This window comes from Blautia marasmi (genome assembly GCF_900258535.1).
GTDB lineage: Bacteria > Bacillota > Clostridia > Lachnospirales > Lachnospiraceae > Blautia > Blautia hominis.
Map to the genome: position 1 here is coordinate 3,404,215 of NZ_OIWX01000001.1, position 57,671 is coordinate 3,461,885.

At 47.4% G+C, this 57,671-nt stretch carries 47 protein-coding genes, 1 tRNA gene and 1 pseudogene (1 of these 49 running past the window's edge); 39 read left to right on the forward strand and 10 right to left on the reverse strand.

Translation table 11 applies throughout. The features are described 5' to 3' along the window. From C6P39_RS14645 to yicI, 3 genes are all read left to right on the forward strand, one after another. A protein-coding gene (locus C6P39_RS14645) for a glycoside hydrolase family 31 protein (protein WP_104804262.1) crosses the window boundary here: on the forward strand, positions 1 to 645 show its end. 1,347 nt of this gene lie to the left of the window's left edge; only the last 645 of its 1,992 coding nucleotides appear in the window; the start codon falls outside the window, past its left edge; the stop codon is at positions 643 to 645. A gap of 69 nt (positions 646 to 714) precedes the next feature. Next, positions 715 to 1,365 (forward strand): YesL family protein, encoded by a 651-nt coding sequence (locus C6P39_RS14650; protein ID WP_104804263.1) that lies wholly within the window; start codon positions 715 to 717, stop codon positions 1,363 to 1,365. Continuing rightward, entirely contained in the window at positions 1,362 to 3,608 is a 2,247-nt protein-coding gene (gene yicI, locus C6P39_RS14655) for an alpha-xylosidase (RefSeq protein ID WP_104804264.1), read from the forward strand. The genes C6P39_RS14650 and yicI overlap by 4 nt, the downstream gene beginning before the upstream one ends. A gap of 100 nt (positions 3,609 to 3,708) precedes the next feature. Here yicI and C6P39_RS14660 read toward each other — a convergent pair whose 3' ends face one another. The 3 genes from C6P39_RS14660 to C6P39_RS14670 are packed head-to-tail and all read right to left on the reverse strand — an operon-like array spanning position 3,709 to position 5,590. Further along, a complete protein-coding gene (locus tag C6P39_RS14660; protein ID WP_095172090.1) occupies positions 3,709 to 4,530 on the reverse strand; it encodes a hypothetical protein in 822 nt (273 codons plus the stop codon). Further along, a complete protein-coding gene (locus C6P39_RS14665) occupies positions 4,524 to 5,222 on the reverse strand; it encodes an ABC transporter ATP-binding protein (protein WP_095172089.1) in 699 nt (232 codons plus the stop codon). Before C6P39_RS14665 ends, C6P39_RS14660 begins: the two co-directional genes overlap by 7 nt. After that, entirely contained in the window at positions 5,219 to 5,590 is a 372-nt protein-coding gene (locus tag C6P39_RS14670) for a GntR family transcriptional regulator (protein WP_095172088.1), read from the reverse strand. Before C6P39_RS14670 ends, C6P39_RS14665 begins: the two co-directional genes overlap by 4 nt. A 181-nt stretch (positions 5,591 to 5,771) precedes the next feature. Between C6P39_RS14670 and C6P39_RS14675 the strand changes: the two genes are divergently transcribed. After that, entirely contained in the window at positions 5,772 to 6,536 is a 765-nt protein-coding gene (locus tag C6P39_RS14675) for a nitroreductase family protein (protein WP_095172087.1), read from the forward strand. Positions 6,537 to 6,543: 7 nt separating this feature from the next. On the opposite strand, the gene C6P39_RS14680 is transcribed toward C6P39_RS14675, so the two are convergent. Beyond that, positions 6,544 to 7,887: an amidohydrolase gene (locus tag C6P39_RS14680; RefSeq protein WP_104804265.1), complete on the reverse strand. Its 1,344-nt coding sequence runs from the start codon at positions 7,885 to 7,887 to the stop codon at positions 6,544 to 6,546. 225 nt (positions 7,888 to 8,112) lie between these two features. Between C6P39_RS14680 and C6P39_RS14685 the strand changes: the two genes are divergently transcribed. Further along, positions 8,113 to 9,636, forward strand: coding sequence for a serine hydrolase (locus C6P39_RS14685; RefSeq protein WP_104805939.1), 1,524 nt, complete (start codon positions 8,113 to 8,115; stop codon positions 9,634 to 9,636). Positions 9,637 to 9,702: 66 nt separating this feature from the next. On the opposite strand, the gene C6P39_RS14690 is transcribed toward C6P39_RS14685, so the two are convergent. After that, positions 9,703 to 9,775, reverse strand: a tRNA-Gly gene (locus C6P39_RS14690). 232 nt (positions 9,776 to 10,007) lie between these two features. Here C6P39_RS14690 and C6P39_RS14695 point away from each other — a divergent pair. From C6P39_RS14695 to C6P39_RS14750, 11 genes are all read left to right on the forward strand, one after another. Continuing rightward, positions 10,008 to 11,318, forward strand: coding sequence for an IS30 family transposase (locus C6P39_RS14695; protein WP_104803025.1), 1,311 nt, complete (start codon positions 10,008 to 10,010; stop codon positions 11,316 to 11,318). 1,164 nt (positions 11,319 to 12,482) lie between these two features. Next, positions 12,483 to 12,821: a cyclic-di-AMP receptor gene (locus C6P39_RS14705; RefSeq protein ID WP_018596100.1), complete on the forward strand. Its 339-nt coding sequence runs from the start codon at positions 12,483 to 12,485 to the stop codon at positions 12,819 to 12,821. Positions 12,822 to 12,836: 15 nt separating this feature from the next. Beyond that, positions 12,837 to 13,514 carry a DUF554 domain-containing protein gene (locus C6P39_RS14710; protein ID WP_095172080.1) on the forward strand — a complete coding sequence of 226 codons (678 nt, stop codon included), beginning with the start codon at positions 12,837 to 12,839 and terminating at the stop codon, positions 13,512 to 13,514. Positions 13,515 to 13,578: 64 nt separating this feature from the next. Further along, positions 13,579 to 13,929, forward strand: coding sequence for a cupin domain-containing protein (locus C6P39_RS14715; RefSeq protein WP_065543076.1), 351 nt, complete (start codon positions 13,579 to 13,581; stop codon positions 13,927 to 13,929). Positions 13,930 to 14,128: 199 nt separating this feature from the next. Next, positions 14,129 to 14,515 (forward strand): 4Fe-4S binding protein, encoded by a 387-nt coding sequence (locus C6P39_RS14720; protein WP_026255561.1) that lies wholly within the window; start codon positions 14,129 to 14,131, stop codon positions 14,513 to 14,515. A 108-nt stretch (positions 14,516 to 14,623) separates the two neighbouring features. Then, positions 14,624 to 15,538 (forward strand): alpha/beta fold hydrolase, encoded by a 915-nt coding sequence (locus C6P39_RS14725; protein WP_104805940.1) that lies wholly within the window; start codon positions 14,624 to 14,626, stop codon positions 15,536 to 15,538. Between the two features lie 113 nt (positions 15,539 to 15,651). After that, positions 15,652 to 16,899 (forward strand): BMP family ABC transporter substrate-binding protein, encoded by a 1,248-nt coding sequence (locus tag C6P39_RS14730; RefSeq protein WP_104804267.1) that lies wholly within the window; start codon positions 15,652 to 15,654, stop codon positions 16,897 to 16,899. A gap of 181 nt (positions 16,900 to 17,080) precedes the next feature. After that, entirely contained in the window at positions 17,081 to 18,652 is a 1,572-nt protein-coding gene (locus tag C6P39_RS14735; protein WP_104804268.1) for an ABC transporter ATP-binding protein, read from the forward strand. Continuing rightward, on the forward strand, positions 18,645 to 19,733 hold the full coding sequence (locus tag C6P39_RS14740; RefSeq protein WP_095172077.1) for an ABC transporter permease: 1,089 nt from the start codon (positions 18,645 to 18,647) through the stop codon (positions 19,731 to 19,733). Before C6P39_RS14735 ends, C6P39_RS14740 begins: the two co-directional genes overlap by 8 nt. Beyond that, positions 19,733 to 20,689 (forward strand): ABC transporter permease, encoded by a 957-nt coding sequence (locus C6P39_RS14745; RefSeq protein ID WP_095172076.1) that lies wholly within the window; start codon positions 19,733 to 19,735, stop codon positions 20,687 to 20,689. The genes C6P39_RS14740 and C6P39_RS14745 overlap by 1 nt, the downstream gene beginning before the upstream one ends. 95 nt (positions 20,690 to 20,784) lie before the next feature. After that, on the forward strand, positions 20,785 to 21,759 hold the full coding sequence (locus tag C6P39_RS14750) for a biotin--[acetyl-CoA-carboxylase] ligase (RefSeq protein WP_095172075.1): 975 nt from the start codon (positions 20,785 to 20,787) through the stop codon (positions 21,757 to 21,759). A 60-nt stretch (positions 21,760 to 21,819) separates the two neighbouring features. On the opposite strand, the gene C6P39_RS14755 is transcribed toward C6P39_RS14750, so the two are convergent. Further along, positions 21,820 to 22,329 carry a VanZ family protein gene (locus C6P39_RS14755; protein ID WP_104804269.1) on the reverse strand — a complete coding sequence of 170 codons (510 nt, stop codon included), beginning with the start codon at positions 22,327 to 22,329 and terminating at the stop codon, positions 21,820 to 21,822. A 554-nt stretch (positions 22,330 to 22,883) separates the two neighbouring features. On the opposite strand from C6P39_RS14755, the gene C6P39_RS14760 reads away from it, so the two are divergent. The 4 genes and pseudogenes from C6P39_RS14760 (at position 22,884) to C6P39_RS14775 (ending at position 26,006) form a co-directional block, all read left to right on the forward strand. Further along, positions 22,884 to 24,242, forward strand: coding sequence for a sodium-dependent transporter (locus C6P39_RS14760; RefSeq protein WP_104805941.1), 1,359 nt, complete (start codon positions 22,884 to 22,886; stop codon positions 24,240 to 24,242). A gap of 30 nt (positions 24,243 to 24,272) precedes the next feature. Beyond that, positions 24,273 to 24,437, forward strand: a pseudogene (locus C6P39_RS14765) (toxin-antitoxin system HicB family antitoxin); the annotation flags it as partial. A gap of 196 nt (positions 24,438 to 24,633) precedes the next feature. Further along, positions 24,634 to 25,485, forward strand: a complete 852-nt coding sequence (gene thyA, locus C6P39_RS14770; RefSeq protein ID WP_095172072.1) for a thymidylate synthase — start codon at positions 24,634 to 24,636, stop codon at positions 25,483 to 25,485. A 26-nt stretch (positions 25,486 to 25,511) separates the two neighbouring features. Further along, positions 25,512 to 26,006: a dihydrofolate reductase gene (locus tag C6P39_RS14775; RefSeq protein ID WP_065543066.1), complete on the forward strand. Its 495-nt coding sequence runs from the start codon at positions 25,512 to 25,514 to the stop codon at positions 26,004 to 26,006. Positions 26,007 to 26,184: 178 nt separating this feature from the next. On the opposite strand, the gene C6P39_RS14780 is transcribed toward C6P39_RS14775, so the two are convergent. Further along, entirely contained in the window at positions 26,185 to 27,210 is a 1,026-nt protein-coding gene (locus C6P39_RS14780) for a branched-chain amino acid aminotransferase (RefSeq protein ID WP_065543065.1), read from the reverse strand. Positions 27,211 to 27,395: 185 nt separating this feature from the next. Here C6P39_RS14780 and C6P39_RS14785 point away from each other — a divergent pair, with 185 nt between their 5' ends. The 10 genes from C6P39_RS14785 (at position 27,396) to folK (ending at position 40,684) form a co-directional block, all read left to right on the forward strand. Then, positions 27,396 to 28,736: a 5-bromo-4-chloroindolyl phosphate hydrolysis family protein gene (locus C6P39_RS14785; protein ID WP_095172068.1), complete on the forward strand. Its 1,341-nt coding sequence runs from the start codon at positions 27,396 to 27,398 to the stop codon at positions 28,734 to 28,736. A 180-nt stretch (positions 28,737 to 28,916) separates the two neighbouring features. Beyond that, entirely contained in the window at positions 28,917 to 30,059 is a 1,143-nt protein-coding gene (locus C6P39_RS14790) for a toxic anion resistance protein (protein WP_095172067.1), read from the forward strand. Between the two features lie 72 nt (positions 30,060 to 30,131). After that, complete coding sequence (ispG, locus tag C6P39_RS14795) at positions 30,132 to 31,187, forward strand: flavodoxin-dependent (E)-4-hydroxy-3-methylbut-2-enyl-diphosphate synthase (protein ID WP_104804270.1); 1,056 nt, start codon at positions 30,132 to 30,134, stop codon at positions 31,185 to 31,187. Positions 31,188 to 31,212: 25 nt separating this feature from the next. Beyond that, positions 31,213 to 35,769, forward strand: coding sequence for a PolC-type DNA polymerase III (locus tag C6P39_RS14800; protein WP_104804271.1), 4,557 nt, complete (start codon positions 31,213 to 31,215; stop codon positions 35,767 to 35,769). A 94-nt stretch (positions 35,770 to 35,863) separates the two neighbouring features. Next, the gene (locus tag C6P39_RS14805; RefSeq protein WP_104804272.1) at positions 35,864 to 36,169 is read left to right on the forward strand and encodes a DUF4143 domain-containing protein; all 306 of its coding nucleotides are present in this window, start codon (positions 35,864 to 35,866) and stop codon (positions 36,167 to 36,169) included. An 89-nt stretch (positions 36,170 to 36,258) separates the two neighbouring features. Beyond that, complete coding sequence (locus C6P39_RS14810; protein ID WP_104804273.1) at positions 36,259 to 37,551, forward strand: bifunctional folylpolyglutamate synthase/dihydrofolate synthase; 1,293 nt, start codon at positions 36,259 to 36,261, stop codon at positions 37,549 to 37,551. A gap of 3 nt (positions 37,552 to 37,554) precedes the next feature. Further along, positions 37,555 to 38,109 carry a GTP cyclohydrolase I FolE gene (folE, locus tag C6P39_RS14815; RefSeq protein ID WP_095172062.1) on the forward strand — a complete coding sequence of 185 codons (555 nt, stop codon included), beginning with the start codon at positions 37,555 to 37,557 and terminating at the stop codon, positions 38,107 to 38,109. A gap of 258 nt (positions 38,110 to 38,367) precedes the next feature. Next, positions 38,368 to 38,871 carry an HD domain-containing protein gene (locus C6P39_RS14820; protein WP_330397240.1) on the forward strand — a complete coding sequence of 168 codons (504 nt, stop codon included), beginning with the start codon at positions 38,368 to 38,370 and terminating at the stop codon, positions 38,869 to 38,871. A 159-nt stretch (positions 38,872 to 39,030) separates the two neighbouring features. After that, positions 39,031 to 39,849, forward strand: a complete 819-nt coding sequence (gene folP, locus C6P39_RS14825; protein ID WP_104804274.1) for a dihydropteroate synthase — start codon at positions 39,031 to 39,033, stop codon at positions 39,847 to 39,849. Positions 39,850 to 39,853: 4 nt separating this feature from the next. Next, a complete protein-coding gene (gene folK, locus C6P39_RS14830; protein ID WP_104804275.1) occupies positions 39,854 to 40,684 on the forward strand; it encodes a 2-amino-4-hydroxy-6-hydroxymethyldihydropteridine diphosphokinase in 831 nt (276 codons plus the stop codon). A gap of 336 nt (positions 40,685 to 41,020) precedes the next feature. Here folK and C6P39_RS14835 read toward each other — a convergent pair whose 3' ends face one another. After that, positions 41,021 to 41,539, reverse strand: a complete 519-nt coding sequence (locus tag C6P39_RS14835; RefSeq protein WP_104804276.1) for a hypothetical protein — start codon at positions 41,537 to 41,539, stop codon at positions 41,021 to 41,023. Between the two features lie 286 nt (positions 41,540 to 41,825). Then, the gene (locus tag C6P39_RS14845; protein WP_095172058.1) at positions 41,826 to 42,920 is read right to left on the reverse strand and encodes a pyridoxal phosphate-dependent aminotransferase; all 1,095 of its coding nucleotides are present in this window, start codon (positions 42,918 to 42,920) and stop codon (positions 41,826 to 41,828) included. Between the two features lie 400 nt (positions 42,921 to 43,320). Here C6P39_RS14845 and C6P39_RS14850 point away from each other — a divergent pair, with 400 nt between their 5' ends. From C6P39_RS14850 to C6P39_RS14875, 6 genes are all read left to right on the forward strand, one after another. Beyond that, positions 43,321 to 46,863: a DUF5717 family protein gene (locus tag C6P39_RS14850; protein WP_207657132.1), complete on the forward strand. Its 3,543-nt coding sequence runs from the start codon at positions 43,321 to 43,323 to the stop codon at positions 46,861 to 46,863. A gap of 16 nt (positions 46,864 to 46,879) precedes the next feature. Then, positions 46,880 to 48,127, forward strand: coding sequence for a DUF5716 family protein (locus C6P39_RS14855; RefSeq protein WP_095172057.1), 1,248 nt, complete (start codon positions 46,880 to 46,882; stop codon positions 48,125 to 48,127). 10 nt (positions 48,128 to 48,137) lie between these two features. Then, positions 48,138 to 48,917: a tetratricopeptide repeat protein gene (locus C6P39_RS14860; protein WP_095172056.1), complete on the forward strand. Its 780-nt coding sequence runs from the start codon at positions 48,138 to 48,140 to the stop codon at positions 48,915 to 48,917. A gap of 136 nt (positions 48,918 to 49,053) precedes the next feature. Beyond that, positions 49,054 to 49,764: a phosphoribosylaminoimidazolesuccinocarboxamide synthase gene (gene purC, locus C6P39_RS14865; RefSeq protein ID WP_095172382.1), complete on the forward strand. Its 711-nt coding sequence runs from the start codon at positions 49,054 to 49,056 to the stop codon at positions 49,762 to 49,764. An 86-nt stretch (positions 49,765 to 49,850) separates the two neighbouring features. Then, the gene (gene purB / locus C6P39_RS14870; RefSeq protein ID WP_104804277.1) at positions 49,851 to 51,284 is read left to right on the forward strand and encodes an adenylosuccinate lyase; all 1,434 of its coding nucleotides are present in this window, start codon (positions 49,851 to 49,853) and stop codon (positions 51,282 to 51,284) included. 135 nt (positions 51,285 to 51,419) lie between these two features. Beyond that, the gene (locus C6P39_RS14875; RefSeq protein ID WP_095172381.1) at positions 51,420 to 52,715 is read left to right on the forward strand and encodes a Na+/H+ antiporter NhaC family protein; all 1,296 of its coding nucleotides are present in this window, start codon (positions 51,420 to 51,422) and stop codon (positions 52,713 to 52,715) included. A gap of 51 nt (positions 52,716 to 52,766) precedes the next feature. Here the strand turns inward: C6P39_RS14875 and C6P39_RS14880 are convergent, their stop codons facing one another. Then, positions 52,767 to 53,759: a Fic family protein gene (locus C6P39_RS14880; RefSeq protein WP_104804278.1), complete on the reverse strand. Its 993-nt coding sequence runs from the start codon at positions 53,757 to 53,759 to the stop codon at positions 52,767 to 52,769. A 257-nt stretch (positions 53,760 to 54,016) separates the two neighbouring features. Between C6P39_RS14880 and C6P39_RS14885 the strand changes: the two genes are divergently transcribed. From C6P39_RS14885 to C6P39_RS14895, 3 genes are all read left to right on the forward strand, one after another. Then, entirely contained in the window at positions 54,017 to 54,904 is an 888-nt protein-coding gene (locus C6P39_RS14885; RefSeq protein ID WP_104804279.1) for a helix-turn-helix domain-containing protein, read from the forward strand. Positions 54,905 to 54,995: 91 nt separating this feature from the next. Further along, on the forward strand, positions 54,996 to 56,327 hold the full coding sequence (locus tag C6P39_RS14890; RefSeq protein WP_104804280.1) for an extracellular solute-binding protein: 1,332 nt from the start codon (positions 54,996 to 54,998) through the stop codon (positions 56,325 to 56,327). 12 nt (positions 56,328 to 56,339) lie between these two features. Further along, positions 56,340 to 57,416, forward strand: a complete 1,077-nt coding sequence (locus C6P39_RS14895; protein WP_104804281.1) for a hypothetical protein — start codon at positions 56,340 to 56,342, stop codon at positions 57,414 to 57,416. Positions 57,417 to 57,671: the final 255 nt, after the last annotated feature.

The following is a 57,671-nucleotide window of genomic DNA, read 5'->3' on the forward strand; positions in this document are numbered from 1 at the left end:
ATTGATTCCTCTTTCCGTTCTCTTAGAAATCAGCTTGCCGCTGGCCTGAACATGGGAATTTCGGGGCTGCCCTGGTGGACCACAGATATTGGCGGTTTCCACGGGGGAAATATCAATGACGAGAAGTTCAAAGAAGTCCTGGTGCGCTGGTTTGAGTTCGGAGCTTTCTGTCCGGTAATGCGTCTCCATGGCTTTAGAGAACCATTTCTTCCGGGACTCAGTGAATCCGGCGGTGGAAAACACAGAAGCGGTTCACCAAACGAAGTATGGACCTATGGGGAAGAGGTGCTTTCTATCTGCACAAAATATTTAGGACTGAGAGAAAAGCTGAGACCTTATGTGACAGAACTAATGCAGGAAGCTCACGAAAAGGGAAGCCCGGTTATGAGACCTCTGTTTTATGACTTCCCTGGGGATAAGAAAGCCTGGGAAATCGAGGATGAGTACATGTTCGGACCGGATTTGCTGGTAGCTCCTATCCTATATGAAGATATGAGAGAGAGAAACTTATATCTTCCAGAAGGACACTGGAGAGATATAAACGACGGAAAGGAATATGAGGGCGGACAAATGGTGACGGTTGCAGCACCTCTGGATACCATTCCGGTATTTGCAAAGGCGGGGACACGTCCCGAACTGGCATAAAGAAGCAAAACGAATGCAGGGGCACAGAATGAGTTGTAGTAAGCAGCAGGCAGTTGTTAACAGAAAGGAATGAGAGAAGTGAAAAAAGGAAAAGACAGAAACTTATTTAGTTTTGGGGGCAGCTTTGTGAATATATGCGACAAGGCGTTTGATGTACTAGCTCTTGGATTTTTATGGGTATTGTGCAGCCTTCCCGTCATCACTATAGGGGCTTCCTGCACAGCACTTTATTATTCCATGGTGAAATGTGTGAAGAATAACGATGGCTATGCCTCAAAAGAGTTTTTCCGTGCCTTTAAAATGAATTTTGTGCCTGCCACTATAATATGGGTAATACTTGCAGCGGCAACACTGGCAATGCACCTGAATATCGGAATCCTGATGAAAAACACCAGCGGTTATGTGGGCCTGTTTTTTATCTGTGTCTATGCCCTCGTATCCGTATATCTGCTGATAATGGTATGCTATGCATTTCCTGCATTATCCCGCTTTGATATGAGTGCTGGATGGATTTTAAAATTATCCATGTACATGGGAGTGCGTTATCTGTTTACTAGCCTGGTTTTATTACTGATTCTGGGATGTTTTGGAGTGTTTATCTGGAAAATTCCCATGCTGATGTTTTTTGTTCCGGGCCCTATTACTTTTCTAATGTCGGAATTTTTGGAGCGTGTACTCCTAAAACATGAACCTAAAACAGAGGGAGGAATAAGAGAATGAGATTTACCAATGGATATTGGCTGTTAAGAGACGAAATGACCCCGGCCTACGCCGTAGAATACGCGGGCCATACCGTTAAGGGAGATGAACTGGTGGTTTATCTTCCCGGAAAGCATATTGCGGGCAGAGGGGATGCCCTTAATATTCCCATGCTGACCGTCACTCTTTCAACACCCATGGAGGGGGTTATCAAGGTGTCTGCCGTTCACCATGCAGGCGCGCTTTATAAAGGGCCTTTTGCGGAAATAAAAAATGACCATCCACATGCAGAGATCACCGAGACAGAGGATTGTCTTACCTTTGCAAGCGGCAGTTTGAAAGCTGTGATCCACAAGACCCCCAATGCGTACAAGCTTGCTTTTTATGAGGGGGAGAAATTCCTGACAGAGTCCAGCTTCCGCAATCTTGCACACATGCATAACAGGGAAACCGGTAAGAATTATATGGTGGAACAGCTTCTCATTGATGTGGATGAGTATGTATACGGCCTTGGCGAGCGTTTTACACCGTTTGTGAAAAACGGGCAGACGGTTGAGATGTGGAATGAAGACGGCGGCACAGCCAGTGAGATCGCCTACAAAAATATACCGTTTTACATTACCAACAAGGGATATGGCGTCCTGGTGGACAATGAGGGGGACGTGGCTTACGAGATCGCCAGCGAGAAGGTGGAGAGGATCCAGTTCTCCGTGGAAGGGGAGCGCCTGGACTATTATTTCATCAGCGGGCAAAGCCCAATGGGGACCGTGGAAAAATATACAGAGCTGACCGGAAAACCGGCATTGCCTCCGGCCTGGTCCTTTGGCCTTTGGCTCACCACTTCCTTCACAACAGATTATGATGAGGACACCACCTCCGGGTTTATACAGGGGATGGCTGACAGGGATATTCCGCTGCATGTGTTCCATTTTGACTGTTACTGGATGGAGGCTTTTGAGTGGTGTAACTTCAAATGGGATCCAAATGTGACTACTGATCCCAAATCCATGCTGCAGAGGTACCATGACAGAGGTTTGAAAATCTGCGTATGGATCAACCCTTATATTGCCCAGAGATCCTGTCTGTTTGAGGAAGGCAGTAAGAATGGATATCTGGTAAAACGCACAGACGGAAGTGTATGGCAGACAGATCTGTGGCAGCCGGGAATGGGACTGGTGGATTTCACCAATCCGGATGCCTGTGCATGGTATCAGAGCAAACTGAAGACACTTCTGGACATGGGTGTGGACTGCTTTAAGACAGACTTCGGTGAAAGGGTGCCTGTAAAGGATATTGCTTATTTTGACGGCTCAGACCCGGTTAAGATGCACAATTACTATACCTATTTATATAATCAGACGGTATTCCAACTTTTGGAGGAAGAAAGAGGAAAAGGCGATGCTGTCCTCTTTGCCCGTTCTGCCACCGTAGGCGGACAGAAATTCCCGGCACACTGGGGCGGTGACTGCTCAGCTACCTATGTTTCCATGGCGGAGACCCTGCGGGGCGGATTGTCCCTTTCTCTCAGCGGTTTCGGTTTCTGGAGCCATGATATCAGTGGATTTGAGCAGACAGCTCCCGCGGATATTTACAAACGCTGGTGCCAATTCGGGCTTTTAAGTTCACACAGCCGTCTGCACGGTTCTTCCTCTTACCGCGTGCCGTGGCTTTTTGATGAGGAAGCCTGCGTGGTGCTGAAAGAATTTGTCAACCTAAAATGTCGTCTTATGCCGTATCTGTACGGGCAGGCTGTGCGCTCCCATACATACGGGACACCGGTTCTGCGGCCCATGTTCCTGGATTTCCCCCAGGACAGAGCCTGCGACACACTGGACCGCCAGTATATGTTCGGTCCTTCTCTGCTTGCTGCTCCCATCTTTAAGGAGTCAGGCGAAGTGGATTACTATCTGCCAAAGGGAACCTGGGTGAACCTGATCACAGGGGAGACACGGGAAGGCGGAACCTGGTATAAGGAAGTCCATGACTATCATTCCCTGCCACTCATGGTGAAAGAAAATACTATTCTGCCCATAGGAAACAATGACCGGGAAGCGGAGTATGATTTTGCGGACGGTGTGACCCTCCTTCTGTCCGTATTTGCGGATGGAAAAGAAGTGGAAGTGGAAATTCCGGACTGCAAAGGAAATACCGTAATGAAAGCCCATGCCCGGTGCTGTGACGGAGAGATCCTGGTACATGTGGAAGGTGGAAACGGTAATTACTCAGTGAAGAGCCTTGTGGGACAGAAGATCAGAATGGCATAAGAAATGTATCTGTAAAGATGCTGTATCCATTGCAGCAGGATATAAAAAGAGATGGCACAGAACCTTGCGAACAGGTTCTGTGCCATTTTTTTCTGATACCTTACTCCAGATTCAGTTTTTTTGACAAGATGTATCTGCTGCCAAAGAAGAAGAAAATACCGGCTAAGAGATACCATATAGTTTCCACGATATAAGAATAGTTTACGACAGTCTCACCGGCACGTGTGACCATTAGGGTTGCTCCGATCCCACCGGGAAGAGTGATTCCGCTAATGATAAGATTTACGATATTGCTTACAATAACAATGCCAAAGAAGGACAGTACGGACCCCATGACTTTATGAGTCTTAAATTGGCTGCCCAGGCAGATGGCAAAGATCAACAGCCCCGTAGAGAAGCAGAAGAAATCAATGAAAATGGACAGCAGGTAGATAATGGTATTCATGATATCCGAAAATCCGCTCAGGGAACTGAGGGAGTGCCACATTTCCCCCAATACATGAGTGAAAGCAGGCCAGGTATCCTTATTGATCAGCAGGATACCGATGGAGATGACTACAAAAATAATGTCAAGTATTGTCCAGATCCAATAGATAAACATTTTAGACAGCAAAAGCTGTGTGGGTGATACCGGAAGCGTGTGGGTCAGGTAGCCCTCATCGGAAAAGAAACTCTTCTGTATATGCATCGCCAGATAGAGCATGGTCATGAGCAGGACTGCCATGATCCCCAAAACATAAACGGTCACATAAAACATAGTTGTGATTCCCATGACGGTGTTGCTGGAATCAGAGAGATATTTTGAAAAATAAATTTGATATCCCATACGCCCGATAAGTGCATAAACTAAAAGCGCTCCGTGTACAATAAATAGTAGTGTGGAAACAGACCTCCACTCATATTTGAATAGTTTCTTTAACATTTGAACACCTCCCGGAACAGACTATCCACAGAAATGCCTTTTGCAAGGCGGATATTGTCCACACTGTCCTGCATGCGGATATGGCCGTTCTGAATAAAGATCACATCATCCAGAATATTTTCCACATCGGAGATCAAATGAGTGGAAATAAGGATGGTTGCATTTTCGTCGTAGTTGTTGATAATAGTGGAAAGGATATAATCCCTGGCTGCAGGGTCCACGCCCGCGATGGGCTCATCCAGGCAGTACAGGCTGGCTCTGCGGCTCATGACCAGTATGAGCTGTACTTTTTCCTTAGTACCTTTGGACATGGTGCTTAAACGGTCGTTAGGGTTGATATTCAGCTTCTGCAGCATATCATAAGCCCGGGACCTGTCGAAATCCGCATAAAAGTCACAGAAATAGGAGATCAGATCAGAGACCTTCATCCATCGGTTCAGATAAGTGCGTTCCGGCAGATAGGATACGATCTTCTTTGTCTCCACACCGGGTGCCTTGCCATCAATAAAGATTTCACCCTCAGTGGGAACCAGAAGCCCGTTCAGCAGTTTGATCAATGTGGTCTTGCCGCTGCCGTTAGGGCCAAGCAGACCGATAATTTTACCACGCTCCAGTGATAAGTCGATGTGGTCGAGTGCCAGTTTATTGCCGTAACGTTTTGTCAGGCCCCGGCAGTCAAAAATCGTACTCATTTTTTCTCCTCCTCGCTCACTTTTTGGATCAGGCCTATGATGTCCTCTTTAGACAGGCCTATTTTTTCCATTTTTTCAAGAAACTCTTTGACTTGTTCAGATGCAAGTTCTGTTTTCAGACTATCTATCATACTAAGGTCCTCCGTAATGAATCTTCCGCTGGTTCTCTGGCTGTATACCAGGTTCGTACGTTCCATCTCTGACAAGGCTTTCTGCATTGTGTTGGGATTCACACCGGCAGTCTGTGCCAGGTCCCGCACAGATGGAAGTTTACTCCCCGGCAGATAGATGCCGGCGATGATATCGGTTGTGATACGCTCGATCAGCTGTACATAGACAGGCCGATCTGGATTTAGTTTCCACGACATATAATGTAACACCTCCTGTATTACTGTACTAATTGCTTAATACAATAATACGCGTTTATAAGCCCATTGTCAATAAGTTTTAAAAAAAATACAAAAGAATTTGAAAAACCCTCGATTTAGGCATTGCAATTCCCCGATTATATGTTACAATATTGTTACGGAAAAATTAAAAGGTGAGAGTATGAACTTATACGAAGCGATATTTTCAAGGAAATCAGTCCGAAGCTATGAGATGGAACCGGTGAAGGCTGCTCTGCTGAATGAGATCAGAGAGTATTACAGCCAGATTGAAGGGTTAAATCCCGGTATCCATACGGAGATTTCTATTATAGATAATACTAAGGGACAAAATAAAAGAATACATCTGCTGGGCATAAAGGCTCCGTATTATATTGCCTTTTACTCAGAGGAGAAAGACCGGGCCATGATGAACGCGGGTTATATTATGGAGCAGCTTGCGCTCTTTATGTGTGCCAAAGGGCTGGGGACCTGTTTCTTTGGCGGTGTGAAGCCAAAGGCAGGGAATCCGCACAAGGGGAATCTGAAATTTGTGATCCTCATGGCATTTGGATACAGCCGGGGCAGCCATACCAGAAAGGCCGTGGAGGCCAAGCGCATGGACCTGCAGGACCTCTGTGTGTACAAGGAGGTTCCGAGGCAGTGGATGAAGCAGCTTCTGGATTCCGCACGCCTGGCTCCTTCCAGTATGAACAGCCAGCCGTGGCGGTTTGTAGTTTATGATAACAGAATTCACGTGTTTGCCAAGAAGCATAATATGAATCACCTGGGCAAATATGAGGAATTTAATTTTGGTATCATGTTTTCTCATCTAATGATCGTTGCGGAAGAATTGTGGCTGGACGTGGATTTGATCCGTCTGGAGGATATTACCCATAAGAATTTCCCGAACAGCCAGTATATATTGAGTGCTATTTTAAGGACGTGATCAAGGATCATGTCCTTTTCTGATTTTTGTCCTGTAAACGCAGTAATTCCTGCCTGGCCTGAACGGCAACAGAGGGATGCAGCAAAATCTCACAGGCACAGGAAGCAAGGATTCCGGCAGCGGCCAGCATTCCTTTGTGTGCTATAGAGGATCTGCCCTGTGCGGTCACACTCCAGTGATGAAGAGGAGAACCGTTTGCGTAACAGTTTACCATGAAAGCAGAAGAAGGGATTCTCTGGCTGACATTTCCGGCATCTGTGGAAATACTGGTCTTTCTGTGAAGAGAAAAATCCGGGACGGTATCAATCGGATCCGGGGTGTCCGGTAAATTGCCAAATGGCACAAAACGTGCAGCATAACACATCTCCTCATCTGTATATGAAAGCGGCAGAAAGCGGTCAAGATATTTCAGTACCAGATCGTCAAGTGTCTGATTGGGGAGAAAACTTTCATAGATACATTTTTCATCTATCTCCACAGTGGTATCTGTCATGAGGGCTGCACCTCTGGCAATATTGTTTACCCTCTCTTTTAATGCCTCTGCCTGCTCCGTGCGGGGAGCACGGATGGCGTAAAAAACTTCAGCTTCGGCAGGGATGATATTTGGCGCAGTGCCGCCGGAGTTCAGATAAGCGTAATGGACCCGGGCCTCATCGATCATATGCTCACGGAGGTAGTTGACACCTACGTTCATCAGTTCACAGGCATCCAAAGCACTCCTTCCCATATGGGGAGATTGGGCAGCGTGGGCACTGGTTCCCTGGAAGCGGTAAGAGACACGGCAGTTAGCAAGAGCATCATTGAATAGTCCGGATTTAAAGTGGGGATGCCAGGAAAGACAGATGTCTGTTCCTTCAAAGAAACCGGCCTCTATCATGAAGGCCTTGCCTGCAGCGTTCTCTTCAGCCGGACAGCCGTAATAAATAATGGTTCCACCGGTTTTTTTAAGGTCCATATAATCTTTTGCCGCAAGGGCAGCTCCCAGTGCGCCGGTGCCCAAAAGATTGTGGCCGCACCCGTGTCCGCAACTTTTTGCACCGGTGGAAGCAGACGCTTCGGTGGGCGGATGAATACTGTCAGCCGGCCAGAACAGGCCCGAGAGCGCATCGTATTCACCGAGAAACCCGATAACCGGATGACCGCTCCCATATCTGGCCATAAAGGCGGTGGGCAGCGTGGAACAGGGGGAACTGACGGCAAATCCATGATTTTTCAGGATATCCATCTGGAGCGAACAGGATCTGAATTCTGAGAAGCGCTCCTCAGCAAATTCCCAGATACGGTCTGCGGCCTGAATGAGCTCCGGTCTGTGGTTTTCTACAAGACGTTTTATTTCTTCTGTGTTAAGCATATATTTTTCCTTTCCCGGCAAAAGAGTTTTCGTGCCAGCTCCCTACATTCACAGTTACGCGTTTTCTTTTATTATAAGATGGAGAAAATTTCCGGTCAATCTGTAAATGTTTCTTGACAAAATAAAATGTAACTGATATAGTTACAGTATAAATGTAATAATTAAAGTTACAGAAACGTGATGAGGATTTATATTCTGAGCCTGATGCTCAGGAAGGGAGCAGCTATGAATACGAAAGAACACGAAGTTATGAAAATGAGAGGCAGTGCAGATGTGTCATATCTTGGACAGAGCGTGGATTCCATGGTATGGGAGTTTATGAAGGAAAAAGAGATTCCGGGACTTACCCTGGCAATTGTCCAAGCACCGTATATTCCAAGGGTAGTGGGGTATGGACTGTCAGATACAGGTGAGAGAAGGCTGGCTTCTGCGAACACAATGTGGCCGGCAGGTCCCATTTCCCAAGCATTCGCGGCTGTAGCTGTCATGCAGCTTTTTGAGGATGGAAAGCTGGGACTTGAAGATAAGCTGGGGGATCACATACCGGAAGTACCAAAGGAATGGCATAATATCGAAATCCTGCAGCTGCTCCGCCATGCGTCAGGGCTGCCGGATTACCGAAAAGACGGGTTTGACATTTATAGAGAATGGGAATTTCAAGAGATGCTTGCGCTGATAAACAGAGAAGCACTGCATTTTACTCCGGGTACGGATGTAGAATGGAGTGCAGCAAACTTTTTGATGCTGACAGAGATTGTAGAACGCGTAAGTGGTGAAACGTATCACGATTTTGTGATGGAAAGGCAGATCCGTTTCCTTGGGCTTAAGAGGACAGGATTTGCGGAGGACCTGGAAAATTTCCGGCATGAGGATGTGTCTCTGACAGAGAACATTCATCAGCTTTTTAAGAAAGACGGAAAGTACATAGACCCTACGGAACCGGCGGCAAGTTATGACATAGCAGGCAGAAAGACAGAGCGGGCTGCATCCTCAGCCCTTAGGGGTGTGGGGGATATCTGGGCATCCGCGCAGGATATATCTTTCTGGGATATCGGGCTGGCAGGCGGGGTGCTGATCCATAAGCCGGAGCACAGAAAGCTTGTCTATGCGCCATGGAACCTGCCGGACGGCAGAGAAGTGCCTGGAGTGGCAGGATGGCAGTTTTATAAACACAGAGGACTGATGGATATCAAGGGTTCTGTTCCGGGGTATTCTTCTTTCCTAAGCAGGTTCACTCACCCAGATGAACTGGTATGCGTCACGCTTCTGGCCAATAAGGAGGGAATTGATTTTACGAATCTGGGAAGAAAAATTGCAGGTGCTTTCGGAGATTTGCTGTCCACCAATTACGATGATAATAAATTGTATCTCCTTGAAGGGCAGTTCCCGGTGGAGGATATGGTCAGACGATTGCAGATTATCCTGGAGGAAAAGAAGATCCCGGTATTTGCCATATTTGACCATGCCAAAAATGCGGAGGAGGCAGGTTTATCCCTGAGGCCGACCACCGTGGTTGTTTTCGGGGCACCCAAGGTTGGGACCGGGCTGATGCAGGAAGACCAGAGTATTTCCCTGGAACTTCCTCTAAGGATCGCTCTCTGGGAGGATGCGGTGGGCAGTACCTGGCTGGCATTTCCGAGAATGGAGCGGCTGGCAGGAGAATATGGCCTGGGCAGTCATCCGGTGATTGGGAAAATGCAGACACTTCTGGAAGAGCTTGTGAGAAAAGCGGGGAGTATTTATGCATAGTTAAAATGCAGAACGAAAAAGGACGGGCATCTTTGAAAGATGTCCGTCCTTTTGACAAAAAAATAGAGCGCGAGACGGGACTCGAACCCGCGGCCTCGACCTTGGCAAGGTCGCGCTCCACCAACTGAGCCACTCGCGCATGTCTTAACGACAAGACATAATATACTATACCTTTCGCCAAATGTCAACACGTTTTTAGAAAAAAATTTAAAAATTCTCAATTGAAAAAGTAAATTCCGTTCGGGAGTGGAATTTACTCCTTCCTAACCTCACTCATTTCGGATATGGAATTTAATCTTTCCGAAATTTCTGGTATCCTATTCTTACAAATATGACTTCTTCTTCTGGCTTTATCATAGGAGGAAATTTTCATGAGTAAAAATAAACATATGACTTTAGATAACAGGATCACCATTCAAGGGGAACTTGACAAAGGTTCTACATTTAAACAGATTGCCGTACTTCTGGGTAAAGACTGTACTACCATCTCCAAAGAGGTCCGTAAACATATCCTCAAACAAAAAACAGGCTCCATGGGCAGAGCTTTTAACGACTGTCTGATAAATTTCAAACGCCAGTGCAGGATACACTCTTCTTGTTCTCATTGCACTGCCAGATCGAACAGGCCCTGCTGGTCCTGTGGTAAATGTATGGAAGATTGTCTTTCTTATGTCTCTTATCCCTGTAAAGAGCTGCTAAAACCTCCTTATGTCTGCAATCCCTGCAGAGAACGCTCACGCTGCTCTTTAGAAAAATCTTTCTATCGTGCTGCCCATGCACAAAAAGAATACGATATGTTAAAGTCAGAATCCCGGTCCGGTTTTGCAGTCTCTGAAAAAGAACTGCTCCATCTTGACAGCATCATTTCTCCCCTTCTTCGCAATGGACAATCTCTTCATCATATAGCGGTCCATCACGGGGATGAGACTATGCTGTCTGAAAGGACCTTGTATACCTATGTCAAGCACGGCCTCTTTTCAGCCCGGAACCTGGATATGCCCAGGATCGTCCGGATGCGTCCGAGAAAAGGTAAAAAGAGTCCCTTCAAGGTAGACAAAGCATGCCGGATCGGGCGCACTTTTGAAGACTATCAGGCTTTTATGGCTGAAAATCCGCTTTATCCTGTGATACAGCTCGATTCTGTGGAAGGTATAAAGGGCGGAGCTGTCCTTCTCACAATACACTTTGTACAGCAGGAACTCCAGATCGCCTTCTTGCGCGCAGCCAATGATTCCCGGTCTGTCATTGATATATTTGAGAAACTGTATATGGAGCTCCGCCCTGATATCTTTCTTGATCTGTTCCCAGTGCTGCTGACAGACAATGGCGGTGAATTCACGAATCCTGCAGCGATCGAATACGACAGACAGGGGAATCAAAGGACCCGTATGTTCTACTGTGATCCAGGCGTCCCTTCCCAGAAAGGCAGCTGTGAAAACAACCATGAGATGATACGCCGCTGTATTCCCAAAGGTATAGACATCGGTCAATATACGCAGGAACAGATAAGCCTCATGATGAGCCACATCAATTCTTATACAAGACCAAATCTTGGAAACAAAAGCCCTTACGATGTTTTTGCATTTCAGTATGGGCAGAAGATATTAGATGTATTTGGCTTAAAAAGGATCCCGGCAGACGAGATCATCCTGACACCAAAAATTTTAAACAACAATAAATAAAAAAACAGCCAGGAGTTTGTGATCGCACACAGTCATCATAGTCTTCTCCCCAGGGGTGGAATTTACAGCTTCCGAACAAAGACAAGTAAATCCGACTTCTGATCTTAATGCACAAAAATATCAAAATCCTGCTGTTTTATCTTAATTATATCAGTAAAACGCGCCTATGGATAGTATATTTTACTTTATAGCAAAAGTAAATTTCACCCAAGATACTCCAAGTGGAATTTACCCCTGCAAAACGGAAGTTACTTTTTCAACTCACCTATTCCATGANTCTTAATTATATCAGTAAAACGCGCCTATGGATAGTATATTTTACTTTATAGCAAAAGTAAATTTCACCCAAGATACTCCAAGTGGAATTTACCCCTGCAAAACGGAAGTTACTTTTTCAACTCACCAAATTTAAAAATTTTCCAGAAAAATTTGCCGACCAGCAACAGTTCGGCTTGGGACGCTCAGGCAGTGCATGAGGCAGTTCACTTATTTCTGTGGACAGTATGAAAAAGACAGTTTAGTAGTGAACGCAATTCTAAGAGGACACCTTCAGCATGGGTGGCGGCTGCCTATGATGATCTGACGGATGTTGAGATGATTGAAGATCCGTGGGGGGCGATAATTTCAAAAGGAAAGGCTTACCATGGAGTTCGGATACCGGGGCATAAAAAGGGGCTGCGTATTTACAGGCAGTTTGTAGAACAAGTATGTGATAATTGGGAGAATGTAAAAAGACTTTGCAGCAGTGCCAAACAGTTTGAAAATAAAAGCAGATAATTAGATGAAGACCGTTTTTGGTATTGAGAGAGCGTTTGGGGGCGGCTTTTACGGAAAAGAAGGGATAAAAAAAGGAGGGCCGGGCTTTTTGAAAGCCCGGCGTATGAAAAAGAAAATTTTTATATAAAGGTGATTGCCTTTCTATGTATCTAATACTAAACCACAAATATGATGAAACTGTGGTGAAATATTAAAAGAATTGTGAATGGAATTTGAATGTTTTGTGAAAGGGACTGATTGCAAGAAGAATTATACAAAATAATTTACCATTATGCTCAATTTATGCTATAATAGACGAAAAGCTGGTCAGACGCCTCAGGCGCCTGGGATTTCATAAGAGGCCGGGCGGCGGGTAAAGAGCAGCACTGCATTAGGAGGTGCTTCATTATGAAAATGATATTTGCAATCGTGCACAAAGAAGATGAAGGATTCGTGGTAGAACGTCTGAATAAGGAACGCATCAGTGTGACAAAACTTGCCAGCACAGGCGGATTTTTGAGAAAAGGAAATGCCACGCTGATGATAGGTACTGAGGACGACAAAGTGGAAATGGTGCTCCAGGTCATCAAGGAGGAGTGTTCCAGGAGAAAAGAGATGCTCATCAACCCAACCTACTCGGCTGGAACAAAAGGCCCGGTACTGGGATATTCCGCGCCGCCGGTCACCATTGATGTGGGCGGGGCTACCGTATTTATCGTGAATGTGGAACAATATCTGAAACTGTAAAGGCGGATACAAGAGATGATAGGAACACTGGTAAACTGCGCAACTATTTTGACTGGAAGCTTTATCGGCAGCAGACTGAAAAAGGGAATCAGGGAAGAACATCAGGAGATCATGATGCAGGCTATGGGGCTGGCAGCCACTGCGCTTGGGATCAATGCCATAGTCAAGTATATGCCCCAGAGTGAGTACCCGGTCCTGTTTATTGTGAGTTTGGCTCTTGGCGGGCTTCTTGGAGAGAAGATACATCTGGAGGACAGGTTTAAAAAGTTTGTCACCGGCTTTTCCAATGGGAACCTGGCTCAGGGACTGTCCACAGCGATACTTCTGTTCTGTGTGGGCACGCTGTCTATTCTGGGTCCCATGGAGAGCGCTTTGAAAGGGGACAATACTTACCTGTTTACCAATGCCATGCTGGATTTTGTGACGTCTTCCGTGCTGGCATCCACGTTTGGATTTGGAATTGCGCTGGCTGCTATTGTTTTATTTTTCTGGCAGGGATTTTTCTACTGCCTGGCGCTGCTGCTTTCAGGGGTTATGAGTCCGGCAATCATGGCGGAGATCTCTATCATCGGAGGCATCCTGATTTTCAGTTCAGGCCTCAGCATTTTGGGGATCAAGAATTTCAGAACCATGAATATGCTGCCGGCATTTCTGGTTCCGGCAGTGTTCTTTATCGTCAGATCATTTTTATAAACAGAAGATCCATACCCATTTTACCGGGAGGATAGGATACGACAGAAGAAAGGGGATTGACATCGTGGTCAGAAAGACAAATGTAGTGGCACAGCAGAATGTGCGGGGCGGAGAGGGAACCGTGGAGTTCCATCACATCCTGAAGGAGGAAGAGCTTTACGGACATGGAAAGCTATATGCCAAAGTAGTGTTAAAGCCTCACAGCTCCATCGGTATGCATCAGCACGTGGGCAATACAGAACCTTATTTTGTGCTGAAAGGAACCGGGGTTTTCGTGGACAATGACGGCAGCCGCACAGAGGTGCATTCCGGGGATGTATGTGTCATTGAACCGGGACAGAGCCACAGCATGGAGAACAACACAGACGAAGATTTTGAAATGATGGCGCTGATCTACAATGAGGCAGCAAAATAACCGAAACAAATTTTAGGAGGGGAAACCCCTCTGACAAAATATGACAAAAAGGGCGTTTCTACGTGGGTGGAAATGTCCTTTTTTGTAAAATCCACTTGTGAAACATAATATATAATGTTAAAATTATCACATAAGCATATGCTTGTGTATGTTTCTAAATACATACAAAAATTTCAGGAAAAAAGCGGAGGAATTCAAGATGAAGAAACTGAAAGTGACCAAAGGCGCAAAGTGTATGGCATGTCTGGAGTGTGTAAGAGCATGTTCAACAAGCTTTTATAAGGAGTTTGACCCGGACAAATCCTGTATCCAGATCATTGACAAAAAGGGCGATGCAAAACCAATGGTCTGCGTACAGTGCGGAAAATGCGCAGAAGCCTGTCCGGAGGGCGCGATTACACAGAATGCAAAGGGTGTTTACATGATCAGCAAGAAAAAATGTACCGGATGCGGCAAATGTGTTGAGGCATGTCCTTTCCATGTAATGGTAAAAGCAGAGGATTCACCTACAAGCAGCAAATGTATCGCTTGCGGTATCTGTGCGAAAGCATGTCCGATGGACGTACTGGAAGTTGTAGAAGGCTAAGCATATGTAAGGAGGCTGCCGCAGTTACCGTGCGGCAGCCTTTTGGGTTTTGGAGGATTGAACATTGGCGGCAGGCGGGACCCGCTGCCTGGAAAAGGGGGTTTTTGCATGGTACACGGCACAGCGGTACTGAAATCAGAATACGACGGACTGGGTCTGTCTGTCTTGTGGGTAGTGCCCAAAGAGGGAAGTAAGGGAGTGGTACAGATTTCCCACGGTATGAGTGAGAATAAGGAGAGGTATCTGCCGTTTATGGAATATCTGGCAGAGAGGGGATACCTCTGTGTGATCCATGACCACCGGGGGCATGGGAAAAGTGTACATAATCAGGAAGAACTGGGATATCTCTACGGCGGAAAGAATAAAGCCATGGTGGAAGACCTGCATCAGATTACTTTGTGGATCAAGGAAATATTCCCGGATCTGCCGGTGTATCTGCTGGGGCATAGCATGGGTACCCTGGTAGCCAGGAATTACCTGAAATATTTTGACAATGAAGTGGAAAAACTGATCCTTACCGGGCCGCCCTGCCAGAATCCGGCGGTGGATCTGGGGCTTCTCATTGCCAGGATGCAGAAACAGAAAAAGGGAGGCCGTTACCACAGTAAACTGCTGGAGACCATGTCCTTCGGTTCCTTTGCCAGCCGTTTTGCAGGGGAGAAGAGCCGCTTTGCCTGGATCTGTTCGGATGAGGAAGTGGTGAAGGCGTATGAGCAGTCCCCTCTGTGCGGTTTTACTTTTACGGCGGATGGGTTTGAAGGGCTTTTGATGCTGCTCAAAGAGACATATAGTAAAGAAGGCTGGAGACTGCAGAACCCGGAGCTGCCTATTTTGTTTCTGGGAGGCCAGGACGACCCCTGTATCGGAAACGGAAGAAAATTTGTCAAGGAGCTTCAGTATATGAAACAGGTGGGGTATCGCCATGTGACAGGAAAGCTTTATCCCGGGATGCGCCATGAAATTTTGAACGAGAAAAACAAATTGACAGTTTTTCAAAATATTTATCAATATCTGGAAAAATAAGGTGATTATTTTGAAATTATCTCCAACATGCCGGTTGAAAAACAAAAAAGATAATGTTATAGTTAATTTGTATTCATAAAAGAAGTACAAGGGTTATCAAAAGGAGGATGAGCATGAAAAAGAAAATTTTAGGTATCGTATTGTCTCTGACAATGGTCGGCGCAATGCTGGCAGGCTGCGGACAGCAGCAGGGAGCGGAAGACAAGAAGGAAGAAACCAAAAAAGAAGAAACCAAGACAGAAGATACCAATACGGACAAAGCGGACGATGCGGACAAGCAGGATGACAAAACAGATGAAAGCAAGACGGAAGGCACCGGCAAGTTTGCACCTGTTGCCAAAGAAGACCTGAAGGTTGGTGTTATCCATATTTCTGACCCGGCAGAGGGTTCCGGATACACATATACACACGACCAGGGTATTGTGGAAATGCAGAAAGAACTGGGACTGGAAGACAGCCAGATCATCCGCAAGAACAATATTCCGGATACAGATCCTACAAAGACGGAACAGGCTATCAGAGAATGTATAGAGGATGGATGCCAGATCATTTTTGCCACCAGCTTTAACTACATGGATACCTGTGAACAGCTTGCCCAGGAATTCCCGGATGTGATCTTCTCTCACGGCACAGGATATAAGTCCAATGACACAAACTTCAACAACTATTTCGGAAGAATTTATCAGGCCAGATATTTATCCGGTATTGTTGCCGGTATGAAGACAGAGAGCAACAAGATTGGTTATGTTGCAGCTATGGGTTCTGAGAACTCTGAGGTTACCGGCGGTATTGATGCTTTTGCCATCGGTGTTGCGGAAGTAAACCCGGATGCGGAAATCCACGTAAAAGTTACGAACAGCTGGTTCTCCCCCACAGAGGAGACCAATGCGGCAAAAGCTTTGATCGCAGCAGGCTGTGATGTGATCGGACAGCACTGTGATACACCGAATCCCCAGACAGAGGCAGAATCAGCAGGCGTATGGGGCGTTGGTTATAACTCAGATATGAGCAAGGATGCTCCGGCAGCAACACTTACCTCTGTTATCTGGAACTGGGGTGTATATTATACACAGGCTGTACAGAAAGTGATTGACGGAACATGGACACCGGAAATCTATTTCGGCGGCATGGATGACGGTCTTGTAGATATCACACCGATCAATGAGGAACTGTGCGCACCGGGAACCAAAGAAAAAGTGGAAGAGGCCAGAAGAAAGATCATGGAAGAAGGCTTCAATGTATTTGACGGTGTCCTGGAGACAAACGACGGCAAAGTAGTAGGAACAGAAGGCGGTACACTGGATGATGCAACCATCACCGGAGGCATCAACTGGTATTACAAGAATGTAGTTGTAGACTAAGGATAACGGATCAGCCGGTCCCGGCATTTACTGAGCTGGCTGTATAATTACCATCAATAGTTCTTGTTTAGAGAAAAAAACAAAGAGGGAATATAAAATGTAAAAAATCATTTTGTATTCCCTCTTTTCTTATGATACAATTATTCTGTATGTTTGTGTCTAAAATTGTAACGGATGGAGTATGCGTTACCAAAACAGAAAGAAACGAGAGGTGACACAGTTGGCTTTAGACAAGGTAGAGAATGCCATTGAGCTGAGAGGTATCACAAAGACATTTGGCAGTGTTGTGGCGAATGACCATATTGACCTGGATGTCAGAAGAGGAGAGATCCTTGCACTTCTGGGTGAGAACGGTTCCGGAAAGACCACATTGATGAATATGATTTCAGGCATTTACCACCCGGATGAGGGAAGTATCCAAGTAAATGGCAGGGAAGTAGTGATCAATTCCCCTATGGATGCAAAAAAGCTGGGGATCGGCATGATCCATCAGCATTTTAAACTGGTGGATGTGTTTTCTGCCATGGACAATGTGGTGATCGGTGCAGAGGGAAAGAGGATCAAGCCAAAGGAGCTGAAGGAGAAAATCCTGGAGCTGACCCAGAAGTTTGGCCTTGAGGTCGAACCGGAGAAGAAAATATACAATATGTCTGTCAGCGAGAAACAGACCGTGGAAATTTTAAAGGTACTGTACAGAAATGCCGACATATTGATCCTGGATGAACCCACAGCGGTGCTCACGCCCCAGGAAACACAGAAGCTCTTTGCTATCCTGAGAAGAATGAAAGAGCAGGGAAGCGCCATTATCATCATCACCCACAAACTGAATGAGGTTATGGAGATCAGTGACCGGGTGACCATTCTGAGAAAAGGCAGAAGTATTGATACGGTAAATACAGCAGAAACTAACGAAAAGCAGCTTACTGAACTGATGGTTGGCCGCCCGGTGGTTCTGGAGATAGACCGCCCTAAGTGTGAAAATGTACACACAAGGTTAAAAGTGGTGGATCTTTCCGTAAAAAAATCAGATGGGACCACTGCGCTGAAAGATTTGTCTTTTGAAATAAAAGCAGGAGAGATCCTGGGTGTGGCTGGCATTGCTGGCAGCGGTCAGAAAGAGCTGTGCGAAGCCATTGCGGGTCTGCTGCCTGTGGAGACGGGAGCGATCCTGCACAACAAAGAGAATATTATAGGAAAGACACCTAAGCAGATCAACAATCTGGGCATCAGTCTTGGCTTTGTCCCGGAGGACAGGCTGGGCATGGGGCTTGTAGCCTCCATGGGTATGGTGGACAACATGCTTCTGAAGTCCTATGACAAGGCGAAGGGAATCTTTGTGGACAGAAAGCCCGCCAAAAAGCTGGCGGAGGAGCTGGTGGAGCGCCTGGAGATCATGACGCCCAATGTGGAGACCCCTGTGCGGCTGCTCTCGGGCGGTAATGTACAGAAGGTTCTGCTGGGAAGGGAGATTGAATCAGAGCCGTCAGTTTTGATCACAGCCTATCCGGTGAGAGGCCTGGACATTAATTCTTCCTACACGATTTATGATTTGCTGAATGAGCAGAAGAAGAAGGGGGTAGCCGTTATGTTCATCGGTGAGGACCTGGATGTGCTGCTGGAGATCTCAGACAGGATCATGGTGCTCTGCCATGGAGAGGTGACGGGTATCGTGGATGCCGCGTCAGTCACAAAAGAAGAACTGGGACTTATGATGACAGGATCAAAAAGGGAAGGGGTGAAGGCTGATGGATGAGACAAGGAAGAAAGAGCCTCTGATTCGTGTGGAGAAGAGAAAAGAGCGCCCCGCAAAGCAGGTACGGCTGCTGCGTCTGGCTTCTGTACTGCTTGCCATTGTAGCCGGCGGCCTCTTTATCCTCTGTATCGGGTATAATCCGTTTTCTGTATATGCAACCATTGTGTCAGGCGCGTTCCGAAGCAGCATGGCATTCCAGGCCACCATTAAGGTGATGGTGCCGCTGCTCATACCGGCGCTGGGACTTACCCTGGCGTTTAAGATGCGTTTCTGGAATATAGGAGCTGAGGGACAGATCATCATGGGGGCGGTGTTTGCCACTTTTTTTGCTCTGTTCTGCTGGGATTTCCCGCATTGGCTTCTCATGATCTGCATGTTTTTAGCGGGTATGCTGGGCGGTGCCCTTTGGGGTATCATTCCTGCATTCTTTAAAGCAAAATTTGGTACCAATGAGACACTTTTTACACTGATGCTGAACTATATCGCACTGTATCTCATCTCCTTTTTAAGAGACGGCCCGTGGCAGGACCCCAATTCCTCAGGTTTTCCCAAGATCGCACGGTTTGGGGAGAATGCGCAGCTTGACAAACTGTTCGGTGTGCATGTGGGATGGCTGATCGGGCTTGTGCTGGTAGTGATTGTGTACATCTATCTGAAATATACAAAACAGGGATATGAGATCAGTGTGGTAGGCGAGAGCCGTGCTACAGCCCAGTACGCGGGTATGAATTATAAGAAGATCGTACTGCGCACCATGGCTTTCTCAGGTGCCATCTGCGGTATTGCGGGTATGGTGCAGGCCAGCGGTTCTGATCTGACACTCACCACATCTGTGGCGGGCGGCGTGGGATTCACGGCTATTATTGTGGCATGGCTGGCACAGCTTAACCCGGTGGGGATCTTGGTGGTATCTTTCTTATTCAGTGTGCTGGAAAAGGGGAGTACGGTCATGCAGTCCTCCTATGGACTGTCCGCCTACTCTGCTGACGTGCTGCAGGGGATCATCCTGTTTTTTGTACTTGGATGCGAATTCTTTGTCAGATACCGGTTTGTTACCCGTAAGAAGGGAGGTAAGGCGTAATGGATTTTTTTACTAACTTTTTTGTGGCGGCGGTCCTTGCCGGTACTCCGCTTTTATTCGGGATCTTGGGTGAGATCATCAACGAAAAATCAGGCCATCTGAATCTGGGTGTGGAAGGTATGATGTCCATCGGTGCATGCGCGGGATTTATGATGGGGTATAAGACGGATAATCTGCTTCTGGCCCTGATCGCTGCATTTGCGGCCGGTATGCTGGGAGCCCTTATCTATGCAGTGCTCACGGTAACGTTTATGGCAGACCAGAACGTTACGGGTCTGACCCTGACTATTTTCGGTATTGGACTGAGTAACTTCTTCGGTGATTTTGTCAGGGAAAAGACAGGGGCAACCTCCCTGAAACTGCCCGCAGGCATTCTGGACAGCCTTGGTAAGGTGGAGATTCCGGTGCTGTCTGATATCCCAGTGCTGGGAAAATTGTTTTTTAACTATAATATATTTGTCTATCTTGGAATTGCGGCTGCCATACTGTGCGGTATTTATCTGCACAGGACAAAAGCCGGCCTGAATATCCGTGCGGTGGGTGAAAATCCCGCGGCTGCAGATGCGGCAGGTCTTCCGGTAACAAGACTGAAATATATCAATCTGATGCTGGGCGGAGGGATCTGCGGTATTGGCGGTGCGTACTGTTCCATGATCATCTGTAACGGCGTATGGATCAGCAACTGTGTAAACGGTCTCGGGTGGATCGCCGTGGCGCTTGTTATCTTTGCTACCTGGAATCCGAACAAGGCTGTCTTTGCAGCGCTGGTGTTCGGGGCATTCAGTGTATTGAAATACTATGTGCCAAAATCAGTCATCAAGATACCGGACTCCATTTTTGATATGGTGCCGTTCTTTATGACCATACTTGTGCTGATCGTCACATCCATCCGTTCTTCCAAGGAGAATTCCCAGCCGCAGTCCTGCGGTGTGAATTATTTCCGTGAGGAGAGATAAGGATTCACAAGAGAAAAGCCAGATTCCCGGCGGGAGCCTGGCTTTTCGTGAATATGCAGGATAGAGTCAATGATCAGTGGATAGGAGGCAGGAATATGTCAACAAAATCAGAGCTTCTGAAGCTGCTTGAAAGTCACAGGGGAGAATATCTGTCCGGGGAGGAACTGGCGTTAAGGCTTGGATACTCCAGAACAGCGGTGTGGAAGGCCATGAAGAGCCTCCGTGAGGAAGGATACAGGATCACCGCCGTGAATAACAGGGGATATGCCCTTGAGACGGATAATGATATTCTGTCTGTGGAAGCAGTGAAAATGCATCTGGAACACCCGGATGTGTTTATGCAGGTGGAAAAGGAGATTTCCTCCACCAACCAGTATCTGAAAAAAAGAGGGATTGAGGAAAACCTTCCCCACGGTTCTTTTGTGGCAGCAGAGGCCCAGACAGAGGGGAAGGGCAGGCGTGGCCGCAGCTTTTACTCGCCTGCGGGCAGCGGCCTTTATTTAAGTGTACTGATGCGGCCAAAGAGAACCGCCCAGGAGAGTCTGACACTTACGGCAGCGGCAGCTGTTGCTGTCTGCCGGGCCGTGGAGCAGGTCTGCGGTGTGTCCCTGGGAATCAAATGGGTCAATGATCTGTATCTGGGAGAACGGAAAGTCTGCGGGATCCTCACGGAGGCTGTCACGGATTTTGAGACCGGGGACATTGAGCTGGTGATCGTGGGGATCGGTCTGAATCTTCGTATGCCGGCCGGCGGTTTTCCGAAGGAATTATCCGGTACCGCTGGGGCTGTACTGGAAGGGGATGCGTATGTAGACAGGAACCTGCTGACTGCAGGAATCATCAATTATCTGCTTGAGGAGGCAGAAAAGGAGGGGATTCCGGGGGAATACATTTCCAGAAATATTGTGCCCGGCAGACGAGTCCGGGTGGCATACGGGACGCAGGTGAGAAGTGTGGAGGCGGAAAAGATTTTGCCGGACGGCAGGCTTCTGATCAAAAACGAACAGGGGGAGGAGGAGGTCCTTCCCTGCGGAGATGTCTCTCTGAATCTCCATGAAGACAGGCAGTGATCAAAAAACAGGTGTAAACCGCAGAAATGCCTCTGCTAAAAGAGCAGAAGCATTTCTTTGTCAGCGGCAGCGCCTGTTTTTCTTTCTGTTTCGGCGAAGAGCATTCCAGCAGACGAACTGCACAAGGAAAATACCTGCGAATGCACCGATGCTGTCTATCATCACATCCCTTTTGGAAGGGCCTCTTCCGGCTACAAAGGACTGATGAAACTCATCCGTGCAGGCAAATCCCACACTTATGAGTCCGGCAAAAAGAATCAGTAAAATTCCGCGCAGTCCGTACACATAAAGAGGGAAGGAGACGCAGACAGCCAGCACAAAGTATTCGGTCATGTGTGCCAGTTTCCTGACGGGGGTGTGGATCTTGTCTGTGTAGTAGGCAATCTGTTCTTCGCTCATATTTTTATTGAGTATCTTATCGGCAGTTACGATGACCTTGTGGCTGACTTTATAACTGAGATTGCCGGATTCCGTTCCCGTCTGGCCGGAAAAAGAAAAGATCATGTACATGACCAGAAGGGCCGGGAGAAAGGAAAAGGGCTTCAGCAGCAGTATGAAAAATTTCTTCATATTTGATTCCTCATTTGTATTTATAAATTTTTGGTTACCTTCTGGTGACTATATCACGTTTTGGGGGCAGTGTAAAGGACAGGGCTTGGACAGAGCTGGGTAAAAGCAGCGGTAATTTGGCAAAATATCCGGATTTTTTACAAATTATAAAATTTTCGGAAAAACCGTTTGACAAGGAAAAAGAACAGTTTTATACTTATAATAAATAAAAAGAAAAAGGCAGAGAAAAGAAGAGTACGTTCTGCAGACTGGCAAAGAGAGCTTCGGTTGGTGAGAAGGAGCGCAGCAGGCGGAATGGAAGATGGTCTTGGAGCCGCGTACCGACTACGGAAGTATAGGCTACGATGGGAGCGCCCATTACAGCGCCGGAGTATAAGGAAATTTACTGAGTGGTTTGGATTTCCCGTACTTACAAAGGTCTGCATCGTGAGGTGCGGATAAATCAAGGTGGTACCGCGAAGCGTAATGCTCTCGTCCTGATTGTGTATACAATTAAGGATGGGGGCTTTTTTTTACCACTTTATACTTTTTTATTGCCGGAAAAGGAGGAGATCATGAGTAAACAGACACAGGAAACAGGAGGAGCGCCCAAATGGTCGGGCAGCTTCGGATTTATTATGGCAGCAGCAGGGTCTGCTGTGGGAATGGGAAATTTATGGCGTTTTCCAATGCTTGTGGGGGAGAGCGGGGGCGGTGCCTTTGTTCTTGTGTACCTCATCTGCATTTTTCTGGTGGGGATCCCGCTGATCATTGCTGAGATCAGTATTGGCCGCGCAGGAGGAAAAGATGCATTTGGAAGCTATAAAGCCCTGAACTCCAAATGGGGCGGGGTGGGTATACTGGCTGTGATCACAAGTTTTATCGGACTTTCTTATTACGCTGTTCTGGGCGGCTGGGTCATCCGGTATATTTTTGTTTCTGTTACAGGACTGCCAAAGAGCAGTGAAGCGTTTTTTACATCATTCACAGGGAATACAGGAAGCCAGATCATCTATTATCTGGTATTTATGGTTATAACTGTGGCAATCGTTGTGATGGGAATTCAGAAAGGGATTGAAAAATCATGTAAGATCATGATGCCTCTTCTGATCGTCTGCCTGATCGTCATTGTCATTCGTTCCTGTACGCTTCCCGGCGCAGGGGAAGGCATTAAGTTCTTCCTGAAACCGGACTTCTCCAAACTGACACCGGGAGCTTTCCTGTCAGCACTGGGACAGGTGTTCTTCTCCCTGTCACTGGGAACCGGAGCTACCATTACATACGGGGCATATCTGGGCAAGAACCAGAATATACCTAAGAGTGCCGTAAGTATTGCATTTTTCGACACCATGGTGGCTATGATCGCAGGATTTGCCATTCTTCCGGCTGTATTTGCCTTTGGCTTCTCACCCACAAGCGGACCGAGCCTGATGTTCCAGACCCTTCCCGCAGTGTTTGACGAGATGACGGGAGGAAAGATTTTTGGCGTTGTATTCTTTGTGTTAGTGCTTTTTGCAGCGGTCTCCACCAGCATTGCGTTTTTGGAGGTAGTGGTTTCCTTTGCTGTGAATACCTTTAAAGTCGGCCGCGCAAAGGCTTCTGTGATCTCCGCTGTGCTGATCACCTGCCTGGGTATTCCATGTGCCCTGAGCTTTGGAATCTGGAGTGATATCAAGATCGCAGGAAAGACCTTCTTTGACCTGGGAGATTACCTGGTGTCCAATGTGTCTCTGCCAATCGGCGGAATCCTGGCCTGTATCTTTATCGGCTGGGTGTGGAAGAGCAAAAACGCAGAGAAGGAAGTCACGAATGAAGGGAAGATCAACTTTAAGCTGGTTTCTGTGTGGTCAGTGCTGATCAAATTTGTGCTGCCTGTTGTGATTTTCATTATTTTTGTGACTTCCAATCCTTGGATCATGGATCTGTTTCAGTAAAAAAGAACATTAGCCGTCCGGATGTATGGTATCTGCAAGCCGGATAGTCTGGAAGATTATTCTGGGCAGTTTAAATTGAGAATTCCACGAAGTCTGCACAGATCACTGGCAGAACACTCACAGAGAGAAGGGATCAGTATGAATCAGTACTGCGTATATCTTCTTTCCAGAAATGATGCGGTGTTCTCAAAATAACAGTTGTCAAATATTTTCACGGAAGTTATAATAAAGTGGCTGTATAGAGGCAACATAAAATAAGCAAGCCAAAGTAATATATTTAACAGAGATAAAATAACGGCAGAAACGAGATAAAAAACTAAATAAATATGCTTAGAAATCTCTCCAGACTTGCCGGGCATGGAATAAACAAATAGAAAAGCGAGGACGAGACATGAGTCAGGCAGATCATATTTTTATGGATATGTGCCGTGATATTCTGGAAAACGGCACAGATACAAAGGGCGAGAAGGTTCGTCCAAAATGGGAGGATACCGGGGAAAGTGCTTACACCATCAAACGTTTTGGGGTTGTGAACCGGTATGATTTGAGAAAAGAATTTCCCGCACTGACACTGCGCAGGACTGCTCTCAAAAGCTGCATGGATGAGATCCTCTGGATCTACCAGAAAAAATCCAACAACATCCACGAACTGAAATCTCATATCTGGGATGCCTGGGCGGATGAAAACGGCTCGATCGGAACCTGCTACGGAGATGTGGTGGGGAGAAAGTTCATCTATAAAGGGGAGGAGACCGACCAGATGGATTACGTGCTGCGGCAGTTGAAGGAGAATCCCTACAGCCGCAGGATCATGACAAATCTGTATCAGTTTGAATACCTGAACAGCGGCGCCCTGGATCCCTGCTGCTACAGTATGACTTACAATGTGACAAAGGAGCCGGGGGAGGAGAAGCTCATTTTAAATGGGGTTTTGAACCAGCGTTCCCAGGATATTCTGGCAGCAAATAACTGGAATGTATGCCAGTATTCCATCCTTCTTATGATGGTGGCCCAGGTCAATGACATGATTCCCGGAGAACTGCTGCATGTGATCGCGGATGCCCATATCTATGACCGCCATGTGCCGGCCATCAGGGAGCTGATATCCAGGACACCGTATGCGGCACCTAAGGTATCCCTGAATCCGGAGATAAAGGATTTTTATGAGTTTACCACCAATGATCTAATTGTGGAGGATTATCAGGCTGGGCCGCAGATCAAAAATATACCTATAGCAGTCTGAAGATCGTTAAGCAAAGGAGAGACAAAATGAATATAATCGTAGCGGTAGATAAGAATTGGGGAATCGGCAAAGACAACCGTCTCCTTGTAAGTATTCCGGCTGACATGAAGTTTTTCCGCACAACCACCACAGGCAAGGTAGTGGTGATGGGGAGAAAGACGCTGGAGAGTTTTCCGGGAGGACAGCCCCTAAAGAACCGTACCAATATTGTCCTGACCAGGGATGTGAATTATAAAGTAAAAGGCGCTGTGATCGTGCACAGTGTGGACGAACTCATGGAGGAACTGAAAAAGTATGACAGTGAAGATGTCTATGTCATCGGAGGGGACAGTGTTTACAGCGCGCTACTGGATCACTGTGATACGGCTCATGTGACAAAGATTGATTTTGCCTATGAGGCAGATACCTGGTTTCCGAATCTGGACGAGAGAAAAGACTGGTCAGTGGCAGGGGCCAGTGAGGAGCAGACATATTTTGATCTGGAATACCAATTTGTACAGTATAAAAGGAATAAAGAATAATACCTGCAGTTTTCTGCAGATAAGATATGGCCTCCGGAAGATGGATCTCTTCCGGAGGCCGTGTCAGTTGTGTGGTCCTTTTTGCACAGCATGTATAAAGGTCCGCATGGCCTGCGTCATAGGATGGCTTGCCAGCCGGATGACAGAGACCGGGAGCAGAACGGGAGGGTCCAGCGCCTTATTCGATAACCTGGATCCATCCCTCGGGAGCTTCCAGTCTTCCCATTTGGATGCCTGTGAGTGTGTCATACAGCTTCTGGGTTACAGGTCCCATCTGTTCCATGCCTGCCGGCAGTACGATCTCTTTGCCGTGGTCTACGATCTTACCCACAGGAGAGATAACGGCAGCTGTGCCGCAGAGTCCGCATTCAGCGAAATCTTTGACTTCTTCCAAGAGAACTTCTCTTTCCTCAACCTTCAGCCCAAGATAATGTTCAGCAACATAGATCAGGGAACGTCTGGTAATAGAAGGCAGGATGCTGCTGGATTTTGGAGTGACTACAGTGTTGTCTTTGGTGACAAACAGGAAGTTGGCACCTCCGGTCTCCTCCACCTTTGTTCTGGTACCTGGGTCCAGATACATATTCTCGTCAAAGCCCTGGCTGTGGGCATCCACGATGGCGTGAAGGCTCATGGCGTAATTAAGGCCTGCTTTGATATGGCCTGTGCCGTTTGGTGCAGCCCGGTCAAAATCGCTGACACGGATGGTCAGAGGCTTTACACCGCCTTTGAAGTAAGGTCCTACAGGGGTGGTGAATACACGGAACTGGTATTCATCGGCAGGTTTCACACCGATGACCGGATTGCTTCCGAACATATAGGGGCGGATATACAGGGTGGCTCCTGAGCCGTAGGGAGGAACATAGGCGGCGTTTGCCTTTACAGTCTCAATCACGGCTTTTATGAAGCGTTCTTTTGAGAATACAGGCATTTCCAGGCGGCGGGCAGAATTTTCCATGCGCTCACCGTTTAAGTCGGGGCGGAAGGTGACAATGCGGCCGTCTTCTGTGGTATAAGCCTTAAGCCCCTCAAAAACTGTCTGCGCATACTGCAGGACACCTGCGCATTCATTGATCGCCACGGTGTCGTCTGTTATCATTGCGCCCTCATCCCAGGCGCCGTCCTTATAATTAGAAACATAGCGGTAGTCGGTTTTCATATATGTAAAACCGAGGTTAGACCAGTCAATGTTCTTCTTTTCCATAGTGAATCCTCCATTCTGCCGATAGATACGGTATGTAATAAAATATTTTTTACCATTATAGAACTTTAATCCGTGAATTGCAAGAGATGCCGCATTGCTTTTTTCTCTTATTTCATATATAATCGTATTCAAACGGAGATGTATATGCAGCAGCTATTAGTTTTTTAAAACTGGAGAGATAAAAAATGGCAAATAATGATTGGAATAATCTGGGCAGGGATATTAAGGATATCGTACAGGATGCCCTGGACACGGGAAACTTTAACCGGTTGAACCGGGACTTGGGTGCTACGCTGGAAGACGCCCTCAGTAATGTGGCCAACAGCGTGAAAGACGCGGCAAAAAGCGGCATGGACCAGGCAAAGAACGGTATGAATCAGGGACCGGGCTATAAAGGCCCCGGGCAAAACGGCAGGTCTTACGGAGGACCCGGCTCCCGCAAAACTTACGCGGGCAGTTCCTCATGGAATGACAGGAGCTATTCCCGGGACGGGACGCAGACAAGGCCAAGGTATCACTACCCGGAAACAAAACGTGTGAAGGAGGCAAGAGAAAAGTTTGCCCTCTATATAAATACCAGCGGACCAAGAGCCATGGGTATATTATTTACCACACTGGGCTTTGCGCTGCTGGCTATGTTTGGCGTTACGCTGACTGTGCTGGGAATCTGCTCGCTGTTCATAGGTTCCCTGGCGGAGAAAATGGGGATATTTGTCTCTGTGTTTGGTCCCGCAATAGGGATCAGCGGTATCATGGGGATCTGTGGGAATAAGCTGAGAAAAAAAGTGAACCGTTTCCGCTCCTACATACACACCCTGAACGGCAGGACGTATGCGGAAATTTCAGAGCTGGCAAAGGGCGTCAGAAAACCGGAGAAATTTGTCCGCAGGGATCTGAAGCGGATGATCAAGAAATATATGTTTCTGGAAGGCCATCTGGATGATTCGGGTACCTGTCTGATCACCAGTGACGAATCTTACAAGCAATATCTGGAGACAAAGAAACAGGCGGAGATCCAGCAGAAGACAAAAGAGCAGGAGATCAAAAAAGAAGAGGAAACAGCGGGAGACGGGGATCTATCCAAAGAAACCCGTGAGGTTATAGCGGAAGGCAATGCCTACATGGAACAGATACGGAAGAGCAATGACGCGATTCCGGGCGTGGAGATATCCAATAAAATGTATCATCTGGAAAATGTGATCCGCCGGATCTTCAAACGTGTGGAACAGCATCCGGAGCTGATCGATGACCTGCACAAATTTATGGATTATTATCTGCCCACCACAGTGAAGCTTCTGCAGGCATATGAAGAGCTGGACAAACAGGACGTGGAAGGCGATAATATTAAAACCGCAAAGAAGGAGATTGAAAATACACTGGATACCATCAATCAGGCATTTGAAAACCTTCTGGACAGCTTTTTCAGGGATACAGCCTGGGATGTATCCACGGATATCTCTGTATTGAAGACCATGCTGGCACAGGAAGGCCTTACCGGCGGCAAAGATTTTCAAGAAGATAAGTGAGATTTCTCTTGCATCTATAGGCGGAGAGATGAGTCACCGAAAATAAAGTTAATGGCAGTGGCGGGCGGAGCAGATTCGGTATCCCCTACTGACATGAGGCAGATCAACATTTGGATATAAATGCAGCCGTACTCTGTGAAATTACCGAGGCGTGAAATGAAACCAAAGAAGGAGTAAGAGATGAGTGACGAATTCAAGGATTTTACAGTAACACCCACACTGACATTTGATGCGCCAAAGGAGGAGGCGCCGGTTGTGGAAATAAAAAAAGAGGAGCCGGTGGAGCCGCAGCTTGACGAGAGTGTGCTCTCCGAAGCGGAACGGAAAATGGTGGATGATTTTTCAAGACAGATTGATATCCGCAATTCCGCAGCCATTCTGCAGTATGGGGCAGGCACCCAGAAAAAGATGGCGGATTTCTCAGAGGAGGCTCTGGAAAAAGTAAAGACAAAGGACCTGGGTGAAGTAGGAGACCTTCTGGGCGATGTGGTGACACAGCTCAAAAGCTTTGACGCGGCCGAGGAGGAAAAAGGCCTGCGCGGTTTCTTCAAACGCGGTTCCAACAGAATAGAAGCCATGAAGACAAAATATGCCAAGGCTGAAACCAATATAGGAAAGATCGTACAGACCCTGGAGCAGCACCAGATTCAGCTTATGAAGGATGCTGCCACCATGGACAAGATGTATGCGCTGAACCTGAACTATTTCAAAGAACTTTCCATGTACATTTTGGCAGGAAAGAAGAAACTCCAGGAAGTGAGAAATACAGACCTTCCCCAGCTTATGGACAAAGCCCAGAGGAGCGGCCTTCCGGAGGACGCCCAGGCAGCCAAGGACTTAGATTCCATGTGCCAGAGATTTGAAAAGAAGATCCATGACCTGGAACTTACCCGTATGATCTCCATTCAGACGGCACCCCAGATCCGTCTGGTACAGGGCAATGACACCCTGATGGCGGAGAAAATCCAGTCCACCCTGGTAAATACCATTCCTCTGTGGAAAAGCCAGATGGTCCTGGCCCTGGGTGTGGCTCATTCCTCGGAAGCTGCAAGGGCACAGAGACAGGTAACAGATATGACAAATGCCCTGCTCCAGAAAAATGCGGAGACACTGAAGATGGCTACCATCGAGGCTGCAAAGGAATCTGAGAGAGGCATTGTGGATATCGAGACGCTGAAGCATACAAACGAGTCACTGATCAGCACATTTGATGAGATCATGAACATCCAGAAAGAGGGACACCAGAAGCGTATGGAGGCAGAGGTGGAGATGAACCGTCTGGAAGGGGAACTGAAACAGAAACTCTTAGAGATCAACCGGTAAACAGAAGCGGGCGTGTTTGGGCTAAAAAGCCCGGACACGCTCAAACACGCTTATTATACAGGAGGCAGTAATATGTATCGTGACCAAACAAAAGTGGTGCAGATAGGTGATAAAAAAATAGGCGGGGGAAACCCTATCCTGATCCAGTCCATGACCAATACAAAAACAGAGGATGTAAAATCCACGGTGGCACAGATCCTGGCTTTGGAAGCGGCAGGGTGTGAGATCGTCCGCTGTACGGTTCCGAGCCGGGAGGCGGCAGAGGCTCTTGGGGAGATCAAGAAACAGATCCATATTCCCCTGGTGGCTGACATTCATTTTGATTACAGGATGGCTGTTGCGGCCATGGAGAACGGAGCCGACAAAATCCGTATCAATCCGGGCAACATTGGAGGGCCAGAGAAGATAAAGGCCGTTGTGGCCACTGCAAAGGAGCGGAATATCCCCATCCGTGTGGGCGTTAATTCCGGTTCTCTGGAAAAAGAGCTGGTGGAGAAGTATCACGGTGTGACTGCGGAGGGGCTTGTGGAGAGCGCGCTTGACAAGGTGAAGATCATTGAAGCTTTTGACTATGACAACCTGGTGATCAGCATCAAATCCTCAGATGTGCTCATGTGCGTCAAAGCCCATGAACTTTTGGCAGAGAGGACGAACTATCCTCTCCATGTGGGGATCACAGAAGCGGGCACCCTGTACTCCGGCAATATCAAATCCGCTGTGGGCCTTGGTATCATTTTGTATCAGGGGATTGGTGACACCATCCGGGTATCCCTGACCGGAGACCCGGTGGAGGAGATCAAGTCAGCAAAGAGGATCTTAAAGACCCTGAATCTCCGAAAAGGAGGTATAGAGGTGGTGTCCTGCCCTACCTGCGGAAGAACGCAGATTGATTTGATCGGACTTGCAAACCAGGTGGAGACCATGGTGCAGGAGTTCCCGCTGGACATTAAGGTGGCTGTTATGGGCTGTGTGGTCAATGGCCCCGGTGAGGCAAAAGAGGCGGATATCGGTATCGCAGGCGGCAAAGGTGTGGGTCTGCTGATCAAAAAGGGTGAGATCATCCGAAAAGTTCCGGAGGCAGAGCTTCTTGGAACCCTTCGGCGGGAACTGGAGAACTGGGAGAAATAGTGTTTTACGGAAAGGAAGCTTAAAGATGGAAAAGAATTTTCTGGATGTCTTCCCCAATCTGGAGGTGGGGCAGGAGCTGGCTGCCCTGCTGGAAGAGGTAGTGGTGACAAAGGTTGCCGTCAATCCGGAAAAAGACCATATCAGAATCTATATCCGGAGCAGACAGTGGATTCATAAAAAATATATCTATCTCCTGGAGGAGACCATACGGAACCAGTTCTTTCCCGGTGTACCCATGGCAGTGAAGATCATAGAAAAATTCACTCTGACCGGCCAGTATACGCCAAAGCTTTTTTTTGACGCATACCGCGCCTCCATGTCCATGGAGCTGAAAAATTACAGCATTCTGGTATATAATATGTTCCGTACTGCCCAGATCTCCTTCCCGGAGGAACAGAAGATGGAGCTTAAAATGCAGTCCTCTGTGCTGGCTAAAAGCCGGGAGGAGGAACTTGTCTCTTACATTGAGAAGGTGTTCTGTGAGCGCTGTCCCTTTTCCCTGATCGTGGAGCCTGAATATGTGGAGGCCAGCGAGAGCAAGGTCCGCAAAAACAGTGAGATTCGTATTATGCAGGAGGCTGCTCACGTGATTGAGCAGTCTTCTTTCGGGCAGCAGGATGACGGGGAAGATTTCCCGGAAGAAGGAGAAGCATCCGCTGTCCAAGGTATCGGAGAAGGCAAAGGTACGGACGGAAAAGAAGCGTCTGCTGATAAAAAACCGGCAGAAGGCGGGAAAAAGGACGACAAAGACAAGAAAGATTCCAAAGGCGGAAAAGACGCAAAGGGCAAAAAAGCCTTCGGAAAAGGTGACCGCAGTTTCGGTGATTACAAACGGAGCATCAAACGCTCCGATAATCCCGATGTGCTCTATGGCAGGGATTTTGAGGACGAGACGATTCCTCTGGAAAGTATCCAGACAGAGATGGGTGAGGTCTGTATCCGCGGTCAGATCATGACGCTGGAGACCAGAGAGATCAGAAATGAGAAGACCATCATCATTTTTGCTATTACGGATTTTACGGATTCCATCACAGTGAAGATGTTTGCCAGGAACGACCAGGTGGAAGAGATCCTGGGGGGTGTGAAGGAGAAAGCCTTCCTGAAGCTGAAGGGCGTGACCACCATTGACCGGTATGACAGTGAGCTGACCATCGGAAGCGTGGTGGGCATCAAGAAGATTGCTCCCTTTACCAGTTCCAGGGCAGATACCAGCCCGGAAAAAAGAGTGGAGCTTCACTGCCACACGAAGATGAGCGATATGGATGGTGTGTCAGATGCAAAGGCCATCATCAAGCGCGCCTATGAGTGGGGGCACAGGGCCATTGCCATTACGGACCACGGGGTGGTGCAGGCTTTCCCGGAGGCAAACCACTGCTTTGATTCCTGGGGCGGGGTAGTGCCCCCGGATGCGGATTTTAAGGTCATTTACGGTGTGGAGGCATATCTGGTAGATGACATGAAGGGGATCGTGCAGAACAGCAAAGGACAGTCCATGCGGGGAACCTTTGTGGTATTTGATATAGAGACAACGGGTTTTTCCGCGCTTCGTGATAAGATCATCGAGATCGGTGCGGTCCGTGTGGAGGACGGCAAGATCGTGGGCCGGTTCTCTGAGTTTGTAAATCCCAGAATCCCCATTCCTTTCAGGATTGAGAAACTCACCAGCATCAATGACAGTATGGTAGCAGGTGCAGAGAGCATTGACGTGCTGCTTCCAAAATTCGTGGAATTTTGCAAGGGGGCTGTCATGGTTGCCCACAATGCGGAATTTGATATGAGCTTTATTGAGAAGAACTGTAAGGATTTAGGGATTGAGACAGATTACACGTCCGTGGACACTGTGGGAATGGCACGTTTCCTGCTTCCGCAGTTAAACCGTTTTAAACTGGATACTGTGGCGAAAGCAGTGGGCGTTTCCCTGGAACATCACCACAGGGCTGTGGATGACGCGGAGTGCACAGCCCAGATCTTCCAGAAATTTATCACCATGTGTGAAGAACGTGATATCGGTACCCTGGATGAGCTTAACGAGAAGGGGGCTGTATCTGTGAACGCAGTGCAGAAAATGCCCTCTTACCATGCCATTATCCTGGCTAAAAATGATACGGGCAGGGTGAATCTCTATCATCTGGTGTCAGATTCCCATCTGATCTATTATCACAGAAGGCCCAGAATACCGAAGAGCCTGTATCTGAAATACCAGGAGGGGCTTATGATAGGTTCCGCCTGTGAGGCAGGGGAATTGTACCAGGCAGTCTTAAACGGCAGGCCCGAACCGGAGATCGCCAGGCTGGTGAACTTCTATGACTATCTGGAGATCCAGCCTATCGGCAACAATGCCTTTATGCTGCGGGATGAGGACAGGACAGATATCCAGACAGAGGATGATCTGAGGGATGTCAATAAGAAGATCGTGAAGCTTGGGGAGATGTTCAATAAGCCCGTGGTGGCCACCTGCGACGTGCATTTCCTGGACCCGTCGGACGAGGTATACAGAAGGATCATCATGGCTGGCAAGGGCTTTGACGATGCGGATTTACAGCCGCCCCTGTACCTTCATACCACGGAGGAGATGCTGGATGAATTTTCCTATCTGGGAAGTGAGAAGGCTGAGGAAGTTGTTATCACCAATCCAAACAAGATCGCGGATATGGTGGAGAAGATATCCCCGATCCACAATGGTAAATGTCCCCCTGTCATTGAAAATTCAGATGAGATGCTGCGAGAGATCTGCTACAGCAAGGCTCATGAGATATATGGGGATGAGCTTCCGAAAGTTGTTGAGGAGCGTCTGGAGAGGGAACTGAACTCGATCATCTCCAACGGATATGCGGTTATGTACATGATTGCCCAGAAACTGGTGTGGAAGAGTAACAGTGACGGTTATCTGGTAGGTTCCCGTGGTTCCGTTGGTTCTTCCTTTGCTGCCACCATGTCAGGTATCACGGAAGTTAACCCTCTAAGCCCTCATTATTACTGTCCTTCCTGTCATTACTGTGATTTTGATTCCGAGGAGGTGCGGGCTTACTCCGGCAGGGCCGGCTGTGATATGCCGGATCAGAATTGTCCGGTGTGTGGAAAGCCCCTGACCAAAGAAGGGTTTGACATTCCCTTTGAGACCTTCCTGGGATTTAAGGGGGACAAAGAGCCGGATATTGATCTTAATTTCTCCGGAGATTACCAGGGTAAGGCCCACCGTTATGTGGAGGTTATCTTCGGCGCCGGACAGACCTTCAAAGCAGGCACCATTGGTACCCTTGCGGAAAAGACAGCCTTTGGTTATGTGAAGAATTATTTTGAAGAGCGGGGAAGCCGGAAGCGGTACTGTGAGATCAATAGGATCGTGCAGGGCTGCACAGGAGTCCGCAGGACCACGGGACAGCATCCGGGGGGTATCATTGTTCTTCCTATTGGCTGGGATATCGAGGAATTTACCCCGGTGCAGCATCCGGCCAATGATATGAGCAGCGATATTATCACCACCCATTTTGATTACCATTCCATTGACTCCAACCTGCTGAAGCTGGATATACTGGGACACGATGATCCCACAATGATCCGTATGCTGGAGGATTTGACCGGCATCAATGCCAGGGAGATTCCTCTGGACAGTAAAGAGGTTATGTCTCTTTTCAAAAATACGGATGCATTGGGGATCACACCGGATGATATCAGGGGCTGCCCTCTGGGCTGCCTGGGTGTTCCGGAGTTCGGAACCGATTTTGCCATGCAGATGTTAATTGACGCCAATCCCACCTCGTTTTCTGACCTGGTGCGTATTTCCGGCCTTTCCCACGGTACAGACGTGTGGCTGGGAAATGCTCAGGATCTGATCAAATCCGGGACGGCGACCATTACCACCTGTATCTGTACACGAGATGATATTATGATATATCTGATCAACAAGGGGCTGGAGCACGGGCAGGCGTTTACCATTATGGAGAGCGTGCGTAAAGGAAAGGGGCTTAAGCCGGATTGGATCGATGATATGAAGGCACATGATGTGCCAGACTGGTATATTGAGTCCTGTAAGAAGATCAAGTACATGTTCCCAAAAGCCCATGCAGCGGCTTACGTTATGATGGGATGGAGAATTGCCTACTGTAAGATTTACTATCCGCTTGCATACTACGCAGCATTTTTCAGTATCCGTGCAACTGCCTTTTCCTATGAGCTGATGTGTCAGGGAAAAGAAAAGCTGGAGTATTTTATGGACGACTATGAGAAGCGCAAGGATACCTTGAGCAAGAAGGAACAGGACACATACAGGGATATGAAGATCGTGCAGGAGATGTATGCCAGAGGATTTGAGTTTCTGCCCATTGACCTTTATAAGGCCAATGCCCACACCTTCCAGATCATGGATGAGAAGCTGATGCCCGCCCTGGATACCATAGAGGGCCTGGGAGACAGGGCCGCCGATGCCGTGGTGCTTGCAGCGGAGGAAGGAGAATTCCTGTCAAAGGACGATTTCCGCAACAGAACCAAAGTCAGCAAGACGGTAATTGATCTGATGGATGATTTGGGATTGTTCGGTGATCTGCCGGATTCCAATCAGATGTCATTGTTTGATTTTCAGTAAAGAAAAATGGAGAAGCTTTCTATCCCAGGGGATGAGAAGGTTTTCTCCTTTTTTTAAGAATAATGTTAAATAACACGTTTATTCATTGGAAAAAATGACAGAGAGCGAACACTTCAGGGGGATCTTTGCAGAGAATTATGCAGCATGTGCTTTACGAACAAATGGTTATGAATTATATTATCGGGAATCTGACGGTTCGGCAGAGGTGGATTTTTTGATCATTCGTGATGACCATGTGATCCCGGTAGAGTGCAAAGCCGGAGATCATGTAAAGGCCAAAAGCCTGATGGTCTATAAAGGAAAGTATAAACCCGCTTATAGTATCAGAATTTCATCCAGGAATTTTGGGTTTATGGATGGAATAAAGTCTGTGCCTCTTTATGCAGTGTTTTGTATTTAAAACATTTCTTGAATACACAAGGGAAAAGTAATATAATGGGAACGATAAAGAGACGGACAGAAAAGAGGGCCGCCTCGGATAGGAGAAACATGAATTACGAAGAAGCAAGAGTATATTTGGACGAGGTGTCCAAATACGGAAGTGTACTTGGTCTGGATAACATGAGAGAGCTGCTTGGACGGCTTGGTAATCCCCAGGATGATCTGAAGTTTATCCACATTTCCGGTACCAATGGAAAGGGGTCAGCACTCTCATATATGTCTACAATCCTTTCCGGAGCGGGCTTTCGGACGGGCCGGTACATATCTCCGACCCTATATGCTTACCGGGAACGGATTCAGGTGGATGGGGTGATGATAGACAGGGAATCCCTGGCTGCCCTGGTGACCGTGGTCAAAGAGGCCGTGGATGCTATGGAGGCGGAGAATAAAGGGAACCCGACTGTGTTTGAGGTGGAGACTGCCCTGTCCTTTTTGTATTTTAAGGAGCAGAAATGTGATATAGTAGTGCTGGAGACCGGACTTGGAGGAACGCTGGATGCCACCAATGTGGTGAAGACCACAGTGATGGAGATGATTTCCTCCATAGGTATGGACCACATGGAATTTCTGGGCGGTACACTTCAGGAGATCGCGGAGAATAAAGCGGGGATCATTAAGCCTCACACATGGGTGGTGAGCGCGGAACAGGACCCCCAAGCGGCAGAGGTGATTAAGCGGGTATGCCGTGAAAAGGACTGTAAGCTGTCGGTCGTGGACCCGGATGCTTTTCAGGATGTACATTACGGTTATGAGAAACAGACTTTTACATATAAGAATTGGAAAGATGTGGAGATCACCCTGGCGGGCACATACCAGGTAACAAATGCAGCCCTGGCTCTGGAGGCTGTGGAGGCGCTGCGGAAACTGGGGTATTCCCTGACAGAGGAGCAGGTCCGAAAAGGCATGAAGGCGGCCTTCTGGAGAGGACGCTTTTCTGTCATCCACAAAAATCCGGTGGTAGTCATAGACGGTGCCCACAATCCGGCCGCGGCCAAGGTGTTGAAGGATTCCCTGGAGACCTATTTTCAGGGGAAAAACCTGCACTTTATTATGGGCGTTTTCGCGGACAAGGATTATCAGAGTGTGATCGAGATGACGGCACCCCTTGCAAAGCATATTATCACTATAGAGACACCGGGTAATCCCAGGGCACTTTCTGCCGTGAAGTTAAAAGAAGCTGTGGAAAAGGTAAACCCCAGCGTGGAGGCAGCAGGCAGCATACGGGAAGCCGTGGAAAAAAGTATGAAAAATGCACAAAAAGATGACGTGATCGCAGCGTTTGGCTCTCTGTCCTTTTTAGGGGAGCTTGACCGGGAAGTACAGTCCATGGAGGGAGAATAAAACATGAACCAGGATAAGATAAAAGAGGGAGTACGCCTGATTCTGGAAGGGATTGGGGAGGATATAAACAGAGAGGGACTTTTGGAGACACCGGACAGGATTGCCCGCATGTATGAGGAACTGGCTGCCGGATATTCGGATGATGCAGCAGCGCATCTGAAGAAGCGTTTTCATGTGGACAACAATGACATGGTGATGGAAAAGGATATTCATTTTTATTCCTTCTGTGAGCATCACATGCTGCCTTTCTACGGGAATGCAGCCATTGCCTATATTCCCAACGGGGAAGTAGTGGGACTTAGCAAGATCGCTAGGACCGTGGAGGTCTTTGCCAAGAGATTCCAGCTTCAGGAGAGACTGACAGCCCAGATCGCGGACGCCTTTATGGAAGAACTGAAGCCCAAGGGCGTGATGGTGCTGATACAGGCAGAGCATATGTGCATGACCATGCGGGGAATTAAAAAACCGGGAACCAGAACCGTATCTGTAGTAACCAGAGGTATCTTTGACAACAATGAAAGCCTGCAGAATTCCTTCTATAGAATGCTGGACTGCTGACAGAGGCTGTTCATTGTTACGATTTACAGCCCTGCAAAGAATGCAGTTCTGTAAACAGGAACACGCTTCGCGATGCACAGATATGGAGCATTCTGCCCCATATCGCGCTGGCTGTCTCCGGATTTTCATGCGCAAGCGCATAAAAACACCTGGCGGGATAGCAGCCGTGAATAGTACCTATTCATTTCCTTTGCAGGAAAAGTTCAGCGGTCCTGAAGTGTGTTTGAAAATTCATTCCAGGCAGAAGGGAACAAAAAAGTGACAGATAACAAAGAGGATATGACCCGGGTGAATCGGATCTGGAATCACCCGGATTATCAAAAGAGTTTACATAATATTGAAGATTTGGAGAAAGAACGGATTTTCTGCGGACATGACGTCCAGCATTTGCTGGATACGGCAAGGCTTGCATATATTGAAGATTTGGAACTGAGTCTTGGGATCTCAAAGGAGATCATATATGCGGCAGCGCTTCTGCATGATATCGGAAGAGGCCTGCAGTATACAGAGGGGGTTCCCCACCATGAAGGCGGAGTGAAGATTGCAGCCCCTATCCTCAGCGCATGCGGCTTTTCAGACAGGGAGACAGAGGAGATCCTTGAGGCCATCGGAGGCCATAGAGACGTTTCAGTGAAGAGCGGAAAGGATCTGGCCGGGATTCTTTACCGCGCGGACAAAAGGTCCCGGTGCTGCTTTTCCTGCCCGGCAGAGGCGGAGTGTAACTGGAGTATGGAAAAGAAAAATATGCGGCTGACTGTGTGAGCGTTATGATACACAAACTGCAAAAGACGCAGTTCTGTAAACAGAGACCAGCAAAATTTTTATAGAAGCAAACAGAAATACAGGAAAAAAAAGGTTACTGTCCACTCCGTGCCCAGGGACAGCAGCCTGTGACAGTAACGAAAAAGGAGACAAGAAGAAATGAAGATCGGAAACAGAATCTTTGACACGGAACATGACTGCTATATTATGGGAATTTTAAATGTGACCCCGGACTCCTTTTCAGACGGCGGAAAGTGGAATGATATGGAGCGGGCAAAACAGCACGCAGCAGACATGATCGCAGAGGGGGCTGCCATTGTTGACGTGGGCGGAGAGTCCACGCGTCCGGGACACCGGCAGATTACCGTGCAGGAGGAAATCGACCGGGTGGTACCCGTCATAGAGATGCTGAAACAGAATTTTGATATTCCCGTATCCATTGACAGCTATAAAAGCCAGGTAGTGGAAGCTGCCTTAAAAGCAGGCGCTGATATGGTAAATGACATTTGGGGCTTCAAATACGATAGAAAAGTGGCAGAGCTGACGGCCCGGTATCAGGTCCCCTGCTGTCTGATGCATAACAGAGAGAAGGCAGAGTACACGGATTTCATGCAGGATATGTGCCGGGATTTAAGAGAGTGCGCCGCTATCGCAAAAGAGGCCGGTGTGGCAGATGACAGCATCATCCTGGACCCGGGTGTAGGGTTTGGAAAGAACTATGAACATAATCTGGCTGCGATCCACCATCTGGAAATGCTGCGGGAGATGGGGTATCCCGTTCTTCTGGCAACCTCCAGAAAATCCGTGATCGGCAATACCCTGGACTTGCCTGCCGACAAAAGGGTGGAGGGAACACTGGTTACCACTGTCATGGGCGTAGAGAAAGGTGCTGCCTTTGTCCGAGTCCACGATGTGAAAGAAAACCTGCGCGCCATACGCATGACACAGGCAATTCTGCGGGAGAGAAAGGGAATATAAACATATGAATCCGGAAAGATACGATAAAATCACCATAGAAGATTTGGAGATATTTGCAAACCACGGTGTGTTCCCAGAGGAAAATAAACTGGGCCAGAAATTCATGGTATCCGCCATACTGTACACAAATACACTGCGTGCAGGCAGAACCGATGAACTGGCAGCATCCATTGACTATGGTGCTGTGAGCCATTTTATCACTTCTTACATGCAGAAGCACACCTTTAAGCTTCTTGAAGCTGCAGCGGAGCATCTGGCAGAGGAGATGCTCAGAAGCATCGCCCATCTGGAAGCAGTCACCCTGGAGATCAAAAAACCCTGGGCCCCTGTGGGACTTCCGCTGAAAACCGTATCCGTGAAGATAACCAGGGGATGGCATACCGCCTATATTGCCCTTGGTTCCAATCTGGGAGACAAGAAGGCATATCTGGATATGGCGGTGGAGGAACTGGACAAGACGGAAGGTTGTCAAGTTCTGAAGGTATCAGAGTATCTGGTGACCGAGCCCTATGGCGGCGTAGAGCAGGATGACTTTCTGAACGCCTGCCTCAGTTTGCGGACGTTGTACGATCCGTTTCAACTTTTGGAGCGGATGCATGAGATTGAGCAGGCAGCCAAAAGAGAACGGCTGGTACACTGGGGACCGCGAACACTGGACCTGGATCTGCTGTTATTTGATGATGAGATCATAGATACAGAAGAGCTGAACGTGCCACATGTGGAAATGCATCTGCGGGATTTTGTGCTGATTCCACTGGCGGAGATCGCTCCTTGGAAAATCCATCCCATCCTTGGCAAGACAGTGAGGCAGTTGGCTGCGGAATTAAAGAGATGAGGTGGGGATAAGGCGGACGGAAGGTGATGGGAGAGGGCCGGTGCTGGCTCATTTGTGGTGAATGGAAACTTGCAGATGTTGTGGTAAAGGAAGAAGGTGATAATCCTTTTATTCGTATCTGTAAACAGTTTAGCACAAGGAAAGGCGGTTGTATTCTGCGGCGGTCTTGACATCATCTGCGCCTCATGCTATGAAGTGGTTAAGGGGGAACAAAGTTCCCTCATTGCACTAAAAATGCCAATGTCTAATTTTGAAAAATTCAAAATGGGGGATTGACAGGACGGAAGAAATGGCTTATTATTGACAATAAGAAATGGGTTTTCACCGTACATCTTGCTACGGCTTGCTCGTTTCTTTTTTTACTGCCAAAATATCATACAAATATTTCCTGCCATTTTCGGCATGGTTAATCAGAAGTCGGGCATGAAAGATATTGTATCTGACAAGCACATTCTCCTCATAGATGGGAAGGGCAAAGCGGATATCATACCGATACCAGCCGTATTTCGCATTTTTATTGTGTTTTTCCTTGTGGTTTTCTTCAAAAGCCAGATTAGATGCTATCTGTATCAGTTCTGGTATCGCAGTGGCGGCGTTTGCCTTCGCCTTTGCATTTGCACCCATAAGGCTTTTCCTGCTCTCTGATTCCGTGTATTCTTCAGGCAGTTCACTACCAATATAAATACGCTCCGCATTTTCCTCAATCTCGTAATAGTCTCCGACATATCCTTCAAGATACTGCTTTACATCATCCCAGTCAATTTGGCGTTTGCCCTTGAAACGGATATCGTTAATCAAGACCAACTTTTTACCGTCTGCATCAGTTATGATATTTACATTTCTGTTTTCAATCATCGCTTTTGTTCCCCTTTTTCTTTTCCTTTGATTTGTAAACATTAAACTGGTTCTTACACTTCTGGCTGCAAAATTCATTTCCCTTCCTTCTTGCGACAAAGGCTTTTTTACAATGTTTGCACATATGCATATCACTGTCCTTATCCGTAAGCATGAAGGGAAAGCACATCTGCACCATGATCAGCAGCGAATGGAAATCCCATACGATAACGGGTCAAATGGGAAGTATAGGAAATATTATAAAGGATATGCGTATGACACGCATCCCGTCCGTTCCCCCATCCCCTTACAACAATTCCTTGAAAGCCCCAATCAGCTCATCATTTTTCTCCGGACTCATCACACAGAACCTCACATAGGAAGAGTCCAAGAACGGAAACGTGGAACAGTCACGAATCATAAGCCCCTTTCTTATACAACAGTCAAACAGCATATCTGAAGTGACATCCTCCTTCAATATTTTCAAAAGAATAAAGTTCGTGCAGGAGGGATAGACCTTCACAGTATCCCATGCGGACAAAAGTGAAAGCAGCCGCTCCCGCTCTGTGGTGATGAGGGTGCGGGTCTTTTCAATATAATCCTTGTCTGAGAACATGATGCAGCCGGCGATCTCGGCCAGGCTGTTGATGGTCCAGGGGTTCTTTTTGGTATTGATGTATTTTAATAAGTCCGGATTTCCCGTTACAGCATAGCCCAGTCTCAGGCCGGGGGCTGCGAAAAATTTGGATATCCCTCTTAATACGATCAGGTTATTGTAATTGTTGGTCAGAGGAATAGAGGATACTTTTAAGTCATCCGGGGCGAATTCCGCATAAGTCTCATCCACCATGACAGCAATGCCGTACTGCAGGGCAGCATCCAGAATCTTCCGCATGTCTTTTCTGGAAATGGCGGAGGCGGTGGGATTGTTGGGATTACAGAGTACCAGCAGGTCCAGGCCATCTTTCATCTGGCTGCACAGGTCGTTCACATCCATCTGGAAGTTGTTCTCCTCCTTCAGAGGATAATAGAGGGTATGTCCGCCTTCCAGCGCGATTTCCCTCTCGTATTCTGAGTAGGTGGGACCCAGGATCAGGGCTTTTTCCGGGTGGGTGGTCTGGATGAACAGGGAGATCAGCTCTGTGGAGCCGTTGCCCACAATAATGTTCTCAAACTGGGCACCGGTATAGGCGCAGATGCTTTTGCGCAGTTTTGCGTAGTCCCTGTCCGGGTAGGTGGTGATGGCGTCCACATGGCTTGCCAGTGTCTCCCTTAAAAGGGGAGAGATGCCAAGAGGATTTACATTGGCGGAAAAACTGGTGATGTCTTCCTTTTTGATCCCATAGATCTCTTCGATTTTTTCCAGGTCGCTGCCGTGGAAGTGGTCTTTATGTTTTAGCATAAGTATGCCTCCGTTTCCGTGAATTTTCATATTTATAGAGTTTTGGGAGGGGCAGCAGAGGTTGCACCCCTTGCATTTGTAGTGTATAATTGTACTATTCAGGACTTGGCCTGAAAAAAATATATACTTACCCACATTATAGCGGGATATAATAAATAGTTCAACATAATAATCGGTTACCTGCCAGAGTGTGTTTGAAAATGTACGCATTGTGCAGCATCCCTTTGGGAAAATACTTCCCGAAACATTGGCCTGTGAACCGTAACTTGAAAATTGCTATCGGCAAGATGTGCGTCACACTTTGTGGGAAATGCCGTTTTGATCGTATTTGCTGCCCATGCCGAAGCCGGCATGGTATTGTGCGTGGATGGAAACAGAATAGATAACGGGGTAAAATACATTGAAGAGAAGAATAGAACAACTGATAAATGGAAGATTTGAATACGAGGTTCCCGGCCTTTTGTTGTCCAGGGAAGAGATCAGGGAAAGTACAAAGGCAGGGGAAAATATCAGGGGAGAGCTGATGATAGCAGCAGAGAACGGGAGCCGCATTAAGGGGATCGCCTATTCTTCCCACCGTCGTTTTCTTCTGGGAAAAGAGCGTTTTACCGGGGAGAAGATAGAGATTCCCTACGGAGCAGATGTAAAAGGCCTGAATCCGGGGGATTCCTTTGAAGGAGAGCTGGTTTTAAGCACCAGCATCGGAGAGTACAGGATTCCTTTTGCCATCCGGGTGGAACCCTGCAGGATCAAGACCTCTGCAGGCTCTATTAAGGATTTGGATGCCTTTGCAGAGCTGGCGAAAAAGGACTTTAAAGAGGCTTACCACCTGTTTTTGGATGACTCTTTCCCGGAACTTTTGAAGGAGGACCAGGAGGTGCTGCCTTATTATTATGCCATGGCGAAGAACCCTGTGACATGGCAGCATCTGGAGGAATTCCTCATCGGAACAGGCAAAAAAGAGCCTGTAAAGCTCCATCTGGAACAGGAAAAACTGGAGATCTATGAAGTGCAGAGTTCCCTCATGGATACAGTCCGGGTACGCAGGAGCGGATGGGGGTATCTGAAGGCCGCTGTGAGTGTGGAGGGCGACTTCCTGGAGGTGGAGAAAAAGTCCATCCGCGACGAGGATTTTATCGGCAGTGTCTATGAGCTGCAGTACATTATCCGCAGGGAGAATCTGGGGCATGGAAGGAACTACGGAAGGATCTGTATCAAAACCGTTTACCAGACCCTTGTATATGAGGTCATGGCCTCCAAGAGCGGGAAGATCCAGGTAAATGTCACTGCCTATGAGAAGAAAAAGAAACTGGAGCTTTTAAGAGATTATCTGGATCACAGCCTGGAGAAGCTGTCTAAGAGCCAGTGGGAGAGTAAAACCCTGGGTCTTTTAGCAGAACTCAAGGAGACAGGGCACTATACCACGGAGCACCAGTTGTTTGAAGTGTGGTTCTACCATGAATGCGGGGAGGACGGCAAAGCGAGGGAAGCGCTTGACAAGCTAAAGGACAACAGCCGGATTGAGGCTGAGGAGGAACTGGAGGGCGTCTATCTCTATCTGGAAGATGTGCTGGGCTGCAGCCAGGAGATCCGGGAGAAGATGGTGGTGCGTCTCCACCAGCTTTACCAGCGTAGGGAGGATAGTTTCCTTCTTCTGTACATTCTGCTGAAAACAGACTCTGAGCAGGTGCGTACCCAGTCCAAGAAAATCTATCTGCTGGAGGAACAGTACAGAACCGGCTGCAGAAGTCCATTTTTGTATCTGGAAGCTTGCCGGATAGCGGCAGCCGACGGTGCACTGCTGCGCAGGATCAGTCCTTTTACCATTCAGGTGCTGCTCTTTGCCATGCGTCATCACATCATGACAGAGGAGATGGCTTTCCGCGCCACAGACCTGGCAGGCCAGATGAAGGAATACAGCCAGAAGGTCTATGAGATCCTGGAATACATCTATGAAAAATATCCCTCAACAGCCGTGGTGCGCTCTATCTGTATGCTGATCATGAAGGGCAATCCCAGAAAAAAGGAATATTTCCGCTGGTATGAGCTGGCAGTGGAAAAAGAGCTGAAGATCACAAGGCTGTATGAGTACTATATTGAGACTATGAGCCGCAATTACCAGAAGATGCTGCCTCGTATGATACGCATGTATTTCAGTTATAACAATACCCTGAGCGATGCAAAAAAGGCATTTGTTTACAGCAATGTGATACGCAACAAGGAAGTGGATAAAACTACTTATTTGAGCTATAAAAGCAGCATGGAACAGTTTGCCTGTGAGAAACTGAAGGAAGGCCGGATGAATGAGGATTTTGCGGTGGTGTACCAGGAATTCTGCCTGAATTCCCATGATCCTGCGGTTAAGAGGGCGCTTGCGAAAGTGCTTTTTACCCACAGGCTTTTCTGTGATGACCCTAAAATACGCCGGGTGATCGTCCGTCATGCGGCATTTCGGGAAGAACAGGTTTATACCTGTACGGATAAGGTGGCTTATGTGTCCATTTATACCCCGGATGCCAGGATCGTTTTTGAGGATGACAGGCAGAGGCGCTATATCCAGACCATAGATTACAATATCCAGCCGCTTCTGGAGAGAAAGGAGCTGGCACGGCAGCTTTTAGCGGAGGGTATCAGGACACCGGGACTTCTTCTCTATACCTGCGGAGAGCTGAATCATGAGAACCCCATAACCAGAGACAATATCTCCTGTATCCAGGATGTTTCCGGGGAGGATTGTTTTTCTGAGGATTACAGACAGAGAGTGCGCAAACGCCTGCTTCTTTACTATGAGGAGCACATGGACAACGATAATCTGAAAGACTATCTTCGGGAAATGGATTTCCACAGCTTTGCAAAGGTCAACAAGAGCCTGCTCATCACCATTTTGGTGAAACAGGGAATGTATGTGGGGGCCTATGACCTGCTGTGCGAGTACGGTTACGAGGAGATCGATCCCAGGGACCTGCTCAGGCTGTGCAGCCGCATGATACTTAACCTGGAATTTGAGTACGAGGAAGAACTGCTTCTTTTGGCTCACCATATATTTAAGGAAAATACCTATGATGAGGTGGTCCTCGAATATCTGACCAAATACTATGAAGGCCCCGTGGATGAGATGATCCGGGTGTGGGAGCGCTCCATGGGATTTTCCATAGAAGCCTACGAGCTGGAGGAAGATATTCTGACATACAGCATGTTCACTAGGCTTTACCACCCCGGGGATGCCGCGGTCCTGAAAGATTATGTGAAATTAAGCGGCAAGGAGCAGGTGATACTGGCCTATCTGACCTTTGTCTCCTTCCAGTATTTTGTGGGGGGAAAAGAGGCGGAGCCGTTTATTTTCCGTTCCTTGGAGCATGTGAGGAAAAAGGGATGGGAGTATGACATTATCTGCGACCTGGCTCTTCTCAAATATTACGCAGGAGAAAATAAGTGGGAGGAAAACAGGCTTTCGACAGCCCGCTCCATCTTATCCGTATGCGGAAGAACCGGGCTTAAATTCGCCTTTTTCCAGGAGCTGCCCAGGACTCTTCTGCAGAGTATGCAGCTGGAGGACAAAGTATTTGCCCAGTGCCAGGCAAGCCCCAGGGCGGATGTGACGATCCACTACCGTATGCTGCAGGCAGACCGGGAGCCGGGAGATTTCAAAAGCGAACCCCTGAAAAACCTGTATCAGGGTATCTATAATAAAGAATTTATCCTGTTTTACGGGGAAGTGCTAGAGTATTATTTTACTGTTGCACAAAAGGGAGAGACCCATGAGACGGAGAAGAAAAAGTTAACGGTTCCCACAGCAAAACTGGATGGGACCACAAAATACCAGATGATCAACCGTATGCTGGCGGCAAGACAGCAGGGAAGAGAACAGGAGCTTATGGAACTGCTTGGACAGTACAGGCAGCAGGAAGAATGGGTATCCTCTCTCTTTGAACTGATAGAATAAGGAGGCAGACAAGGGCATGAATGAGACAAGAAATATTATTGCGGGCCTGGAACTGGGAAAGGAATTCTCCCAGATCTGCTATTATGACAGAAAAGAAAAAGAGCCTGTCTCTCTCTCCGTGAAGACAGGGAGCAATCAGTATACATTCTCAACCAGACTTTCCAAAAGGCCCAGGACTGAGGTGTGGCATTTTGGCATGGAGGCAGATTATTTCTCCATGCATGAGGGAGAGATCCCGGTGGACAATCTGCTGGAAATCTGGGCGCAGGGGGAACCGGCCCAGATTGACGGCGGCTGGTACAGACCGGAGGAGCTGCTGGAGATATATTTAAAAGGCTGCCTGTCTGTTCTGGGCGTGGCAGAGCCTGCAAGACAGATCAAGACACTGATGATCACGGTTCCGGATCTGAACCGGGTGCTGGTGCGCAAGCTGCAGAGAGTGTGCAGCCGTCTGAAGTTTACTTCCGGACAGGTGCTTCTGCAGGATTATGAGGAGAGCTTCTATTACTATGTGATGAGCAAAAGAATGGATAACTGGAACAGGATGACAGGACTTTTCACCTTTGAAAAGGGTAAAGTCTCCTTTTCCCGCATGGTGGTTGACAGCCAGAAGAAACCCATGCTGGTCACGGTGGAGCATGGCAAGACCATAACCCTGCCAGAAGATCCGGACCAGAAGGATGTGGATTTTTACCAGCTAATTGCAGACTCCTGCGGAAATGACACATATGGGGGAATCTACCTGGTGGGCGACGGTTTTTCAAAAGACTGGGCAGTGAGAAGTGTACCGCTCTTGTGCAAGAATCAGCGCCATGTATATTATGGGAATAACATGTATGTGAAAGGTGCCTGCTATGCGGCCAGGGAGCGGACGGAGGAGAAGCTTCTGGGCACATACCTGTACGTGGGAAATGCCCTGGTGCAGAATCATGTGAGTATGGAAATGCTGATCCAGGGAGCAAAAAAGAATTACACGGTTGCTGAGGCGGGAAGAAACTGGTATGAGACAGAGCATGAGTTTGAGCTGCTTTTGGATGGCAGGGAGGACCTGGAATTTATGGTAAAACCCATGGACGGCGGTGAAGTCAGACATTACTGCATGAAACTGCCGGGACTTCCAAAGAGGCCTGACAGGACCACAAGACTCAGGGTACACGTCATGTATGAATCTGCGGATACCTGCATCATTCTGGTACAGGACCTGGGATTTGGGGAAATGTTCCCCTCAAGCGGTCTGATGTGGACCGAGAGAGCAACGTGGTAGGAGGAAACAGATGAGCGGATACATATTATGTCAGATAAAGCGGGCTTCCCTTCCGTTTTATATTGAGAACATCAGCACAAATATCTACAGTATAGAAGAATTATGTTATTATCTCTACCACAACATCTATCTGCTGGATGAGACCATGATCAATGAACATCTCTGTGACTGGATAAAAAATGAGCTGGGCCTTTTAAAACTCTATCAAAAGCTGTACCGTATCCTGGAGGAGGAGCGCGGTGCAGGGGACTTTATCCTGGCTATATTCAGGGAGATCAATTATCTGACCCATGAGCAGTTCAAGAAGCTGAACGAGGAGCTTGTAGTGTTGGAGCAGCTTCCCGATGTGGCACGCAAGAAGAAAAAAGGCGACTATCTGGTTGAGAACCGGATGTATGTCAATGCCATCCACATCTATGAGGATGCACTCAGAAGTGTGGATACCGGCGGTCTGGGTGGACAGTATGAGGGAGAGATCTACCACAATATGGGCTGCGCCTATCTGCATCTCTTCCAGATGGATGAGGCAAAGGCCTGCTTTGAAAAAGCATATGAAAGTCTTCATACCAAACTGGTTCTGAAACATTATCTGTGTACCTGCAGGATGCTCATGGAGGAAGCCCAGTGGCAGGGAGAATGTGCCAAAATGGGAGCCGATCTGGATACCTGCAGGGAGATCCAAAAGGAGATGGATGAGAGAAAAGTCAGCGTTCCCCGGGAGAAACAGGAAGATATGGGGGCTGTTTTGGAAAAATACACAAAAGAATACCATAGAAGCACTGGATTTTAGGCTTGTGTTTTGAAAACCGATGTTATATAATTCCTTGTGTATCATAACGTTTCTCAGTGAGAGAGGAATCGCAGCTGTGAAGGTATCAGGCAGTTGCGAGAAATCAATATTATGGAAAAAGGACAGGTGTACGAAGGTGAAGAAGTTAGAACAGCTTTATGAAGGAAAAGCAAAGAAAGTATTTGCAACAGATGTAGACGGCGTAGTGATCGTAGATTACAAAGATGATGCAACTGCATTCAACGGCGAGAAAAAAGGCACAATCGTAGGCAAGGGTGCTATCAACAACCGCATGACAAACTATGTTTTCCAGCAGCTGGAAAAGGAAGGCGTGCCGACTCACTTCGTAGAAGAACTGAGTGACCGCGAGACAGCCGTGAAAAAAGTGAGCATCGTTCCTTTAGAGGTAATTGTTCGTAACGTTGCTGCAGGAAGCTTCTCCAAGAGAATGGGAGTGGAAGAAGGAAAACAGCTTCTCTGCCCAATCTTAGAGTTCAGCTACAAAGATGATGACCTGGGCGACCCCTTCATCAACGATGACTATGCGCTGGCATTAGGACTGGCTACACAGGAAGAGATCGACACCATTAAATCTTATACAAGAAAGATCAACGAATTTTTAATGAAATATTTCCTGAACGCAGGAATGAAGTTAATTGACTTCAAGATCGAATTCGGTAAATTAGCAGACGGAACCATCATCCTGGCTGATGAGATTTCACCGGATACCTGCCGTTTGTGGGATGTGGAAACAAACGAGAAGCTGGACAAAGACCGTTTCAGAAGAGATATGGGCAATGTAGAAGAGGCATACAACGAAGTTTTCAAACGTCTGGGCCTGGCTTGATCAGAGGGGTGCCCGGGACACCTTCCGGCTCGGAAGGCGCCTCGCGGTGCCCTTTTTATTATTGTAAATGGAAAAGGAGATTTTAAATGAGTACAGACAGATATCAAAGTCCGTTATCCGAGCGTTACGCCAGCAAGGAAATGCAGTATATTTTCTCCCCGGATATGAAGTTCCGCACATGGAGAAGACTGTGGATCGCTTTGGCAGAGACAGAGAAGGAGCTGGGATTAAATATCACCCAGGAACAGATCGACGAGCTGAAAGCCCATGTGGATGACATCAACTATGATGTGGCAAAAGAGAGGGAAAAACAGGTCCGTCACGATGTTATGTCCCACGTATATGCATATGGGGTACAGTGTCCAAAGGCAAAAGGAATCATCCATCTGGGTGCAACCTCCTGTTATGTGGGCGACAACACGGATATCATCGTAATGACAGAAGCCCTGAAACTGGTCAAGAAAAAACTGATCAACGTCATCGCAGAGCTTGCTAAATTTGCGGACGAGCATAAAGCGCTCCCAACCCTGGCATTCACACATTTCCAGCCCGCACAGCCTACCACGGTTGGCAAGAGGGCAACCCTGTGGATGCAGGAATTCATGCTGGATCTGGAAGATCTGGATTATGTGATAAGCACCATGAAGCTTCTCGGCTCCAAAGGTACAACAGGTACACAGGCCAGCTTCCTGGAACTGTTTGACGGAGACCAGGAGACCATTGACAAGATTGACCCCATGATCGCAGAGAAGATGGGATTCAAAAAATGTTACCCTGTATCAGGACAGACATACTCCAGGAAAGTGGATACCAGAGTGCTGAATGTGCTGGCAGGCATTGCAGCCAGTGCCCATAAGTTCTCCAATGATATCAGACTCCTGCAGCATTTAAAAGAAGTGGAAGAACCATTTGAGAAGAGCCAGATCGGTTCCTCAGCCATGGCTTACAAGAGAAACCCCATGAGAAGCGAGCGTATTGCTTCCCTGTCACGTTTCGTAATGGTAGATGCCCTCAATCCGGCGATCACTTCCGCTACCCAGTGGTTTGAGAGGACTCTGGATGACTCCGCTAACAAACGCCTCTCTGTTCCGGAAGGATTTCTGGCTATTGACGGTATCCTGGATCTGTGCCTGAATGTGGTGGACGGCCTTGTCGTATACCCGAAAGTGATCGAAAAACGTCTGAGAAGCGAACTGCCGTTCATGGCTACAGAGAATATTATGATGGATGCTGTAAAAGCAGGCGGAGACCGCCAGGAGCTGCATGAGAGGATCCGTGAGCTGTCCATGGAGGCAGGAAAGAATGTGAAGGTGGAAGGAAAAGAGAATAACCTTCTGGAGCTGATCGCTGCGGACCCGGCATTCAATATGAGTCTGGAAGATCTGCAGAAGACCATGGAGCCTTCCCGCTATACAGGACGTGCCCAGGTACAGGTGGAGGCATTTTTGAAAAATGTAGTGCAACCTGTGCTGGATGAAAATAAAGATATTCTGGGGATGACAGCAGAGATTAACGTTTGACAAGAAAAGTGAGGATTCTCCCGCCTCTATAGGCGGAGAGAGGAATCACCCCAAAATAAGTGCAACGGCAGTGGCGGGCGGAGAGGAATCCGTTCGTTTTCTATGAAAAGCGTGGATGGAAACGGAGGTTTTTACATGAAGGAACAAAAGAGGGGGAATCCCATAGCGCTTTTGCCCATTGGGGTATTTTTGATCATTTTCATTGGGGCAGGTATCCTGTTCCATGACTTTTATACTATGCCGGCCATTGTGGGATTTTTGATTGCCCTTACTGTGGCATTTTTCCAGAACCGTAAAGTCGGATTCCAGGAGAAGGTGGCAATCATTTCCAAGGGGATCGGTGAGGAGAATATTGTCACCATGTGCCTGATCTTCCTGGCAGCAGGGGCCTTTTCCGGCTCCATCAAAGCTGCCGGCGGGGTGGAGAGCACAGTCAATCTGGGGCTTTCCATAATGCCGTCCTCCATTGCTGTGGTAGGGTTGTTTGTGATCGGCTGTTTCATTTCCATCTCCATGGGAACCAGTGTGGGTACCATTACCGCTATGGCCCCCATCGGGGTGGGGATTGCCGAAAAAACAGGTATTCCCCTTCCTATCTGTATGGGAGCTATTGTGTGCGGAGCCATGTTTGGAGATAATCTGTCCATGATTTCCGATACCACCATCGCGGCAGTGAGGACACAGGGTTGTGAGATGAAGGACAAATTCAGGGAAAACTTTTTCATTGTCTTGCCTGCAGCTATTATCACGGCTGTGATCTTCTTCTTCATAGCCCGGGGAAATGCAGGGAGTATGGATGGTGATCTGAAGTTTCAGATCATAAAGGTGATCCCCTACCTGGTGGTCCTGATCGGGGCGCTCATTGGTATTAATGTGTTCATTGTACTGATCACAGGTACCGTGCTGTCCCTTATTGTGGGGGTAGGCACAGGCGCGTTTGCTGCCAGCGAAATGTTTCAGAAGATGGGCGACGGCATCACAGGTATGTATGACATCACAGTGATCTCCATTATTGTAGCAGCCATTGTGGCGCTGGTGAAGGAACATGGAGGTATCGAATATATCCTGCATGTGATCAAGAAACGGATAAGCGGCGAGCGGGGCGGGGAGTTCGGAATCTCTGTTCTGGCGCTGCTGGTGGATTGCTGTACAGCCAACAATACGGTGGCTATCGTTATGGCCGGACCCATTGCAAAAGAGATCAGCGAAGAATTCAAGGTAAGCCCCAAGAGGAGCGCATCCTTACTGGATATTTTTGCCTCCGTGGGTCAGGGAATGATTCCCTACGGCGCCCAGCTTCTGGCCGCTGCCAGTCTGTCCGGGCTTACGCCTATCGCGATCATGCCGTATCTGTTTTATCCTATTTTAATGGGAGTTTCAGCCATTGGATTTATCATTTTCCGCAGGAGAGAAGTGGATGGATATAATTAAGTAGTAAAAAGGCAGGCGTATTCATTGGGAATATGCCTGCCTTTTTACTACTTATGTCCGAATATACTTTTGATTTCTGCTCTTGGGCTTATCCGGAATTGTCATTTCAACCAAATTTAGATCCAGTGCCGGATTTAGATAATTCTTGCGAAATGTTTCTTTTGATTTTAGTCCTAATTTATTCATAATGTCTGTTGCAGCATATGCCCTATCAAGATCCATTACAGATAAGAGTTTCTTTACATATTCCGTTATCTGCGGATTGTCCTCTGATATCTGATTTGAAATATCATCCAATATCATATCAATTTGTTTTAACATGAATTCAATGAATGTATTGGAGGTTCCCTCTGAATGGCACTGGGAAATTGCCCGATAGTAGCCGTCCTGGAATTTTTCAATCTGGCTTTCGATGGGTATATACTCAAATACAGGTTTCCATCTGGAAAGAAGTGCTGTATGCCACAAACGTGCCATTCTGCCATTACCATCAGAAAATGGATGAATAAACACAAACTCATAGTGAAAGACTGAAGATAAAATTAAGGGATGTACAGATGTCTGCTCTCGTTTCATCCAGTCAAATAGCTCCTTCATGAGTTCCGGAACAAATTTTGCCGGAGGTGCAATGAAGATACAGTTCTCACCATTGAATACGCCTTCTTCGCCCATGCGGAACACACCGGATTCATCTACGGTATATTTTGTCATGATCCCATGTACATTTTTCAAATCTTCCAGGCTATAGGGATTGATTTTCGGTAATTTTTCATAAGCGGCATATGCATTTTTTACTTCCTGTATTTCCTTCTGCTCTCCCAAGACCAGGTGGCCGTCAATAACATCCCTGACCTGTCTGAGAGACAAGGAGTTTGCTTCTATTTTCAAAGAGGAATGTATGGATTTGATTCTGTTATTCCGTCTCAGATAGGGGCGTGATTCCATTGTCTGCTGCATACTGATTTTTCCCAGTTTCTCTGAAATAGAAGATACATATATCAGCATTGTGTTAGTGATCGAGAATGGTGGTTGATGGCTTTTCATATACTTTTCTCCCAGAATTAACTTGCTTATTAACTTGCTTACTAACTTACTTATTAACTTGCTTATTATCTTAACACCTTCCTGTGTCAAAGTAAATAAAAAATCAAGCGGTAAATTGATTCAACTGCTTGCCATTTTTATATAGGAAGATATAAGATAAACATCATAGGGTAACGGCAATCCCATAGTCAAAGACTAATATACATGGATCTTAGCTTGCAATTGTGAGCGGACCGAGGCTGATACAGGAGGTGTCAATGTTTATACAAAAAGCAGAATATTTCAAACAGGAGTACCGGACCTTTCAGGACTACAGTCTGTACGTGGAGCGGGTAACTGTGAACCAAGATTTTATGGAACATACCCATGAATTTGACGAGATCGTGATCGTAGTCTCCGGGTCAGGGGAACATTTGGTGAAGCAGCAGGTTTACCCCCTGAGCAGAGGAGATGTCTTTGTCATCAAAGGGGATGTGAAACACGGTTTTAGAAACAATGATGAGCTTAAGATCATAAATCTCATGTACGACCCCCGTATGTTGTTTGGTGAGAATGAAGAACTGCGTTTTGTGGAAGGTTTTGATTACATGTTTATCATCCAGCCGGAATGGCTGCCCCATCTTTCTTATCCTTATCGCGTTACGCTGGCGGAAGATACCGTGAAAGTGGTGGAACAGCTCACGGATTTTCTCATAGGACAGCTCAGAGATGCCAGGGGACAGTATTATGTGCCAGTGAAATATGGATTTAAGACGCTGATTTCCTATATTGCAAATAACTACAGGACCAAACAACATATGTCTGACAGAATGAAAATACTGGCCAGCGCTATTCATTATATCCGCTCTAACTTAAATACAGCCATAAAAGTTACGGATATAGCAAAAAGCGTTACCATTTCCCCCAGACAGCTGGAACGGATCTTTAGGGAGGAGTGCGGGATGTCTCCTATAGAATATCTGACGGAACTGCGCCTGAAGCATGCCAGGACACTTCTGATGAATACCGGGCGAACCGTCAGCGAAGTGGCAGAGGCAGCGGGATTCGAGGACCCGTCTTATTTTGCCAGGGTTTATAAAAAACGGTTCTGCCTTTCCCCTACCCAGACAAGAAGACAAAATCAGGATATGTCGGAAAAGTCCTGATTGTTGTCGTCTTCCTATCTTGTGAAGTACCCAAGTGAATGCAATAATATACTTATAAATTCAGGGAAAAACTACAAGGAGGAAGAAAAAGATGAAAAGGCATTTTGTTATGGTAGCAGGTCTGGCGGTAATGTCCGCTGTGTTTGCGTTGTCGGGATGCGGCGGGAACGGCAGTGCAGGGAAAGAAGAAGCTTCCGATTCCACGAATGAGGAAAGTAAGGAAATTATTTTCTGGAATACCGGAACAGGTGATGCGGATAAGCTGATCTATGAAACAGCAGTGAAAAAGTTCAATGAAAGTACAGACAGCGGATATCATATCACTTCCGTTGCAACAGAGCCGGATGCTTACAAAGAAAAGATCGTGATAGCAATGAGCTCCGGGGAATGCCCCGATATCTATGCAAACTGGTCGGGTGGACCCATGAATGAATACATAGAAGCGGGATTTGCGCAGCCCATTGATGAACTTTTTGATAACAGCACGATCAAAGAGAAAATGCAGGATGCAGCCATTGCGCAGGGCATGTACCGGGACAAGATGTATTCTGTCGGGGTGCTGAATGATTCTATAGCAGGTATTTTTTATAACAAAGAAATGTTCCGGGAATATGGACTGGAGGTGCCGAAGACACTGGCTGAGCTTGAGCAGGTCTGCGACACACTGGCAGCCAACGGAAAAATCCCCTTTGCGCTTGCCAATGAGGCAAAGTGGACGGGGTCCATGTTCTTCATGTCCCTGGCAGCCAGGGAGGGCGGACTGGAGCCGTTTGACAAGGCAGTGGCAGGTGAAGGCAGTTTTGAAGATGAGAGCTTTCTCTTTGCGGGAAGAAAGATCCAGGAGTGGGTGGAAAAGGATTATTTTCCGGAAGGAGTCAACAGCCTGAGTGAAGGCGACGGTCAGGCAAGACAACTTTTCTACCAGGAGGAAGCGGCCATGATGCTGATAGGTTCATGGTATACAAGCACTATACAGTCAGAGAGCACGGAGTTTTATGAAAATGTGGGCTGGTTCTCCTTTCCGGCAATTGAGGGTAAGGAGGAAAATGGGGATATTATCATAGGCACAGTGGGAGACCAGTTTTTTACATTCAACTGTACCGGTGAAAAACAGAAGGCTGCCTTTCAGTTTGTAGAGACTTTTTTCCAGGACGATATGGTGGAATTTATGGTAGAACAGGGGAAGATACCACCCGTAAAAGGCGTGGAGGATATGATCAAAGATCCGGTCTGTCTCCAGATTCTGGATGCGGTAAACCGTGCCCCCGCCACACAGCTCTGGTACGATCAATATCTGCCTCCGGCAGTGGGACAGGTACATCTTGATACCTGTCAGGACTTATTCGGAATGATAACGACGCCTGAAAAAGCAGCGTCAAAGTTCCAGGAGGCCATGGAAAAATATAATGCAGAGAAAGAATAGGGGGCAGTTTATATGAGAGTGGATTTTGACAGGATAAAAGAGCGTATGACAGCTCTCTGGGATCATGAGATACTGGATCGATGCTGTGTCAGTGTAGTATATGAAGAACAGGCGGAAAAAGAGGCCATTGATGCTTTTCCCGCCTCGGATGAGGACCGGATGAAATACTGGACAGACCCGGAGATAGTCCTGAAAAGAAACCGGAGGCACATGGAACATACATATTATGCGGGGGATGCCTTTCCGCTGGTTTCGCTGAACCTGGGTCCTGCAGGCCATGCCGGGTTTGTAAAGAATATGAAATGGAGCTATGAGCCAAGTACCATATGGTTCACCCCCTTTATGCGTGATGAGCTGATGCCCGAAAAGATCCTGTTTGACAGACAGAGCTTTTTATTTCAGAAGACACTGGAACATGCCCGGTATTTCTGCCGGGAATGCAGGGGGGAATATATGGTTTCCATGCCGGACCTGGCAGGGAACCTGGATGTACTGGCCGCGCTGAGAGGTTCCCAGGAGCTGTTGGTGGATTTTCTGACGGAGGATGAGGATACGATCAGGGATTGTCTCACCAGGATACAAGGTATGTGGGAGGCCGGTTTGGAGGAGACATATAAGATAGTAAAAGAATGTGATCAGGGAGGCAGCACCATAGGATGGCTGCGCACCTGGGCACCCGGGTTCCATGGGCAGATGCAGTGCGATATTTCTGTTATGTTTTCCAATGACATTTATGAGAGATATACCAGGCCGGAGCTGGAAGCACAGAGCAGATTTCTTGATTATCCGCTGTACCATTTTGACGGCATGGAACAGATCCGGCATCTGGATACCCTGCTCTCCATTGAAGAACTGGGGATGATCCAGTGGACCAGTGTTGTGGGACAGCCGTCTCCCCTTACCTTTATGGACCAGCTCAAAAAGATCCAGGAAAAAGGGAAGGGCCTTGTGCTGCTTTTGAAACCGGAGGAAATAGAGCCTGCAATGCAGCAGCTTTCCTCCAGGGGACTTTTCATTCTCGCAGAGGCAGAAAACAGGGAGGAAGCCGATGAGATCGTTCGTGTAGTAGAGAAAAATACAAGAGAATAGCGTTGCATGTTGTCTGAAACGGCACCTGCCGCCCGGAATCGACCTGGGCCGCAGGTGCTTTTTGGGGTATATGGATGCAGCAGCTCTGTCACCGGGCCGAAATTTTGCAGGATGTGATCTCTCTTATTGCCTCCGGACAGGAATATCATTTATAATAATTTTTTAAGAACCTTTTTATCATGCCAGGTATCTAATTAATAACAATAGAGATTTACAGAACCTTATTGCTTCTGTCTATTGTTTACAAAAACGGAG

Excerpts from the sequence above, each read along its gene's own strand:
- C6P39_RS14650 (WP_104804263.1), top strand. The coding sequence starts at position 715 with ATGAGAGAAGTGAAAAAAGGAAAAGACAGAAACTTATTTAGTTTTGGG.
- yicI (WP_104804264.1), top strand. The coding sequence starts at position 1,362 with ATGAGATTTACCAATGGATATTGGCTGTTAAGAGACGAAATGACCCCG.
- C6P39_RS14660 (WP_095172090.1), bottom strand. The coding sequence starts at position 4,530 with ATGTTAAAGAAACTATTCAAATATGAGTGGAGGTCTGTTTCCACACTA.
- C6P39_RS14665 (WP_095172089.1), bottom strand. The coding sequence starts at position 5,222 with ATGAGTACGATTTTTGACTGCCGGGGCCTGACAAAACGTTACGGCAAT.
- C6P39_RS14670 (WP_095172088.1), bottom strand. The coding sequence starts at position 5,590 with ATGTCGTGGAAACTAAATCCAGATCGGCCTGTCTATGTACAGCTGATC.
- C6P39_RS14675 (WP_095172087.1), top strand. The coding sequence starts at position 5,772 with ATGAACTTATACGAAGCGATATTTTCAAGGAAATCAGTCCGAAGCTAT.
- C6P39_RS14680 (WP_104804265.1), bottom strand. The coding sequence starts at position 7,887 with ATGCTTAACACAGAAGAAATAAAACGTCTTGTAGAAAACCACAGACCG.
- C6P39_RS14685 (WP_104805939.1), top strand. The coding sequence starts at position 8,113 with ATGAATACGAAAGAACACGAAGTTATGAAAATGAGAGGCAGTGCAGAT.
- C6P39_RS14695 (WP_104803025.1), top strand. The coding sequence starts at position 10,008 with ATGAGTAAAAATAAACATATGACTTTAGATAACAGGATCACCATTCAA.
- C6P39_RS14705 (WP_018596100.1), top strand. The coding sequence starts at position 12,483 with ATGAAAATGATATTTGCAATCGTGCACAAAGAAGATGAAGGATTCGTG.
- C6P39_RS14710 (WP_095172080.1), top strand. The coding sequence starts at position 12,837 with ATGATAGGAACACTGGTAAACTGCGCAACTATTTTGACTGGAAGCTTT.
- C6P39_RS14720 (WP_026255561.1), top strand. The coding sequence starts at position 14,129 with ATGAAGAAACTGAAAGTGACCAAAGGCGCAAAGTGTATGGCATGTCTG.
- C6P39_RS14725 (WP_104805940.1), top strand. The coding sequence starts at position 14,624 with ATGGTACACGGCACAGCGGTACTGAAATCAGAATACGACGGACTGGGT.
- C6P39_RS14730 (WP_104804267.1), top strand. The coding sequence starts at position 15,652 with ATGAAAAAGAAAATTTTAGGTATCGTATTGTCTCTGACAATGGTCGGC.
- C6P39_RS14735 (WP_104804268.1), top strand. The coding sequence starts at position 17,081 with ATGCGTTACCAAAACAGAAAGAAACGAGAGGTGACACAGTTGGCTTTA.
- C6P39_RS14740 (WP_095172077.1), top strand. The coding sequence starts at position 18,645 with ATGGATGAGACAAGGAAGAAAGAGCCTCTGATTCGTGTGGAGAAGAGA.
- C6P39_RS14745 (WP_095172076.1), top strand. The coding sequence starts at position 19,733 with ATGGATTTTTTTACTAACTTTTTTGTGGCGGCGGTCCTTGCCGGTACT.
- C6P39_RS14750 (WP_095172075.1), top strand. The coding sequence starts at position 20,785 with ATGTCAACAAAATCAGAGCTTCTGAAGCTGCTTGAAAGTCACAGGGGA.
- C6P39_RS14755 (WP_104804269.1), bottom strand. The coding sequence starts at position 22,329 with ATGAAGAAATTTTTCATACTGCTGCTGAAGCCCTTTTCCTTTCTCCCG.
- C6P39_RS14760 (WP_104805941.1), top strand. The coding sequence starts at position 22,884 with ATGAGTAAACAGACACAGGAAACAGGAGGAGCGCCCAAATGGTCGGGC.
- thyA (WP_095172072.1), top strand. The coding sequence starts at position 24,634 with ATGAGTCAGGCAGATCATATTTTTATGGATATGTGCCGTGATATTCTG.
- C6P39_RS14775 (WP_065543066.1), top strand. The coding sequence starts at position 25,512 with ATGAATATAATCGTAGCGGTAGATAAGAATTGGGGAATCGGCAAAGAC.
- C6P39_RS14780 (WP_065543065.1), bottom strand. The coding sequence starts at position 27,210 with ATGGAAAAGAAGAACATTGACTGGTCTAACCTCGGTTTTACATATATG.
- C6P39_RS14785 (WP_095172068.1), top strand. The coding sequence starts at position 27,396 with ATGGCAAATAATGATTGGAATAATCTGGGCAGGGATATTAAGGATATC.
- C6P39_RS14790 (WP_095172067.1), top strand. The coding sequence starts at position 28,917 with ATGAGTGACGAATTCAAGGATTTTACAGTAACACCCACACTGACATTT.
- ispG (WP_104804270.1), top strand. The coding sequence starts at position 30,132 with ATGTATCGTGACCAAACAAAAGTGGTGCAGATAGGTGATAAAAAAATA.
- C6P39_RS14800 (WP_104804271.1), top strand. The coding sequence starts at position 31,213 with ATGGAAAAGAATTTTCTGGATGTCTTCCCCAATCTGGAGGTGGGGCAG.
- C6P39_RS14805 (WP_104804272.1), top strand. The coding sequence starts at position 35,864 with ATGACAGAGAGCGAACACTTCAGGGGGATCTTTGCAGAGAATTATGCA.
- C6P39_RS14810 (WP_104804273.1), top strand. The coding sequence starts at position 36,259 with ATGAATTACGAAGAAGCAAGAGTATATTTGGACGAGGTGTCCAAATAC.
- folE (WP_095172062.1), top strand. The coding sequence starts at position 37,555 with ATGAACCAGGATAAGATAAAAGAGGGAGTACGCCTGATTCTGGAAGGG.
- folP (WP_104804274.1), top strand. The coding sequence starts at position 39,031 with ATGAAGATCGGAAACAGAATCTTTGACACGGAACATGACTGCTATATT.
- folK (WP_104804275.1), top strand. The coding sequence starts at position 39,854 with ATGAATCCGGAAAGATACGATAAAATCACCATAGAAGATTTGGAGATA.
- C6P39_RS14835 (WP_104804276.1), bottom strand. The coding sequence starts at position 41,539 with ATGATTGAAAACAGAAATGTAAATATCATAACTGATGCAGACGGTAAA.
- C6P39_RS14845 (WP_095172058.1), bottom strand. The coding sequence starts at position 42,920 with ATGCTAAAACATAAAGACCACTTCCACGGCAGCGACCTGGAAAAAATC.
- C6P39_RS14855 (WP_095172057.1), top strand. The coding sequence starts at position 46,880 with ATGAATGAGACAAGAAATATTATTGCGGGCCTGGAACTGGGAAAGGAA.
- C6P39_RS14860 (WP_095172056.1), top strand. The coding sequence starts at position 48,138 with ATGAGCGGATACATATTATGTCAGATAAAGCGGGCTTCCCTTCCGTTT.
- purB (WP_104804277.1), top strand. The coding sequence starts at position 49,851 with ATGAGTACAGACAGATATCAAAGTCCGTTATCCGAGCGTTACGCCAGC.
- C6P39_RS14875 (WP_095172381.1), top strand. The coding sequence starts at position 51,420 with ATGAAGGAACAAAAGAGGGGGAATCCCATAGCGCTTTTGCCCATTGGG.
- C6P39_RS14880 (WP_104804278.1), bottom strand. The coding sequence starts at position 53,759 with ATGAAAAGCCATCAACCACCATTCTCGATCACTAACACAATGCTGATA.
- C6P39_RS14885 (WP_104804279.1), top strand. The coding sequence starts at position 54,017 with ATGTTTATACAAAAAGCAGAATATTTCAAACAGGAGTACCGGACCTTT.
- C6P39_RS14890 (WP_104804280.1), top strand. The coding sequence starts at position 54,996 with ATGAAAAGGCATTTTGTTATGGTAGCAGGTCTGGCGGTAATGTCCGCT.
- C6P39_RS14895 (WP_104804281.1), top strand. The coding sequence starts at position 56,340 with ATGAGAGTGGATTTTGACAGGATAAAAGAGCGTATGACAGCTCTCTGG.